Source organism: Maribellus sp. YY47 (genome assembly GCF_023111095.1).
Taxonomy (GTDB): Bacteria; Bacteroidota; Bacteroidia; order Bacteroidales; family Prolixibacteraceae; genus Draconibacterium.
In genome coordinates this window covers 115,344-173,014 of sequence record NZ_JALGYW010000005.1, presented here as the reverse complement: position 1 = coordinate 173,014, position 57,671 = coordinate 115,344, and the positions used below count along the sequence as shown (strand labels likewise).

The 57,671-nt window shown below is 42.1% G+C and carries 35 protein-coding genes (2 of these 35 cut by a window edge); 14 read left to right on the top strand and 21 right to left on the bottom strand.

Going from position 1 to position 57,671, the window contains the following annotated elements:
• The 8 genes from MR764_RS05810 to MR764_RS05775 form a co-directional block, all read right to left on the bottom strand.
• Nucleotides 1-501, bottom strand: partial view of a sugar phosphate isomerase/epimerase family protein gene (locus MR764_RS05810; protein ID WP_247978461.1) — the 5' portion only. 333 nt of this gene lie to the left of the window's left edge; only the first 501 of its 834 coding nucleotides appear in the window; the start codon lies at nt 499-501; its stop codon lies off the left edge, out of view.
• 81 nt (nt 502-582) lie between these two features.
• A complete protein-coding gene (locus MR764_RS05805; RefSeq protein ID WP_247978460.1) occupies nt 583-2,847 on the bottom strand; it encodes a GH92 family glycosyl hydrolase in 2,265 nt (754 codons plus the stop codon).
• 188 nt (nt 2,848-3,035) lie between these two features.
• A complete protein-coding gene (locus tag MR764_RS05800) occupies nt 3,036-4,496 on the bottom strand; it encodes a DUF4998 domain-containing protein (RefSeq protein ID WP_247978459.1) in 1,461 nt (486 codons plus the stop codon).
• Between the two features lie 21 nt (nt 4,497-4,517).
• Nucleotides 4,518-5,753, bottom strand: a complete 1,236-nt coding sequence (locus tag MR764_RS05795; protein ID WP_247978458.1) for a DUF5000 domain-containing lipoprotein — start codon at nt 5,751-5,753, stop codon at nt 4,518-4,520.
• A 60-nt stretch (nt 5,754-5,813) separates the two neighbouring features.
• Complete coding sequence (locus MR764_RS05790) at nt 5,814-7,748, bottom strand: RagB/SusD family nutrient uptake outer membrane protein (protein WP_247978457.1); 1,935 nt, start codon at nt 7,746-7,748, stop codon at nt 5,814-5,816.
• Nucleotides 7,749-7,759: 11 nt separating this feature from the next.
• Nucleotides 7,760-10,993 carry a TonB-dependent receptor gene (locus MR764_RS05785; protein ID WP_247978456.1) on the bottom strand — a complete coding sequence of 1,078 codons (3,234 nt, stop codon included), beginning with the start codon at nt 10,991-10,993 and terminating at the stop codon, nt 7,760-7,762.
• Nucleotides 10,994-11,090: 97 nt separating this feature from the next.
• Complete coding sequence (locus tag MR764_RS05780) at nt 11,091-13,190, bottom strand: GH92 family glycosyl hydrolase (RefSeq protein ID WP_247978455.1); 2,100 nt, start codon at nt 13,188-13,190, stop codon at nt 11,091-11,093.
• A 53-nt stretch (nt 13,191-13,243) separates the two neighbouring features.
• Nucleotides 13,244-14,590 (bottom strand): Gfo/Idh/MocA family oxidoreductase, encoded by a 1,347-nt coding sequence (locus MR764_RS05775; RefSeq protein WP_247978454.1) that lies wholly within the window; start codon nt 14,588-14,590, stop codon nt 13,244-13,246.
• A 209-nt stretch (nt 14,591-14,799) separates the two neighbouring features.
• On the opposite strand from MR764_RS05775, the gene MR764_RS05770 reads away from it, so the two are divergent.
• The 12 genes from MR764_RS05770 (at nt 14,800) to MR764_RS05715 (ending at nt 36,595) form a co-directional block, all read left to right on the top strand.
• Nucleotides 14,800-18,846: a response regulator gene (locus tag MR764_RS05770; RefSeq protein WP_247978453.1), complete on the top strand. Its 4,047-nt coding sequence runs from the start codon at nt 14,800-14,802 to the stop codon at nt 18,844-18,846.
• A 117-nt stretch (nt 18,847-18,963) separates the two neighbouring features.
• Nucleotides 18,964-20,226, top strand: coding sequence for a peptidase U32 family protein (locus MR764_RS05765; RefSeq protein WP_247978452.1), 1,263 nt, complete (start codon nt 18,964-18,966; stop codon nt 20,224-20,226).
• A gap of 64 nt (nt 20,227-20,290) precedes the next feature.
• On the top strand, nt 20,291-21,157 hold the full coding sequence (locus tag MR764_RS05760; RefSeq protein ID WP_247978451.1) for a hypothetical protein: 867 nt from the start codon (nt 20,291-20,293) through the stop codon (nt 21,155-21,157).
• A 60-nt stretch (nt 21,158-21,217) separates the two neighbouring features.
• Nucleotides 21,218-21,946, top strand: a complete 729-nt coding sequence (locus MR764_RS05755) for a GntR family transcriptional regulator (RefSeq protein ID WP_247978450.1) — start codon at nt 21,218-21,220, stop codon at nt 21,944-21,946.
• 102 nt (nt 21,947-22,048) lie between these two features.
• On the top strand, nt 22,049-22,987 hold the full coding sequence (locus MR764_RS05750) for an ROK family protein (RefSeq protein ID WP_247978449.1): 939 nt from the start codon (nt 22,049-22,051) through the stop codon (nt 22,985-22,987).
• Between the two features lie 64 nt (nt 22,988-23,051).
• Nucleotides 23,052-24,203: an MFS transporter gene (locus MR764_RS05745; RefSeq protein ID WP_247978448.1), complete on the top strand. Its 1,152-nt coding sequence runs from the start codon at nt 23,052-23,054 to the stop codon at nt 24,201-24,203.
• A 60-nt stretch (nt 24,204-24,263) separates the two neighbouring features.
• Entirely contained in the window at nt 24,264-26,879 is a 2,616-nt protein-coding gene (locus MR764_RS05740) for a glycoside hydrolase family 2 TIM barrel-domain containing protein (RefSeq protein WP_247978447.1), read from the top strand.
• A gap of 22 nt (nt 26,880-26,901) precedes the next feature.
• Nucleotides 26,902-28,194 (top strand): amylo-alpha-1,6-glucosidase, encoded by a 1,293-nt coding sequence (locus tag MR764_RS05735; RefSeq protein ID WP_247978446.1) that lies wholly within the window; start codon nt 26,902-26,904, stop codon nt 28,192-28,194.
• A 14-nt stretch (nt 28,195-28,208) separates the two neighbouring features.
• Nucleotides 28,209-30,578, top strand: coding sequence for a GH92 family glycosyl hydrolase (locus MR764_RS05730; RefSeq protein ID WP_247978445.1), 2,370 nt, complete (start codon nt 28,209-28,211; stop codon nt 30,576-30,578).
• Nucleotides 30,579-30,590: 12 nt separating this feature from the next.
• Nucleotides 30,591-32,357, top strand: coding sequence for a class I mannose-6-phosphate isomerase (locus MR764_RS05725; RefSeq protein WP_247978444.1), 1,767 nt, complete (start codon nt 30,591-30,593; stop codon nt 32,355-32,357).
• Nucleotides 32,354-35,476 carry a GH92 family glycosyl hydrolase gene (locus tag MR764_RS05720; RefSeq protein WP_247978443.1) on the top strand — a complete coding sequence of 1,041 codons (3,123 nt, stop codon included), beginning with the start codon at nt 32,354-32,356 and terminating at the stop codon, nt 35,474-35,476. Before MR764_RS05725 ends, MR764_RS05720 begins: the two co-directional genes overlap by 4 nt.
• 69 nt (nt 35,477-35,545) lie before the next feature.
• On the top strand, nt 35,546-36,595 hold the full coding sequence (locus tag MR764_RS05715; protein ID WP_247978442.1) for an alpha-L-fucosidase: 1,050 nt from the start codon (nt 35,546-35,548) through the stop codon (nt 36,593-36,595).
• Between the two features lie 234 nt (nt 36,596-36,829).
• Here MR764_RS05715 and MR764_RS05710 read toward each other — a convergent pair whose 3' ends face one another.
• From MR764_RS05710 to MR764_RS05650, 13 genes are all read right to left on the bottom strand, one after another.
• Nucleotides 36,830-37,741, bottom strand: a complete 912-nt coding sequence (locus tag MR764_RS05710) for a sugar phosphate isomerase/epimerase family protein (protein WP_247978441.1) — start codon at nt 37,739-37,741, stop codon at nt 36,830-36,832.
• 64 nt (nt 37,742-37,805) lie between these two features.
• Complete coding sequence (locus tag MR764_RS05705) at nt 37,806-38,930, bottom strand: DUF5009 domain-containing protein (protein WP_247978440.1); 1,125 nt, start codon at nt 38,928-38,930, stop codon at nt 37,806-37,808.
• Nucleotides 38,931-39,064: 134 nt separating this feature from the next.
• A complete protein-coding gene (locus tag MR764_RS05700) occupies nt 39,065-40,705 on the bottom strand; it encodes an AMP-binding protein (protein ID WP_247978439.1) in 1,641 nt (546 codons plus the stop codon).
• Between the two features lie 591 nt (nt 40,706-41,296).
• A complete protein-coding gene (locus MR764_RS05695; RefSeq protein WP_247978438.1) occupies nt 41,297-44,200 on the bottom strand; it encodes a sensor histidine kinase in 2,904 nt (967 codons plus the stop codon).
• Nucleotides 44,200-44,994 carry a LytTR family DNA-binding domain-containing protein gene (locus tag MR764_RS05690; RefSeq protein WP_247978437.1) on the bottom strand — a complete coding sequence of 265 codons (795 nt, stop codon included), beginning with the start codon at nt 44,992-44,994 and terminating at the stop codon, nt 44,200-44,202. Before MR764_RS05690 ends, MR764_RS05695 begins: the two co-directional genes overlap by 1 nt.
• Nucleotides 44,995-45,465: 471 nt before the next feature.
• A complete protein-coding gene (locus MR764_RS05685) occupies nt 45,466-45,711 on the bottom strand; it encodes a type II toxin-antitoxin system RelE/ParE family toxin (protein ID WP_247978436.1) in 246 nt (81 codons plus the stop codon).
• Complete coding sequence (locus MR764_RS05680) at nt 45,701-45,889, bottom strand: hypothetical protein (protein ID WP_247978435.1); 189 nt, start codon at nt 45,887-45,889, stop codon at nt 45,701-45,703. The genes MR764_RS05685 and MR764_RS05680 overlap by 11 nt, the downstream gene beginning before the upstream one ends.
• A gap of 128 nt (nt 45,890-46,017) precedes the next feature.
• On the bottom strand, nt 46,018-48,174 hold the full coding sequence (gene scpA, locus MR764_RS05675) for a methylmalonyl-CoA mutase (protein ID WP_247978434.1): 2,157 nt from the start codon (nt 48,172-48,174) through the stop codon (nt 46,018-46,020).
• Nucleotides 48,175-48,186: 12 nt separating this feature from the next.
• Nucleotides 48,187-50,049 (bottom strand): methylmalonyl-CoA mutase family protein, encoded by a 1,863-nt coding sequence (locus MR764_RS05670; RefSeq protein ID WP_247978433.1) that lies wholly within the window; start codon nt 50,047-50,049, stop codon nt 48,187-48,189.
• Between the two features lie 297 nt (nt 50,050-50,346).
• On the bottom strand, nt 50,347-51,588 hold the full coding sequence (dsrP, locus tag MR764_RS05665) for a sulfate reduction electron transfer complex DsrMKJOP subunit DsrP (protein ID WP_247978432.1): 1,242 nt from the start codon (nt 51,586-51,588) through the stop codon (nt 50,347-50,349).
• Nucleotides 51,589-51,627: 39 nt separating this feature from the next.
• A complete protein-coding gene (locus tag MR764_RS05660) occupies nt 51,628-52,518 on the bottom strand; it encodes a 4Fe-4S dicluster domain-containing protein (RefSeq protein ID WP_247978431.1) in 891 nt (296 codons plus the stop codon).
• Nucleotides 52,505-53,128: a hypothetical protein gene (locus MR764_RS05655; RefSeq protein WP_247978430.1), complete on the bottom strand. Its 624-nt coding sequence runs from the start codon at nt 53,126-53,128 to the stop codon at nt 52,505-52,507. Before MR764_RS05655 ends, MR764_RS05660 begins: the two co-directional genes overlap by 14 nt.
• A 29-nt stretch (nt 53,129-53,157) precedes the next feature.
• Nucleotides 53,158-54,813, bottom strand: coding sequence for a DUF2339 domain-containing protein (locus MR764_RS05650; protein ID WP_247978429.1), 1,656 nt, complete (start codon nt 54,811-54,813; stop codon nt 53,158-53,160).
• Nucleotides 54,814-55,365: 552 nt separating this feature from the next.
• Here MR764_RS05650 and MR764_RS05645 point away from each other — a divergent pair.
• Together MR764_RS05645 and MR764_RS05640 are read left to right on the top strand one after the other, a co-directional pair.
• A complete protein-coding gene (locus MR764_RS05645; protein ID WP_247978428.1) occupies nt 55,366-57,153 on the top strand; it encodes a fasciclin domain-containing protein in 1,788 nt (595 codons plus the stop codon).
• 52 nt (nt 57,154-57,205) lie between these two features.
• On the top strand, nt 57,206-57,671 hold the 5' portion of the coding sequence (locus MR764_RS05640; protein WP_247978427.1) for a fasciclin domain-containing protein. The gene runs 38 nt beyond the window's last position; only the first 466 of its 504 coding nucleotides appear in the window; its start codon is at nt 57,206-57,208; the stop codon falls past the right edge of the window.

Here is a 57,671-nt window from a genome sequence, read left to right as displayed (position 1 = left end):
ATCCCAAACGTCTTTTGCATCCCGATACTTGTTAATGTCGGGCCCGTGCAGGTGAATGGCAATTCTGAAGTCGTATTCCTTCACTTTTTTATCTACATAAGGAAGCAAGTCATATTCGGGCACGCCCACAATCAATTTAACCCCTACATTTTTGGCGTATTCAAAAGCACGATCCACTTCTTCTTTATTCTTCATGTAAATCGGGCCGACTGCATAACCTGTCACACCTTTATCACTAAGTTTTTTCTTAAAAGCCGCAATCTGTTCTGCGGTGCTGTTTAAAGGTAAATGAAAATCCTTGATACACAAATAATGCACATCCTCACGCTGCATGGTTTCAAGTGTTTTGTCAATATCAAACTTCGCAAAGGTATAACCCGCTATACCGACTTTAAAAGCCTCTTTTGTGTCAGGAGCAGGTTGCGGATCGGGCCGTTTTTGAGCATTCACCACATTTAATGCAAACAATACAATCAATAAACTAGCTACTACTTTTTTCATCGTTTAAAATATTTTGAGGTGATTACCAGCCAAAGCTGTAATTCACCGTGTTTTACATAGATTTCTGTATTTAGAATTTAATCAGAGGGTTGACGTTGGCCGGGTATCAACTGCAGTACCAAAACTATAGTTGGGTTTATCTCCCATAATGAATTTCAGAACACCCCCAGATACAATATCGCAATGCCTTATATAACTGTTCTGGTATTCTTTTCCATTTAACTCAACCGCTTGTATATAAATATTCTCCTTGCTGTTGTTAACCGTTTCTATCACGAACTGTTTTCCATCTTTTAGTTTGATGCTTGTTTTATCGAATATGGGGCTACCGAAAACATAAATCCCGTTTGATGGATTGACCGGGTAAAAACCCATTGACGACATTACGTACCAGGCTGACATTTGTCCACAGTCTTCGTTCCCGATTAAACCATCAGGCTGGTTGGTGTAAAAATTATCAAGGATGTACCGCACTTTTTCTGCTGTTTTCCATTGTTGTCCGGCAAAAGCATAAAGGTAAGCCATGTGGTGGCACGGTTCATTTCCTTGTGCATACATTCCGATTAAACCAGTGATATCAATAGAAGCGTGCTCTCCCATATCTCCGGTAATTGTAAATAGAGAATCAAGCTTATCAATGAATTTATCATCGCCACCAAACAATTCTATCAGTCCTTCCGGATCTTGTGGAACCAAAAATGTGTACTGCCAGCCATTCCCTTCAGAAAAGTCGCCCACCATGTGAATAGATTCCATCGGATCGTAAGGCGATGCCCATGAACCATCAGCAGATCTGGGATGAACAAAACCGGTATTTTTATTAAAGTAACTTTTATAAGACTCTGATCTTTTAAAAAAGTATTTAAAGTCTTCTTCTTTCCCAAGTCCCTTTGCCATTTGCGCAACACTTCGATCATCTATCGAATTTTCCAAAGCCACCGAAGTTGCTTCGCGAGCCTTTTCTCTGGGTATAAACCCATATTCCATTAGCGGGGCAATACCACGTTGAGATTGAAAAGTTCCTGAAGCTTTTAAAGCTTCAAAAGCCAATTCTTCATCAAAACCATCAAATCCTTTTTGCCATGCATCAACCACTACGGGAGCGGCACTGTAACCCAACATCGCGTTCGTTTCATTCCCCATAAGGTGCCATTGCGGCAACTTGCCTTGCTGTTGGTATATCGCCAACATTGAGTTGATAAAATCATTTATTCTTTCGGGCTGAACGATCGTAAGTAACTCGTGATCGGTACGGTAAGTATCCCACAACGAGAAAACCGAATAGTTTTCAAACCCGGGATTACTATATACTTCTTTATCGGTCCCACGATAACTTCCATCAGCATCGTTAAATAAAACAGGAGCGATAAAGGAATGAAACATAGCCGTATAAAAAACCTGTTTCAAAGCCGAATCAGGGGTTTCAACTTCCATTTTTGAAAGTTCCTTATTCCATTTATCTTCAGCCTGACCAGCAATTTGATTAAAGTTCCAATCGGGAGCTTCTGCATTAATATTAGCAAGTGCATTTTCTGAACTTACTGGTGAAATACCAACTTTAAGAATCACTTCCTGTGGATCTCCGACAAAAGAAACGACTCCTTTTACAGCCTCTGCTCTTAATTCGCGAAGGCCGACGAATACGTCCTCATCAAACAATTCAACCTTTTCAATTTCCCGGTTACTTTTCAATACAAACCACAATCGCTGATCGCGCGCCCAACCTTTTGAAAAACGATATCCTTCAATGGTGTTGGTATCCACTTGTTTCAAATATGTTTCGTAGGATTTATCTCCTATTCCTTCTTTCAGATCAATCAAAAGATGGTTGTCCTCCTTTCCGGGATAAGTATAACGATGAATTCCAACTCTTTCGGTGGCTGTTAGCTCTGCTTTTATTTTGTACTTGTCGAGTAACAGCGAATAATATCCGGGCCGAACTTCTTCGTTGCTGTGACTGAAATACGACGCGTATGAGTTGCTGATATCTTCCTGCTTTCCCCGGTTCAGGTTAGTTTTCCCGGTAAAAGGCATTAAGAGTACATCTCCCAGATCAGCGCCACCGGTGCCACTTAAATGGGTGTGCGAAAAACCAATTACAATACTGTCGGAATAATGATAGCCTGAACACCAGTCCCACCCTTTGAATATATTATTCGGGCCAAGTTGCACCGCTCCAAATGGAACGCTCGCCCCAACAAAAACATGTCCGTGTCCACCGGAACCAATCAGGGGATCGACAAATTTGATTAAACTTCCTTTTTTATTCCCTGATTGTGTACACATACAAAAAACCGGCAGCAACAAAGCCAAAACGATATTTCTACTAATCATTATCCTTTTCATTTTCTTTTAATATCATTTTTAAGTTTGCATAAAAAGCCACGGTTAATGAAAACAGAACTTCCTGAATGCCAGTCTGCAAATCAGGAAGTTCGTTTTATTAACTAAACATTGACGGTACTTTTATTAATAACTGTGAAGTAAATTTGAGTGAACTTGCTTTACAGCTACCAACCCATCTGTGACTATTACTAAAGATCGTCTCCAAAGAATGAAATTTCTCCAATGTTCACACAGTTTGTGTTTTGCCAGTTCGGAAATTTTACCAAAATACGTATGTAGCGTACTTTTTCTCCTATTTCATTCAAATTGAATGTAAAACCTGCATCCCACGCACTCTGGTCAGCATCATTTTTACTGCCATAGGCGTAACCTGAAGGTTTCTCTATTTCAAAATCTCCGAGTTTATGCCAGTCCTCCTGCCAGTTATATATACCTGCCATTGGTGCTGCTTCCACAAAGTTCTCTGCTTTACTGTTTGTATTACTGAGGATATCGGTATAAAATTCATCTTTACTCAGGTAATTTAACGGATCTTTCTGCTCGACATAGGTAGTTGTATAATAAGTCTGATAATCAGCTTCTGTTGCAAAATCATCTTGAGTTTTTAGCTCATCAACAGCCCAAACCTCAATAAAGCGGGCACTATGTCCTGTGAACGGACTATTATCAGTTCTTGGCCATATTTTAAACTGGTACAATGTTGCCAGTTTTCCCATATCAATAGTAAACTTATTAGGAAATTTAAACTCTATTGCCGATCCCGTAGCGTTCGTATAATCCACGGTATGCAATATCGTTCCGTCGGATCCGCCACTGCGCGTTCCGCCATCGAAAACAGCCGAAAGCGGCCTTCCATTGTTTACAGATGTATTATCACCGGGTTCAACTAAGGCTTCAAATCCCGCCTTGCTGATCTCTCGTTGAAATTTTGGCATTACATATGCAACTTTTGCCGTGGCGAATGTGTCAAGCCCATTTTCAGGCAAGTAACACGAATAGATATAAATTGTGTCGCCGGTTGACAATCCACCTACATACGAAGAATTGTCTTCATTGGGAACTTGTTGCTTTATGATATTCCCGTCGTGTTCATACTCTACAACAGAATAAATCAATTCTTTATTGCTCACTTTATTCCATTGAATCTCCATTTCAGCGGTTTCGAGTTTTGCAATCCCTTCAACACCCCTTTTTCGAATGTTTTCGGAATAAAGGTCGCCTAAAACAGAAGCGGTAATTTCTCTCGACATTGAGATATTGCCTTGTTCATCCTGCATTTCAAACTCAAAAACATAGTCGTTTTCTTCCATATTCTCGATTATCGTTTCGTCCCAGAGTCTTCCCGTTGAATCAGCTACTGCATTCAAAGGCACCTCAACACTGTTTTCGCGTTCATCCCAGTATATAACCGTTTTGGTTGTTCTGGGATCGTTGCCTACACGCCAACGAAATTTAATCCGATAATTACCAGGAAAAGCAATCATTGAATCTACTTTTCCTATGTATACGGTTTCACCTTCCTTCAGGTATTTTTCGTGTAAATAATTTTGATCCTCGCAGGAGAAAATAAACAAGGACAAAACAATTACAACTGCTGATAGAAAATATCCTTTATTTCTGTATGAATATTTCATATGTATATTTTTCATTTTATAATTTTTTGATTGTGACTAATCATTAGCACCTCTTGCATCGCCAAAAACAGATATTTCGGCTGCGTGCATTGCCGTTGTTTTAGCCCATGTTTCTTTAACTACAAACCTCAAATAGCGAATATTTGTAGCATTTTCTTTAAAATCAAAGTTGAAACCAGCCCTGGAAGCTGCCAAATCTTCCTCCGTATTTGTCCCAACTTTACTTCCGGAAGGCTTTATAACCTCACATTCAGATATTAGTTTCCAATCTTGTGTCCATTGATCAATGTCAGCATAATATTCATCATCAATTTCGTGTGTTAACGAATCAGTTCCGTAAACATCGAATAGCCTCAGATTGTGCTGACTATAAGCATAATCATATCGTTCCCATAAAATGAATCTGGAAAGATCGCCTATTACTCCAAGATCAACCGTAAAAAACTGAGGGACAGAATAGCCTGCAGCAGGATCGGTATGCCAAATTACATCGGTTGTTCCATCCCATAAATTTGACACAGGGCGGTTACTCCTTGTTGATATATTGTCTCCGAGCAGGTGCCCATCAGCAAAGAAATCTTTGCTGAACTCCTCTTCAAATAAGGGAGAGATTTCAACTTTCACTGTATCTGATACATTTTCATACTTGTCCACCAGACTTAAAGCAAATAAACGCTTATCGGTTGTAAAACCATACAGACTTTTAATTCCATGTGCCGCCGATGTGTAATAAATATCCTGTAATTCGAGAACACCTTCGTCGTTTGCTGCAAGGAAAGAGATCCCTACAAGAACTTCAGCGGGATTCTCCCAGGTAATTTTAGCGCCACCATAGGTAGGAGTTACTACAAACGATTCCAAAACAGCTTTCATGGGTGAAGGCAGTGGCGTAAAACTTGCTTCGTAAGGTTCTGATAAGTTTTCAGAGTGGTCAACAACATACAGAGACACTTTCATCTCAGTGGTATCGCTTAGGCCTACAATTTTCAAGCTCGAATTATATACCGAGGAATTTACTGAACACAATTTTCCATCGTTTTCGTATTCGCAACGAACATAAGAGATGTCTTCTTCTTTTGGTAAATCATAGGAAACAAGCCCACCTCCGTATTCGGGGGTTATCACAACATTAGAAAGCCCGGATGGTGCAATATCATCAGTAGGTATTTGTCCGACAGAAGCTTCGTCGCACGAAATCGTTCCTATAACAATGAGACATAGCAAGGAAACTGCTATACCAACATGTTTTATATTAAAATATGTTTTATTCATTTGTTTGTTGTTTTAAATAATAAACATTCGAAAAGCAATGTGCATTGCTAAGAATCATGATTACCATCCCGGATTTTGAACAAGGTTGCTATTTACCGTAAGCGTACTATTCTTAATCGGCCAGAGATAGTTTCGATAAGAGAATCCTCTTCCGGTAAGATATACAGTTCTTTGGTAATAATCTTCGTTTGTTGTTCCCTGGTAATCCCAGCCACGAACAGGTTCGTTCATTACATCCATAGCATCTGCCCAACGACGCAAGTCGAAAGTGCGCTGTCCCTCAAACGCCAACTCAATAAGACGTTCACGTTTTATAATCTTTCGCATTCCTTCTTTTGTATAAGGTTCATTCTGGTATTCTGCCTCTGCCATTTGCCACGTTTCCCGAACTCCATTTAATCCTGCCCGAGTGCGGATTTTGTCAACCATTTCATAAACTTCCTCAGTTGGCGTATCATGAGATTCGTTTAATGCTTCAGCATACAGTAAATACAAATCGGCCAAACGAAAGATTGGAATAGAGAAGCGATAAGGGCTGGGAGACGGTGATTGAGTAGGAATACGATAACTCACTTGCTTTTTCACAAAATAGCCGGTTGAAATGTGGGCTTTTTCGTAAATAAAGCCATGAGCTTCACCACTTTTATTATGTATGATAAAGGGATTTGCTTCATCGTTATTAATCAATTCATAAATTCCTCTGTCGAAACCTAAATTGGCATAAAACCTGGGTTCTCGGTAATAATTCAGGTTAGCTGTAATACCTCCTTTTTCCACATAATAATTATGAAAACTTCCTGTATCTTCCCGAATAATAAAACGGTCTTCATAATTCCATGTCGGGTCTTCTTCAATAGGTAATCCATTGCTTGTATAGAATAATTCAGCCATTTTCATTGTGGCACATATCTCAGCAAGTGAACCTCCTCCATTGTCGTAATTATAAAACATTGGAGTACAACGGTTCTGAAAATCGCTATTGCTTCTCGTGCAAGGCCAAATAATCTCGGGATTTAAATTTACGCGCTCACTGGCAACTCCTCTCAGCGTATATTTTAACGCCGTTGTATCCGACATCTTTTCAAATCCAGGCTCAAAATGGAATAAATCATGCCCGGCAAGTTCGCAGGTGTCAATTGCACTTTTTATTGCAACAGCCGCTTTTTCCCATCTTGCCTGTATATCAGAACTGCTGCCATCCCCGCCGATTAAAGCAACTCCTTTGTTATCAACAAAGTCATCATAGTAACTAAACGAACCGTTAAAGAGTGGACTTGCTGCCCAAACCAATGCTTTTGCTTTTATTGTTAAAGCAATCGGTATTGTGATCCGCCCTGCTTCCTGGCTTAAATCATCAACTTGCAAGGGTAAATCTTCAATTGCATCATCAATTGTTCGGGTAATAAAGCTAACAACACTGTCAACCGGTTGACGATACACTTTTACCTGGTCGGGATCTGCACTAACTTCAAGACTCTCTTCAACAATGGGTATTGGACCATACAATTGCATTAAAAACAAATGGTAATAAGCCTTCAATACTTTTACTTCCGCTTTCCACGTATTTCGTTCCCAATCCTGAAGATCAGGAGCTTTATCGATGTTGTTGATAAAAATATTACAGTTGCGAATGCTTGTCCAAAGATTTTTGCCACCACGTTCACCATCCCAATAGTTCTGATAAGGAGAGGAACTGTTTTGGTAACCTCTGGCAATATACCCTCCGTTCGAATTCTTAAACAGGGTTATATCTTCGTCCCACCAATAATCGTCACCCCCAATATTGCCGGGATAATTTCCGGCATCGGCAAAATTAGGCAAGCCATTATAACAGGTATAAAAGAACTTTTCAGAGTTTGCTCTATTCGAGAAAACTGTCTCCATTGTTGCAGTACCATCAGGAACCACATCCAGAAAATCAGAACAATTAGTAAAAACTACACTCGTCCCAATAATTAAGACTATTGCTTTAAAATATTTTTTTAAATTCTTCATCTGATACATTTTTAAAAATCAATAGTTGCTCCCAGGTTAATAACACGTTGTAATGGGTAAGCTAAACCATTTCCACCCATTTCCGGATCCCATAATTTGAAAGCTGAGAATACTGCCAGGTTGCTACCTGATGCGTACAGACGGGCATTACCTAATCTGCACTTATTAACAAAGTTTTTAGGAAGTGTGTATCCTATCTCTGCTGTTTTCAATCGTAAAAAGGAACCATCTCGCATAAACCATGTGTTCTGTTTGTTATTGTTATTAATGGTCGACTCTGATAACCGGGGCCACAACGCGTAAATATCTCTATTGTCTTCCGACCAATAACTATCGGCATAAACCTGAAGCATTGCACGAGTTGTTGTAAAACCATCAACACCGTTCTTAACAAATGGGGCTGTTGCGTTAGGATCAATCCAGAAAGAAGATCTGGCAGAACCCTGGAAGAAACAAGAGAAGTCGATCTTGCCATATCCTAAAGAAAGGCCAAATCCATAATTTATTTCAGGAGTTGTTGGAAAGCCAATTGGCACCTGATCTTTTTCGTCAATTATCCCATCGTCATTAATATCTTTGAATTTGATATCACCTGCCATGTAATTATCAAACTGTGTTGGTGAATTTGCCACTTCTTCATCGTCAATAAACAAACGCTCTGCAACATATCCCCACTGTTGTGATACACTTTGACCAACATGAGACCGCCACGGAGTATCTTTATAATCAGGCTCTTCAAACACTTTATATTCACTTGTCGCATAGGTAAAGTTCCCTCTCAGGATCATCCACAATTTTGAAGAAATTGATTTTGTATAGTCGACAGAAAACTCACATCCACGACTGGCAGCCTCACCAATATTTGCACTTGGGATTACCTCTAAGCCCATTGTTGTTGGTATATCTGAACGACGTTGTAAAATATTACTGCGGTATTCATGAAAGAAATCTGCCTGGATTTCTAACTCATTCCAAAGATTTACCTCTGCTCCAAAATTTGTTTTACGGCTGATTTCCCAGGTGATATTTGGATCAGAATAGCGATTTATCGAAATTCCCGGACGTGAAAAACCATAATCATAACCGGCTGTATAACCTCTATCACCATTGTTCATATTGATATCAGACATGTAAAAAAAACGATCGCTACTACTACCAATTTGATCGTTACCAACCAATCCATAGGTTGCTTTTAGTTTTAACTTTTTGATTATCTTCTTATATGGTGTCATAAAACTCTCATTTGATACCAGCCACCCCAATCCGGCAGATGGGAAAAATCCCCACCGATGGCCCGAATCAAAACGCTCAGAACCATTATACCCAAAGTTTGCCTCTACAAAATAGCGATCGTCATAACCGTAGGTTAAACGTCCAGCAAGTCCCATATTTCTGTAGGGCAATGACAATTGAAGATTATCAGATATTCCATCATGTTTTTCACGCATTGTAAAAACCAATAATCCGGAAATGGAATTCTTTTCTTTTAAAACTTTCTTATAATTAACAGCGCCCTCGACATACATTGTTCCCACCAACTCTCTTGTACCCGGTTGATAGTTTAGATAATCCGTTCCTCCGTCAGGATTAAGATTTGTAAGAATATAATCATCAGGGTCTGGTGTTTCAGCCACATTGTACCAGAACGGGTTATACTGTCTTTTTATCTCTAACAAGGAATATCGGTTTATATTAAATAATCCTCTCACTGACAATCCCTCTGTTAGAAAATCCAGATCTTGATTTACCTCAAACTGGGCATACATATTAGATCGGTCTTTTGATTTATATCCTTTCACCATTTCAGCATAAGGATTCAAATAATCTCCGGTATCGTAATTACCAAAGAGGATGTTTTTGGTGTAGATATTTGCCTCATCCGGTTCGTAATAAGGTAAAAAGTAAACCGGGCTTGCATTCAAAACCTTGTTGTACAAATCACTCCCACTAACTAAGGGGCCTTTGTATGTGTCAAAATCGCCGTTTAGTCGTACGGTAATTTTTGTTGTTTTAGAAAGGTATACGTTTACATTTGAGCGTAATGAGTACTTATCTGAATTAATATTATTATCATAATTCTGACGAGAATCATTCTTCAATATTCCTTTATCATTAGTATACTTTGCGGCAATGTAATAATTAGCAACTTTCCCTCCCCCACTAATATTTAGGTTATAACGTTGATTAAAAGTTCCCTTTTTAAACAGCATATCATCCCAGTCAACCTGCGGATACCTCAGAGGATCAATACCTCTCTCGGTATAGTCAATCTTCTTCTTACTGTAGGGTAAGTTTATATCTCCGCGAGTTACTACTGCCTCATTATGCAGTTTCATAAAATTTACAGGATCTACAAAATCCAGCTTTTCTGTGGGTTGGGAATAAGATCTTTCCATTCTAAAGGAAATCTTAGCCTTTCCTTCCCGCCCTTCTTTGGTGGTTACCAAAATTACACCATTGGCACCACGCGCACCATAAAGAGCAGTAGCGTTTGCATCCTTCATAATCGAAAAACTACCGATATCATCAGGCGTTAAACGAGAAAGCTCTCCTGTACTCATTTCAACACCATCAATCAAAATAAGCGGATCTTTCTTTCCTGTACCAAAGGTTGTTACCCCCCTGATAAAGAACTGGGCGTTATCCATATCCGGTTCACCCGTTGTTTGATAAGAAATCATACCGGCAATACGCCCTGCAAAAGCTGTTGTAAGGTTACTTGCCGGAATTTTAAGGTCCTTCGGAGAAATAGTAGAAATCGAAGAAATTACACTCTCTTTCTTTTGCTTTCCAAACGCAACTACAGTTACCTCATCCAGCTCATCCTGTTTATCCTGTAAGGTAACCACAAGATTTTGCTGACCGGCGTACTCAATTTCCTGCTTTTCCATCCCGATAAATGAAACAACAAGCTTATCGCCTACCTTAGCCTCGATCGAGAAATAACCATTTGCATCAGAAATAGATCCACCCAATGTACCAAAGATAATCACGTTGGCACCAGGCAGTGGGTAGCCGTTTTTGTCCACAACCCGCCCTTTGATAGTTTTCGGAGTTTGAGGTTCGGCTGTTTCATCTGAAAGCATTTTATGAATGGGATTACTGGCTTTTACAAGCCGGTTGTTCTCCCCAAATACACTAATGTGTATCAAAAAGATAAAGGAAAAAATCCCGATAACTTTTAATGCAAACAAACACGTTGTTTGCATCTTCACATAAGAATAGTACGGTCTGACTTTTTTCATAAATTATAGAATTTGTATTAAACTAATTATCACGAAAGCAATGCTTAACACCCTTAATATCAGATCACAGCAATGCTATTTTATTGATTTTAAATAGTTACTTTTGAGTTGTTATATATTGAATGGTGGCCCCGTTTTTTAAGTCATCAAAAGAGATCCATGATGTAGCCTGCTTTTTCCCGTTGATGCGAATCGAGCGAATTTTTAATGCGTCTTTTGAGCCTCCGAGTATATTGACGTTACCACCGGGAAGTTCCATCGTAACATCAGAAAACCGGGGGATATTGACAGAAAACCCGCCAACTCCCGGCACCATCGGATACAAGCCAACCGAAGCAAAAACATACCATGCTCCCATTGCTCCCAGATCGTCGTTACCGGGCAGTCCGGAAGGAGTACTGTTGTACATTTCGTTGAAAACCCGCTGAATTACTTTGTTTGTTTTTTCAGGTGAACCAGTCCAGTTGTAGATCCAGGGAACCTGAAAGTCGGGTTCGTTTCCGGCAGCAAACCAATCATCATCGTACGATGCATCCAGTCTTTCAAATAAAGTATCGAGCCTTGCCTCTGCAACTTTCTTCCCGCCAATTGTGTCAATCAGGGTTTCCAGATCGTAGGGCACCATCCAGAAATAGTTTTTATAAGTTGCTTCCCGCCAGTCGTGGTGAATACTTTTCCAGGTTCCATTTTCGTGACGCGAACAAAGCCAGTTCAGTTCCGGATTGTACAAGTTCTTCCAGTTTCCTGCGCGTTGAATAAAAAATGCTGCTTCTTTCTCGTCCTTTAATGCTTGATTTGCAAATTCACCAATCGCATAATCGGCTGAAGTATATTCTAAAAGCATGGATGCCGGAGCCAGCCCGACTTCGTTATACCCACGGAGAAAAGGTCTTATTTCCTGATCCTGAGAATAAAGCCGGGGGATGGTAGCACCTCTTTTCATATAAAAGAAAGCCTTCTTCACATCAAAATCGGTCGCGCCAAAAGCGTATGAATTGGAAATCAGAATCGGAGTTGGATCGCCTTGCATGATTCCGGTTTCAATATTGGATAAAATCCAGCGTCCGTAACCTCCTGCCTGATCGGCAAAATCAACCAACGATTGCATCATATCACTGGCTTCTTTCGGAAACAGAATGGCTACTAGCTGTGCCTGGGTGCGATAAGTATCCCACACACTGAACGAGCTGTAAACATCCCTTCCGTCTTTTACTTTATGAATTGCGTAGTCGGCACCCATGTACTCGCCGTTGCAATCGCTTACCAAATTGGGATGAATCAGGCTATGGTACAGGTGTGTATAAAATTGTACAAGGTCGTCTCTGTTATCACTCGTAACTTTTATTTTTCCTAAACTTTCATCCCAGGCTTTTGATGAAGATTCTCTGTATCCTTCGAAATTATTTTCAGTTGCTGACCGACGAAGGTTTTCGCGGGCATTTTCGACAGAAACATAGGAAATGGCAATCCGATATTCAACGCTGGAATCATCTTTTGTATCAAAAGAAAAGTAGGCACCCGAATTTTTACCATAAGCCAATTTTGCTGCTTCCAGCAGATTCCCTTTCGTCCAGGTTCCTGAACTTTTTGCTTCGCGGTTAAACTCGGCAGCAAAGTATATTTTATACCGGGTTTCCGTTCCGCAAAACTCTCCTCCGTAACTAAAACCCTCGCAGGTTGAGGGAGATGTGATTTCAATCCTGGCATTGTTTACAAACGTGGCACTAATTCCCGAGCCAATGAGTAGGGTACCTTCTTCTGAATCGAAAGTAAAACGAGCAATCCCAGAGCGTTGGTTAACAGTTAGTTCTGCCAATGTATTGTCTTCCATTGTTACTGAAAGATATCCTGCATTTGCTTCATTAACTTCAACATACGGTTTGAAGCCGTTCATATCGTTGGGAGACTTGCTAAGCTTCCCGGCTAATGGAAGTACCGGAAAATTTCCCATGTTTGCACAGCCTGCGCCACTTAGCTGAGTGATTGCGAATCCTCTTTGCGGAGTGAAAAACCCGGGAGAAAATTGCACCATCCCAAAGGGATATGTTGCCCCGATGTAACAATACCCGCAGCCAAGCCCATCACCTTTGCTTCCGATTAACGGATCTACCAGATTTGAATAGCGTTGAGCCAGGATATTCAGATTGGATAAAAGCAGCGTTAAGGTTAACAAAATCAGAATCGGTCGTTTTTTCATTTATCCGGTTTTTTATCGTTTTAGTTTGTACTAATTGGCTTAACTCATAAATATTAGACCTTTGGCTCCCAGCCTTTTTCATACTCCCGCCCCCAAAGCTTCATGGCGTCGCGATCATAAATCCGGCCGTTATCTTTATCTACCTCGAATGATTTTCCTACCCTGAAAGCAATGTTGGCATAGTGAGTCAGCATCTGGCTCTTCGCCCCCATTTCAATGGGTGAATTCAGCACACTGGTTTTTCCCCTGATTGCATCAAAAAAGTTGCGGATGTGAGCATCTGACATGGAACCGCCACCACCAAGGGCTGTTCCTGCTTCATTTCCATTAGATTTATTATCGGAAAGAAGTTTACCACCACGGTCGTAAACCTTGTATCCATCGCGGTTGATATAAACAGTCCCCTCAGTTCCGTAAATAATTGTACCTCGTTCCGGGCCATAGGTCTGGTAACCGTTCCGGCTTTTGCAATCCCATGCAATTACCTTGTCTTCAGGGAAACGAAATGTCGCATACATTGTATCGTACATCTCCCATCCATCGTTTGCATAATGGCGTTTTGCCCCTTGTACATCTACAAATTCAGGATAGTCAACATCGAGTGCCCATCGGGCTACATCAAGTTCGTGGGTTCCGTTGTTTCCCGATTCTGCAGTACCCCACTTCCATCCGTACCAGTGCCAGTTGTAATCCCAGGTATTGAATCGGTAATCTTCCCGTGGTGCAGGGCCCTGCCAAAGTTCCCAGTCTAATCCTTCTGGAACGGGAGCCGGCTTTGGCACCGGCACTTCTGCACGGTTATTCGAGTAAAAAGCAACTGCCCGATAAACATTGCCAATCCTTCCTTTATGAATATCATTAATAATGGTAATTGTATCTTTTGAGGATCGTTGTTGATTCCCCATTTGAATGAATTTGTTGTATTTCTTTTGAAGAGCAATCAGGATTTCGCCCTCTCTTGGATTTTGCGTTCCGGGTTTTTCGAGATAGACATGCTTGCCAGCTTCCATCGCCATCCAAGCTCCCGGAGCATGCCAGTGATCGGGTGTTGCATTGAAAACGGCATCGACTTTCAGGTCTTCGAGCGCTGCACGAATATCATTGATCAGGGTCGCGTCTCCGCTTACTTTCCCAGCCAAATGTTTTCCTACTTTCTCGCGCTGCGATTTCATAACATCACAGATGTAAGCCAGGTCAACATTGTTGTTTTTGTCTTGAATCATATTATAATAGGCTCCAACCCTTCGCCCGCAGCCCATAAAAACCACCTGCAAGCGATCGTTGGCACCTAGTATGCGCGCATAACTTTTTGCAGACATACCCATAACTGAACCTCCGACTGCAACTCCTGCAACACCTACAGTTGCTTTTCTTAAAAAATCTCTTCTATTTGAACTCATGATATTTTGTTAGTCGACTTTAGTTTCGTTCGTATTTAGAATTTTGATCAACACAGCATACACTGATCAGATCTCAATCTTTGTACTTTCCTATTTTTAAAGTCGTTCAAAAGTAGAATCCACATATTCGGCAAGAGGATGTTTTTGTTTCAGGTTGTGACGTTTTTGTTTCAATTGTATATTTTTGTGTCTTTCTTGAAAGAATGAAGTTGAGAACAACAATACGATCGGCAAGTTATTTCCTGATAGTCTGCACAATAGCTTTCTTTTGTTTTGCAGGCGACATCCTGGCACAGGAGATACGTTTTGATCATTTCGACACCAGAAAAGGTCTGTCTCAAAACAATATCAATGCGTTGATTGTAGATTCTGCCGGTTTTGTGTGGATTGGTACAATTGAAGGAATTTCGCGTTTTGACGGAAACAATTTTGACATATTCAGGTCTTCACCGACGACAACCAACACCCTTGAGAGCAATTATATTCAACAACTTTCGTCATGTCCAAACGGAAACATCTGGGTTCATATGCTAACACGAGGGCTGAACCTGTACGACGCCGCTTCGGAGGAATTCAGAAGTTTTCCTGACAGTGTTTTTCTTCCTGCTGACATTATCAATACAACGAGTATAGTGTCACCTAAAAATGAAGTTCTCTGGTTCACTGATCCAAAAGGACTTTATTGTTTCACTCAGGGCAACACCGGGGCAAAGAGCTTTAAAGTACCGTTCAGCTACGGTCACATCATTAAAGGAAAGGGAGAAAATGTTCTTTATTGGGGCTCTCGGGGAATATACAGTTATCAAACCTCCGACACTACATTAGGACGCAAAATTATTGATTCAAGAGTATACTCGATTTCGGAGATATATAACGACTCATTGGTTTTAATAAACACCGGACAAAAAATTGAAGTTCTCAATCTGATAACCTTTCAAACTAAACCAATACCAACCAACGAAAAAACAAGACAAATTTTAGGAAAAAGCTCTATTACTTGTGTGGCGGGTTACGATAATGAAATATGGGCAGGACTAAGCGATGGTTTAGTTCTCATTAAATGTATAAAAGATTCCATCTTTTCAGTTAAAAAATATTCCTACGATCCCTTTAACAATTATTCCTTCCACGGAAAAGACGCAAAGAATTTGATGTTCGATAAAGCGGGGAACCTGTGGATCGGAACTTCGAAATACGGGGTAAATCTATATTGCCGAAGAAAAAATCAATTCAATCATCACCAGATTTCAGCCTTATCAAAAGCGGATCAGGAAATTGACCCGATTCGCGCAATTTGCAAAACTTCAGACAGCAATATCTGGGTTGGATTCGATCGCTTGGGAATCGTGTGTACCCATCCAGACGGGAAACAGGTTCTGTATTCCGAAATTCAGTTCCCCGGGAAACAGAAAAGATCGCTGGAAAATATACGCTCGCTTTATGAAGATTCGGAAGGAATCCTATGGATTGGAACCAACAGTGGCTTGTGTAAATACAATTCTCAGTTAAACAGGATCGAATCAGTCACGGTTGAATACAATTGGGAATGGCCGGATGTATGCTACTTCATGAAGGAATTTGATCCGGGGAAACTAACTGTTACAAGTCCATTTGGAATCGGCATTATTGATCTTAAAACAAAAAATTTCCAACGGCTGAAAATGCCTCCAAATTACCGAAGAGAATCGATGCGAAGCCTGGCGCTGGATAAAAATGGCAATTACTGGTTTATTTCAGCTGACCTTGGACTATGTAAATTTAAACCGGGTGAAGACATAAAATACTTTACTTACAAAAAAGCCAAACTCACCGACAATAAACTGTATTCCCTTGAACTACTTGGAGATACTATCTGGATTGGCAGTAACAACGGGCTAATGGCCTTCGATATCGAAAAAGAGCAGGTTGTTGCCCGGTTCTTTGAAAAAGACGGCTTGTCTAATAACCTGGTTTACAGTACCATATATTCTAATGGCTATTTATGGATGAGTACCAACCGGGGAATTAGTCGTTTGAGGATGAATGATTTTTACATTGAAAAATTCTTAACGGACGATGTATTTATGGATGACGCCTACTTTCAGGATAAAGAAGGTAATATCTTTTTAGGTGGCTTCGATGGCTTTGTAAGTTTTAATCCCAAACTTATCCAGGATGACCAAACGCCGCCAGATCCTGTAATCACAGCATTGTACATCAATAATACAAAAGTCACGGTTAACAACGAGGAAAAAACAAGCGATACCCCTATCCTCACAGCATCTATTCAAAACACGAACTCTCTACGCTTATATTACAGTTCAAACTCCTTCTCATTGTCATTCGATGCCTTTCCTTTTAATTACCCCGATCTCACCTATTTCAGATACCGGCTGATCGGACTTTCGCCCAACTGGATCGTAACTCCTCAAAATGCAAATCGGGGAATCTTTACAAATTTATCGCCAGGAGAGTACACCTTTGAAGTGCAGGCAAGCCAAAACGGGCAAATCTGGAGTCCCGTAAAACAACTTGCGATCTCAATTATTCCGCCCTTTTACAAAACGCTATGGTTTAAATGGATCGTTGCTTTGACCATTGTTTTGATCATAGTTGCCATTTTCAGAATACGTCTTTACACGATTAAGCAATGGAATATTCAGCTTGAAACCCAGATAAAAGAACAAACCCTCTCGATCGAGGAACAGAAAAACAAGATCATCGACCAGAAAGAGAAAATGGTGGAGCTAAACAAACGTTTACGCGAAGCCGACCAAGCAAAATTGAAATATTACACCAACCTTTCCCATGAATTCAGAACACCATTGACAATTATCATGGGCAACATTGAAACTCTTCGGGAACAGGGTGTCAATCAGTTTATATTAAAAAATATAAATCGTAGCTCAGACCGACTGTTTCGTCTGGTCAATCAGTTTATCGATTTGCGCAAGTACGATCAGGGCGAATTGAAGCTGAGAATTTCAAATTTTGATATCGTTTCATTTACAAAAGATATTTCTGATTCATTTAAGGACCTTGCGCTTCGAAAAAACATCCATCTTGAGTTTCCCAATAACATTGAAAAAGCATTTTTGTGGCTCGACAGAGATAAAACAGACAAGATTATTTACAACATTTTATCAAACGCACTAAAATATACCGAGGAGAATGGTTCGGTTTTTATCGACTTTTTAAAACAGGACTATGAATTTGCGCTAAGAATAACCGATACCGGAGTCGGTATTCCTGAAAGTGAGCAGCCAAATATTTTTAATCGTTTTTACCGCAGCGAAAAAATCTCAGCACACATTGACGGACATGGCATGGGGCTTTCACTTGTTAAAGCCCTGGTTGATATGCAGCAGGCAAGAATAGAATACACAAGCGAAGAGGGCGTAGGAACAAGCTTCAGTGTATTTTTCAAATATGGCAACAAGCATTTTAGCAAAGCTGATATCTACGAGGATACAATCGTACAAGAGGTGTTGGAAACGGAGTATAGCGAACCTGTTGTGATTGAATCAGGTAATCCCTCAGGGGATGAAATTCTGGTTGTGGAAGATAATCCTGAACTATTGGAGTATTTGTCCTCTCTTTTAGGAAAACATTTTAAAATTCAAACTGCTACAAATGGCAAGGAAGCCTTGCTAAAGCTCGAACAAAATACTCCTGACCTGGTTTTAACCGACCTGATGATGCCGGTTATGGATGGTTTGGAGCTTTCAAAAACGATCAGGGAGAATGCAGAGACCCGCTTTATTCCAATCATTATTCTCAGCGCAAAAACCGATGTGACTACAAAAATTGAAGGATTCCAACTGAATATTGACGATTACATTGACAAACCCTTCAATCCAAAACTCTTGCTATCGAGAATCAGGAATATTCTGAACAAACAACACCAGATCAGAAACGACGCTGAGCAGTTTATTATGATCAAAAGTAATGGCTGGAGCAAGGAAGATAAATTGTTCTTTAAAAAAATTCTAATTATTCTCGACCGCCACTATTCCGATCCGGAATTTAATTCTGACACCTTAAGTACAATGGTGGGTATGAGCCGTGTTACATTTTATCGAAAAATGAAAAAGCTTGAATACGAAAGCCCGGGTGAGTTTATTCGCAAATATCGTCTCAAAAAAGCAGCGTCACTAATCAAAGAAGGCAATAAAACTGTCAACGAGATTTGTAATGAAGTGGGATTCCAAAGCCTTTCGCATTTCAGGAAAAGTTTTAAAGAAGAATACAAGGTTTTACCCTCGAAGTTTCAATAAAATTAGCATAATCTCTGGAGGATCGGCAAACCACTGTATAGCGATAGGAATACCGAACAAACAAGCCCGGTTACAATTTGCAAATTATTTTAACTTTGCACCGCAAATTTGAAAAAGATGGAAAGAAGAGATGTGGAAATAATGGCGCCGGTAGGTTCGTACGAATCACTGATGGCGGCTATTCAGGGTGGTGCAGGATCGGTTTATTTCGGAGTGGAACACCTGAACATGCGTTCGCGGTCGGCCAATAATTTCACACTCGATGATCTTCGGAAGATTGTGGAGATCGCCTCCGGGCATAAAGTGAAAACTTACCTGACACTAAACGTTGAGATTTTCGATGGTGAAATGCAGCAAATGCACAGTGTGCTCGATGCAGCAAAAGAAGCTGGGGTTTCTGCAGTTATTGCGGCCGATGTTTCAGTGATTCAATATGCGCGTTCCATCAATCTTGAAGTTCATATTTCCACGCAGGTGAACATCACCAACATCGAGGCGGTTAAATTTTATTCGCATTTTGCCGATGTGATGGTACTTGCCCGCGAAATGAATCTGGGGCGGGTTTGGGAAATCAGCAACCAGATTAAAGAGCAACAGGTAAAAGGCCCCAACGGCGAATTGGTAAAACTCGAAATGTTTGTGCACGGTGCATTATGCATGGCTACCAGCGGGAAGTGTTACCTGAGTTTGCACGAAATGAATTCTTCGGCAAACCGCGGCGCCTGCCTGCAAACCTGCCGGCGTGCCTATACCGTCACCGACCGGGAAACCGGAGCCGAAATCGAGATCGACAACGAGTACATTATGTCTCCGAAAGATCTTAAAACCATTCATTTTCTGAATAAAATTCTTGATGCCGGCGTTTCGGTACTTAAAATTGAAGGACGTGCCCGTTCTGCAGAATATGTAAAAACTGTGGTTCAATGTTACCGTGAAGCAGTAGATGCTTATTTTAACGAAGCATTTACCGACGAAAAAGTTGAAAACTGGAACGAACGACTGGCTTCGGTTTTTAACCGCGGATTTTGGGACGGATATTACCTGGGACAGCGTTTGGGCGAATGGAGCCATAATTACGGATCTCGGGCAACCAAACGTAAACTTTATATCGGGAAAGTAACCAACTACTTCAAAAAAATAGGGGTGGCTGAATTCAAGCTCGAAACCAATAATCTGAAAGTAGGCGAAGAAATTATAGTAACCGGCCCAACCACCGGAGTTTTCCAGGACGAGGTTAAAGAAATTCGATTTGAATTGAATCCGGTGCAGGAAGGATTAAAAGGACAACGCATTTCGGTTCCTGTTGACACGGTTTTACGCAGAGCCGATAAATTATTTAAAGTAGTCGACGCCAAGGAAGTTAAAGAACATAGGAAGTAAATCTCCCCTGCTCTTTTCTTTTTGATAAAAACAACTTAATTTACAAGTTGTTATATCAGATGCAATGACCCGAATTCTAACGATCAGCGTTTTATTTCTTTTGATACTGTCCGAAGGAAGAGTTTCGGCCCAGAATATGGGTTTACGATTTGCGGTCAATTCAGGGCTTCTGGTTACCGAACTTGGGAAATCGGACGCGCTCCATCCCAATGCACTTGCACTTACACCAGCAACAGCCAGCGAAAGGTTTACCCCGCAGCCGGCAATGGGAGCAGAAGCAGAAATTCTGTTTCAAATTTCGCCCAATGCATTTTTCGGGATCGAACTGGATTACACACACTTAAAAGGCTACAACGATAATCCGCCGTGGTACAATTATTACCTGACATCTTATTTTACTGAATATCAGTCGGTCGACTACATTTATGCGCCAATCAAGTACAATTCAACTTTACTAAACCTGGCGGTGAATTATAAATACTTCTTTTTCCGTGAAAAAGTTTTTCAACCCTTTGTAAAACTCACCGGAGTTGTAGCTTTGGTCGGAACCGATTTCACCTACAAAGAGCTTCCTGATGCGACCCTCGAATCGGATGTACTATATGCCCGCGGTACCGCAAACAGCAATTTAAATAAGTGGCCAACCTTTCATTTTGGCGGTGGAATTGGGTTTAGCTATGATATCTCCAAACAACTGGCCTTTCAGATTGACGGAACAGCTACAGTCCTGAACTCGGGCATTATTAACGGAGTCCCCAACTTCACTTACGTTCAGGAAAACGAAGAAAACCTGCTGCGTTACAACCGTCGCTTGTCGTTAACGACACAAATTAGTGCGGGCATCGTTTATACTTTCGAAGTGGCTACCGGAGGCAGAGGCGAAGGAGGCAGAATTGATCCGAATTTCCCATTCTACAGAAGAAAAAATTAAATAGAATTTCCCTTTTTCATCCGTTTTTATACATTTGCAAATGTATGAACATTTGAACAAATGAAATTTGAGATCGACCATTCAAGCAAACTGCCTCTGCATTATCAGGTGGAGGAACTCCTAAGACAATTGATTGAACACCCCGACTACCAAAACGGTAAATTCCTTCCTCCCGAAGTTGAATTGGCAAACATGCTCGGAGTTAGCCGAAATACCATCCGACAAGCCACCAACAAACTGGAATATGAAGGTATAATTGTTCGCAAAAAAGGATACGGAACTAAGGTGGCCGAAAACTCGCTCACTACGCAACTGAACAGCTGGCATTCGTTCACCCAGGAAATGAATGAAAAGGGAATTTCGTTTAAAAATTTTCTGATTAAAGCCGAATGGGTGGAAGCTCCCGAAAAAGTTACCTCGTTTTTTAATGTTTCTGAAAACTCAAATGTGCTACGAATCACCCGCTTGCGAGGAGATGCCAATGGCCCTTTTGTTTATTTCGAAAGCTACCTTCATCCGAGAATTGGAGTTTCTGAAAACGAAGATTTCACTCAGCCTTTATACGAACTACTGGAAACAAAATACAAAACTCCGGTGAGCATATCACGCGAAAAGATTAAAGCACGTATTGCTTCAAAAATAACTGCCGACCGCTTGCACATAAAAAAAGGTGAACCGGTTTTAATACGCGAACGATTTGTGAGTGATCCCGGAAACAGACCGGTGGAATACAACATTGGCTTTTACGTGGCAGAAAAATTTACCTATTCGATAGAAATAAGACGATAATATAAAACAGGCATCGAAATGCTTGCCTCAAAAGGATATGACTACAGTATGTAGTTGCATCCAACAATTGATGAACCGATGATAACTGACAATCTTAATCATATGACAAAAAAAATTTCAATTGGAGTTGATGTTGGCGGAAGCCACGTTAGCTGCATGGCCTACGACCTGGAAAGTAAACAACTTTTAGAGCACACACATGCCGAGAATGATTTGGATAACCACGGGCAACCCGCTGAAATAATCGAGGCATGGGGAAAAACCATAAAAAAGACCATGGAACTTGCCGGTGTCGAAAATGTACAAGGAGTAGGTTTCGCCATGCCCGGTCCTTTCGATTACGTTAAGGGAATTCCGCTTTTCACCGGCGAAAACGGAAAATACGAAAACATTAACGGTATTGATGTACCAGCAGAACTGCGCAACTATCTGGGATTGTCAGCCAACTTTAAAATCAGGTTTATTAACGATGCCACTGCTTTTGCCATTGGCGAAGATCAGGTTGGCAAAGCCAAAGATTTCGGGAATTCCTTGTCGGTAACACTTGGAACAGGCTTTGGTTCTGCCTTTATAAAAAACGGGTTACCTATTGTTGAAGGCGCGGAAGTTCCTGAAAACGGGTGCTTGTGGCACCTGCCCTTTGAAGATGGAATCGCCGACGACTACTTTTCTACGCGTGGCTTAATTAACCGTTATGAAAAAGCCACCGGGGAAAAGCTGCCGGGAGTAAAACAAATTGCAGAATTGGCGGCGGAAAATCAGTTAGCGCGGGAGCTGTTTAACGATTTTGGAACAAAAATGGGCTCATTTCTGAAACCCTGGATTGAAAATTTTGGTATTGAAATATTTGTAATGGGAGGAAATATCTCAAGGGCGTATCATTTGTTCGGCACCAGCCTGAATATTTACCTTGAACAAGCCGGGCTGAATATGAAAGTGGCCATTTCTGAATTAAAGGAAACAGCTTCATTTATTGGAGCCGCCACGCTGGTTGATGATCAATTTTACCAAAAGGTTCTTCCGGCACTTGCTAAAATGTAATGGAATAAAAACAGAATAAAAAGGAGGCCGGACTGTTCACTTTCCGGCCTCCGACTAAACCACGATGAACAAAACAAAACTACCTGTAAAACTCATAACTCCTGTTTTACTCAGCTTTTTTGTAATGAGCTTTTGCGATCTGGTGGGAATCGGTGTTGACAATGCAAAAGCCGATTTTGAACTCAGTAACACATTGGCCCAATTGATTCCAATGGCTGTTTTTGCCTGGTTCTTTATCCTCTCCGTTCCGGTGGGAATTATACAGGACCGCATCGGCAAAAAAAACATGCTCAACATCGGCATGTTTTTAACCGCATTGGGATTAATCCTGCCCTTTTTGCTCTATACTTTCCCGGTGCTTTTAACCGGTTTCGCCTTGCTGGGTATTGGCAATACAATCATTCAGGTTTCTGCCAATCCGTTATTGATCGATGTGGTTCCATCAAACCGCAGCTCCAGTTTTTTGAGCTTTTCGCAATTTGTAAAATCCATTGGTTCGATGGTGGCGCCATTCCTTGCCACATTTTTTACTGCCCAGTTTGGAAATTGGAAAATAATGTTGCTGGTTTTTGGAGTCCTCTCCATTATTTCAGCACTTTGGCTGCACTTTTCAAAAATTGAAGAAACACATTCGGCAGAAAAAAAGGCAACCGTTGCCTCGTGCTTAAAGCTTTTAGGCACCGGTTATATTGCTTTAATGGTACTAGGTATTTTTGTTTTGGTTGGCATCGATGTGGGAATCAACTCGGCCTCAGGACAATTTCTTATGGAGAAGTTGGGAATGGCAGCCGAACCTGCAAAACAAGGTCGCAGCTTGTATTTCTTTGGGAAAATGCTGGGAACATTTCTTGGTGCCCTTGTGCTTATCCGTTTTTCTGGCAGAAAATTTTTACTGGGTTCATCCGTTGCAAGCCTTGTAATCCTTGTAGCTTTTATTTTATCTCCAACACCGGGTATCGCTCTAACGTTAATGTTCGCTACTGGTCTGGCCGCATCCAATATTTTCCCCTTAATCTTTTCACTAACCATTGAAAAATATGGAACCCGTGCCAACGAAATTTCCGGACTAATGATTATGGCCGTGGCAGGTGGCGCCTTTATTCCGCCGGTAATCGGAAAGATAACCGATTTAATGAATGTTACATCAGGCTTGTTTGTATTGATTGTCTGTGCTGTTTACCTGTTGGGCCTGTCGGTTTATGTATTGAGGAGATAGGTAACAAAAGCGAAATTAAAAGTAGAAAACTTGAAGGACTTTAACCAAGAAGAAATAATTATGAAACCAAAACGATTTTTCACCCTGCTTTTACTTATAGGATTAGCTTTTAGTTCCTTCGCACAAAAAAGTGAAATCATTCTGAACTCGAATTGGAAGGCAAAAAGGGCCGGCGAAGTTACTGTGGACGGGACTATTATTTCTTCTTCAGACTTTAAGTTATTCGATTGGTTAGATGCAACTGTCCCGGGAACAGTTCTAACCACTTTGCTGAATAACAACAAAGTCCCCGACCCGTTTTTTGGAATGAACAACGAACTGATACCCGATATTTACGAGGTAGGCAGCGAATATTACACATTCTGGTTTTTAAATAATTTTGAATTGCCACCGCTGAAACCGGGGCAGCAGGTGTGGTTAAAATTCAGGGGAATCAACTATTCTGCAAACATCTTTTTAAACGGTAAACGGGTAAACACCGACACCCACCGGGGTATGTTCCTGCGTCAGAAATATTTAATAACACCCTTTCTGAATGAATCGGGAACGAACAGGCTCACGGTAATTGTTGAACCGCCAAATCCGGTGGGCGAAGCAAACGGTGGCCAGGGAGGTGACGGAACCATTGCGCGTTCAGTAACCCAGCAATACACGCCGGGTTGGGATTGGGTTTGCTCTGTTCCTGACCGAAACACCGGTATCTGGGATCAGGTTGCCCTTGAAATTACCGGCTCTGTTGATATCCGAAATCCCTTTGTAAGAAGCCGCGTTCCGGGGAAAAGACTCCCGGGTGAAAAACAGAAACCTGCGTTCCTAAATATTTCAACCGAATTATTTAATGCAAGCAATACAAAACAGGAAGGTGTTTTGATCGCACACATTGGCGACCAGAAATCGGAACAAAAAGTGAGTATTAATCCCGGAGAAATTACAGAAATAACCTTTCCTGAAATTAAGATAAACAGCCCAAAACTTTGGTGGCCCAACGGAATGGGAGAACAAAATCTTTACAATTTAAAGCTGGAATTTAAGCAAAACACCTCCATTTCCGATACCGAATCGACTGATTTTGGGGTTCGTGAAACCACCGACTATTTCGACAAAGAAGTTGGCGGACGAGTGTTCCTGGTTAACGGACAGAAAGTTTTTATAAAAGGCGGAAACTGGATTTCGTCCGATCTACTTTTGCGACACACACCCGAAAGATACGATGCAGAAGTTCGAATGCACGCTCAAATGAACATGAATATGATTCGCGTGTGGGGAGGTTCAATAACCGAACGCCCGGAGTTTTACAATGCTTGCGACAAATACGGCATTCTGGTATGGCAGGATTTGTGGATAACCGGCGATTGCAACGGTTGCTGGCTCGATCCCCGTAAAAAAGAATCGCAGGAAAGACGCCGCTCCTACCCCGACGATCATTCGCTGTTCATTGCCTCTATAATCGATCAGATAAAAATGCTCCGGAACCATCCCAGTTTATACTTATGGTGTGGTGGCAACGAATTCCCGCCTCCCGATAATATCAATGCAAAACTCGAAAACGAAGTCATGCCCGAATACGACGGAACAAGGTTTTACGTGAATTATTCCACTTCCGACAGTATTGAACGCAACACCATTGGTGGCGTTGGCGACGGACCTTACGGAATACAGGATCCCAAACGTTTTTTTGTTGTACAGTCGTTTCCGTTTAATCCTGAACTGGGTTCAGTTGGCGTTCCCAATGTGGAAACGATGCGTAAAATGATGGACGAAAAGGATTTAACACCGCCCCGTCGCGACAGAGGCAATCCAGTTTGGCAATACCACAAATACATCGGTTATGGCGATCATATTGAAAACTTTGGAGAAATAAAAGGAATTGACGATTTCTGTAAAAAAGCGCAGGTAGTAAATTACGAGCAATACCGAGCCTTGCAGGAAGGCTTTAACGCTGGCATGTGGGATAAATATACCGGAATGCTGGTATGGAAAAACCAAAATCCCTGGACTGCTTTGCGTGGCCAGTTCTACGACGTTTATCTCGATCAGAACGGAGGATTATACGGTTATCAGCACGGAGCCAAACCCTTGCACATTCAATTAAATCTTAACGATTCGGCTTTTTGCGTCGTGAATCAAACCGCTTACGACGCGGAGAGCCTAAAAGTGGGAGCCACTTACTTTAATCTGCACGGGCAACAGGTGCATCAAGAAGAATTTAATGCCTCTGTTGCTGCAAACTCATACCAAATTGAAGGAAAAGTAAACGCAGCCCGTAAACCCGAAGGACTTTGGTTTCTGCGATTGAAACTACTAGATAAGGAAGGAAAACGGGTAGATGAAAACCTTTACTGGCTTACCGGCTCTCAAGAAGATTTCAAGCAGTTGGAATCGCTAAAATCGGTTCAACTTCAGGGCAACACAACGGCTAAGTCTGCCGGAAAAATTGCGCTTTCCATTAAAAACACGGACAACGAAACGGCCTTTTTCACCCGAATTAAATGCACGAATAAAACTACAGGGGAAATGGTTTTACCTGTGTTTTACAGTGATAATTACATCACTCTCTTCCCTGAGGAAAGCACAGAAATTGAAATTGACCTCTCGCATGTCTGCACAGAAGAATTGCAAAACATTGAATTGCAACTTGAACCATGGAACGGAGAAATAACAAAAATGAAATTATAACGACACCATTAAAACTTCACCGATGCAAAAGATAATAGCATACACCAGTTTCTTTCTGGTTTTACTGGCTACATCCTGCCAGAATTCAACAAAAGTAAACAACGAACTTTTACAGCAAATTAGTCAAAACGAATACTTTGCTTTCACCAAAAACAAAGCGCTGGAAGTAATCAGTAGCGGTTTTAATGCCGGAGACGGGTACCGCGAAGTCTGGATCAGAGATTACAACACGTTTATCGAACTCTCGGCCGAAGTATTTCCCAAAGAAGAGTTAAAGGAAAACCTGCTTGTATTTTTCAGGATGCAGGGAGACGATGGAAATATTATTGACGGTTTCACGCCAAAAGAACAAGTTGATGTTGATTACGATTTTAGCTATTCGGAGCTGGAGCCCCGTTATGCTGCGCATAAAAATACGGTAGAAACCGATCAGGAAAGCTCACTGGTTCAGGCAGTTTACAAATACATAAATGTAACCGGCGATTCGACTATCTTAAGCGAAATGGTGGGAGACAAAACGGTTGCCAAACGGATAGAATGGGCCATGGACTTTTTAATGCAACACCGGTTTAATCCGAAATACGGACTAATAATCGGAGCTACCACTGCCGACTGGGGCGATGTTCAACCTGAACACGGCTGGGGAGTTGATTTAGACCAGAACACACATCCCGCAATCGATATTTATGATAACGCCATGTTTATTATCGCCCTGAACAATCTGATGGAAATGCATCCCGATTCAAAAGAAAAATGGTCTGAAATCAGGGACAACATTCAGGCAAATGCCCGTAAACACTTGTGGGACGAAGAACACCAAAAATTCATTCCGCACATTTATTTAGAAAAAGGGTCGCCTTTCCCCGATGATTTTGATGAAAACCAAATCTACTATTTTGGAGGAACCACTATTGCCATCGAAGCCGGATTATTAAGTAAAAACGAAATTAAAGCATCGCTTGATGAAATGGTAAACAGGGTAAAACAGGCCGGGGCTCCTTCCATCGGACTGACTCTTTATCCTCCTTATCCCGAAGGATTTTTTGTCAACAAAATTATGAATCCTGAATACAGCTATCAAAATGGTGGCGACTGGACATGGTTTGGTGGTCGCATGATTCAACAGCTGATCCAATATGGCTTTGTTGAAGAAGCTTACGAACAAATACAACCCATGGTAAAGCGCGTAAAAGACAACAATGGTTTTTACGAGTGGTACACGGTTGACAATAAACCCAAAGGTTCGGGGACTTTCCGAGGTTCGGCGGGAGTGCTTTACAAAGCGATTACCATGTTTGAATCACTTGATAAATAAAATACTTGATCTCAATGAAATATTTATTCCTGCTTGGCGGCGTTTTCCTTCTGACAGTTTTCACCGGGAAAACACAAACCCATTCATTCATCGATGAAGTTGATCCAAACATTGGTGCTGCACACTCCAGGTGGTTTTTTTACACCCCGGCTGCTGTTCCCTTCGGAATGGCAAAACCTGCAGCCTCAACAAACGGTCAATACGGAAATAAATCGGGATGGGAAGCTACCGGTTACGATCAGCGACACGAATCAATTGAAGGATTTGTCAATTTCCATGAGTTCCAGATTGGAGGAATTGCAGCAATGCCCACCACCGGAAAATTGATTACGACCGCCGGAAAACTGGAAGATCCGGATAATGGATACCGCTCCAGGTTTTCACATCAAAATGAACTTGCTCAGCCGGGTTATTATAAGGTAAAACTCGACGATTATGACATCACCGCAGAGCTTACCTCAACAAAACGTGTTGCATTTCATCGCTATACCTTCCCAAAATCAGATAACGCACATATTATTTTTGATATTGGAAACCGACAAGGAGAAAGCGGTGAAGTTTCGGATGCTTTTGTGCGAAAGGTTTCCGAGACTGAAATCGAAGGTTTTGTCATTACGCTTCCCGAATACGTTAAAAACTACCAACCCGGAGCAATGGTGAAAATGTATTTTGTTGCTGAATTCAATAAAGCACCCAAAAATTACGGGACATTTATTGGCAACGAACATTTCGAAAAGGAATGTGCAGATGACGGTCCGGGATGTGGAATGTATTTCGATTTTAACACTGCAGCCGATGAATCAATTACCGTAAAATTTGGCTTGTCGTATACCAGCATTGCCAACGCAAAACTAAATCTTGAATCAGAAGCAGCCAACCTCGATTTTGATTCGGCAAAAAAAAAGGCACAGGAATACTGGAACAAAATGTTGGGTAGGATTTCTGCTGAAGGAGGATCTGAATCTAACCGGATCAAGTTTTACACAGGCTTATACCATGCACTTTTAGGCCGCGGTTTGGCCAGCGATGTAAACGGCGCCTATATGAAAAATAACGGTACCATCGGACAGATCGAGTGCGACAAAAACGGGAAACCGCGCTACCACCATTACAATACCGACGCCGTTTGGGGAGCTTTCTGGAACCTCACTCAATTATGGGCCATTGCTTACCCCGATTACCTCAACGAATTTGTGAATTGCCAGCTTGATATTTACAAAGATTGCGGATGGCTGGCCGATGGCATCGCCACATCGAAGTTTGTATCGGGGGTGGGAACCAATTTTATGGGGCAGGTAGTGGCTTCTGCCTATAACCATGGCATCAGAAACTTTGATGTTGATGTGGCGTACCAGGCGGTTAAAAAAAATGAGTTGGGTTGGCAAAACCGACCTTATGGCGTTGGCAAGGCCGACACAAAAATTTTCACCGAGTTGGGGTATGTTCCTTATACCGATAACAAAGATTATTATTCAGGCTCGTCGGCCGAAGGTTCACAATTTTCAGTTTCGCATACCCTGGAGTACAGTTTTAGCGCTTATGCGGCAGCTCAAATTGCTAAAACGCTTAATAAAGCTGACGATTATAAGTTGTTTATGAATTTGTCAACCGGATGGGAAAAGTTATTTGATGATGAAACAGGGTTTATCCGCCCGAAAGATACTTCAGGTAAATTCCTTGAAAATTTCGATCCCTATCAGGCATGGAGAGGATACCAGGAAGGTAACGCCTTTCAATACACTTTTTATGTGCCTCATGACCCCAAAGGCATTATTGCCAAAATTGGGAAAGAAAAGTTTAACGACCGTTTAAACTCACTTTTTGAGACAGCAAAAAAAACAGGCTTCGGTGGAGGTAAAAACATTGACGCCTTTGCCGGATTGCAAAATGTATACAACCATGGCAACCAGCCCAGTTTGCATATTTCCTGGCTTTTCAATTATTCGGGAGCTCCCTGGCTAAGCCAAAAGTGGGTCCGCGAAATATGTGAAGATTTTTATGGCACCGAAGGTATTCACGGCTATGGTTACGGACAAGACGAAGATCAGGGCCAGTTGGGAGCATGGATCGTACTGGCAGGAATGGGGCTTTTTGACGTAAAAGGCGGTAGCGATGCAGAACCTTCATTACAACTGATCACTCCTTTTTTTGATAAGGTAACCATCCAACTTCAGCCGGATTATTATTCAAATAAAGAATTTGTAATTGAAGTAGATGGCAACCCATCAACCGACATTTACATTCAGTCAGCAACATTGAACGGGAAAAAATGGAATGCATTTGAAATTCCCTGGAAAACCTTTATTCAAGGTGGAAATTTGAAATTAAAAACAGTTTCAACTCCGAACAAAAATTGGGGCACAAAGGAAATTACTGAAAAATAGAACTACAACAATATGCAAAACGATTGGAGAAAATCGAGCCAGTTTTTAATGCCGGCTCAAAAAGGAGATGAAACGATTGGTCGATACGGTCTATACCCTACCCATTCGCTGGGAGAAGGAAAAATTCACCTGGGATTTGATAGCCTTGCAGACGAACTTGACAAATCAGATACGATTGTTTTAGACGGTTATCAGGGTGTCTTTTTCGAAAACATAAAAGAAAATCTTGAACAATATTTCAGTCAAAAAAATAGTACAGTTAATTGGATTGATGTATCATCTTATCTAAAACCGGAGGCTGAAATTGATGCCATGATTGCCCCTTTTCTGGGTGGCGACGACCCTATTTTTGGTTCACGAACCACCTTACAGCTGGCTGACTTTTTTCGTAGGGATGAGTTTAAAAAACATTCAAAAAATAATACCGCTGGTAAAACTATTTTTTATGGAGTTGGTGCTGCTCTTACAGGGATAGAAGGGACTTTGGTGTATGTCGATTTGCCCAAAAACGAACTGCAGTTTCGCGCCCGGGCCAAATCAATTGTGAACATTGGCACCAGCTCACCCGACGAAATAAAGCTCATGTATAAACGCTTTTATTTTGTCGACTGGGTTGTGCTGAACAAACACAAACAAGAGCTCCTTCCGAACATAGATATTCTAGTTGACGAACAGCGCAAAGACGACATAACATGGGTAAATGGCAACGATTTACGTAAAGGGCTGAATGAAATAAGTAAAACCATTTTCAGGGTGCGCCCGTGGTTTGAGCCCGGCGTATGGGGAGGACAGTGGTGTAAACAAACGATTGACGGACTGAACAAAGATGTTCCCAATTATGCGTGGTCGTTCGAATTAATCGTTCCCGAAAATGGGTTGATTTTCGAGAGTTCTGGCTTAATGGCAGAAGTTTCTTTCGACATGCTCATGTTTCAGGAAGCCGAAAATGTTCTGGGCGATGCTTTTCCCAGGTTTAAAACCGCATTCCCCATCCGTTTCGATTTTCTGGACACTTTCGACGGAGGAAACCTTTCGATTCAGTGTCACCCGACAGAAAGTTATACCAAACAGTTTTTCAATGAAGATTTCACACAGGAAGAAACCTATTATATTCTCGATGCCAAAGAAGATGCTGTGGTTTACCTCGGCTTTCAGGATGATATTCAACCCGGAAAATTTGAACGGGCTTTGGTGAAAAGCTACACCGAGAACGAGGCGATTGAGATCAGCCGGTTTGTACAAAAACTTCCGGCGAAAAAACACGATCTCTTTCTTATTCCGCCGGGGACTATTCACGGTTCCGGAAAAAATAACCTGGTACTTGAGATCAGTTCAACGCCGTATATTTTCACCTTTAAAATGTACGACTGGCTACGCCCCGATCTCGACGGAAAACCAAGGCCACTCAACATTCAACGAGGAATGGACAATCTCTGTTTTGGCCGAAAAGGAGACTACGTAACAGAGAAGCTCATTTCAAAACCGAGTTTGATAAAAGAAGGAGAAGGATGGCAGCTTTTTCATTTGCCTACCCACAAAAAGCAGTTGTACGATGTTCACCGCATTCACCTGCAAACAGAGGTCGAAATAAATACGGAGAACAAATGCCATGTACTTAGTCTGGTTGAAGGAACCAGCATACTGATAGAAACCAAGAATGGAGGAAAACACCGTTTCAACTACGCTGAAACCTTTGTAATTCCTTCGGCAGCGGGTTCCTATAAAATCATTAATGAATCGGGCATTGAAGCAATGATTATAAAAGCATTTGTAAAATGACACGCAATATTCTCGTTGTAACCATTTTGGTGTTGCTGCAGGCCTGCACAACCCGCACCAAAACCGTCTGGCAAATAGGTGAAAACAACAACAGCGGAGCTGAATTTGCCCTGGCTCCCGGCGAGTTTTCGCGTTTTATTGAAAAGGATTTTGGTTGGGAAGACAAATTTTTCCTCACCGGAACTTCTGATGCTAAAACCGACTGGCCCTACATTTTACCCGGCACCAGCGATACCTGGGGCGGAACATGGGGAACTTCGGGTTGGCGTTCCAGCACGTTGAACATCCTGTTTGGAATAGATAAATTGCCTGAAAAGGGAACCTGGAAACTTACCATTGACATCCTGGATTGTAACCCAAAGGACTTGCCCCTTTTCAAAGTAACGGTGAACGGGAAATCCTGGAAATACCGTATTCCGGTCATCAGCACTAACAGCAAAATCGATGAGGTTCCTGCTGACTCTTCGGAATATTTAATTGAAATTCCGATTGAAAATGATTGGATGCTTGCCGGTGGAAACGAAATTAACCTGACAACATTGGAAGGTTCGTGGTTAAAATTCGACCAGGTGAAACTGGAAGGCCCTGTAAATGTTCATTTAGCTGAAAACAAAGAAGTTTATCTGCGTAGCGTAAAAGCAGCAGATTACGAAATTGGAACAGAAAACGGTGACGCACAACCTTTGTTGGTTGATGTTGAACACCTTTCCGGGAAGCCGGAACTGATGGTGAAACTGGATGGTGAAAAGATATTCTCGGATACTGTAGAAAGCAATCGATATACCTTCGAGGCTCCAATGCCCGCAGTGGGGTCGGAAAAAGAAAGTGAGTACGAGATTTTTGTTGGCGATAAAAAGCTGCAATCCGGGAAAGTAGTTCGTCAGCCTCAAAAGCCAATTACCCCAGCCGGGTATGTCGATACGAAAATCGGTACTGCCCATTCGCGCTGGATGATTGCCCCCGGACCGTGGATGCCATTTAGTATGGTAAAACTAAGTCCTGATAATCAAAATCCAGGCTGGCAGGCGGGTTACGAACCAACTTTTGAGTCGATCGGTTGCTTTTCGCACATTCACGAATGGACGGTTGCGGGATTGGGAACTATGCCAACAAACGGACCGCTGCAAACTCAGGTTGGCGACGAGAAAGATGCTGACAGCGGCTACCGTTCGCGCATTGATAAATCCACCGAAGAAGCTCCTTTGGGCTACTACAAGGTTGAATTAAGCGACTATGGAATTACAGCCGAGCTCACATCGACAACCCGCTGTGGCTTTCAACGCTATACTTTTCCCAAAGACCGCGATAGCTCGCGTGTACTGCTCGATTTGGTTATTCCGGCCGAATACAGCTACAATTCGATAAAAGCCTACATTAAAAGAATCGGCGACAAAACAATAGAAGGATACAGCCATCAGCTTTCTCCAAACACCTGGAGCGGAGGCGTATCGCAGGAATACATTGTACATTTTGTGGCTGAATTTGACCAACCTATTACCGGCTTTAAGGTCTGGACAGAAAAAGGAATTCAGGAAACCGATGAATTTACGATTGAAAACGCCAAAGATGTTGGCGCCATTGTTGAATTCGACACACAACAAAACAATGTGGTGCAACTGCGCACAGGTATTTCGTATGTAAGCATTGAAAATGCACGTGAAAACCTGGAAACAGAAATTTCAAAACCTTTTGGGTGGAACTTCGATGCAGTTCGGAAAAATCATGTTGACACGTGGAATGATTTGATGAAACGCGTTAAAATTACGTCAAACGACAGGCGCGAAAAAATGCGTTTCTACAATAACCTTTACCGTTCGTTGTGCAGCCGCAATATTTTTAGCGATGTTAATGGCGAATGGCGCGATGCCGATGAGCAAATTAGACAGTTGAAAGATGCAACTTCACCTGCTTTGGGTTGTGATGCTTTTTGGAACACCTTCTGGAACCTGAACCAATTCTGGAATCTGGTAACACCGGAATGGAGTAACCGCTGGGTAAAATCGCAGCTGGCCATGTACGATGCAAACGGCTGGCTGGCCAAAGGCCCCGCCGGAATGGAATATGTACCTGTGATGGTGGCGGAGCACGAAATTTCGTTAATTGTGAGCACCTACCAGATGGGAATACGCGATTACGATGCAGAAAAGGCATTCGAGGCCGTGAAAAAAATGCAGACTACTCCCGGACGTATTGTTGGCGGTGGTTTTGCCGGAAACCGCGATTTGCAAGCTTACCTGAAATATAAATACGTACCATACGACCTGGGGCGTTTTTCCAACTCGCTGGAATATTCTTTTGACGACTGGACCGTTGCCCAATTGGCCAAAGCATTGGGCAAAGAAAAAGATTACCAAACCTTCATGAAAAGAGGTTATTACTGGAAGAACATTATTGATTCCGAAACCGGTTATGCCCGCATGAAAGATTCAAGAGGGCAATGGCTTGCAGACTTTGACCCTTATCAATCGGGAGCCAACCATCATTATGTGGAGGGAAATGCCTGGCAACTGACCTATTTTGTACCGCAGGATGTGCCTGCACTGGCCGAGGCCATTGGCAAAGACCGTTTTATTGAGCGTTTGGACTGGAGCTTTACCGAAAGTTACAAAACCCGCTTTAACGGACTGAACGACCAGTACTGGAATTATCCGGTAATGCAAGGCAATCAGCAATCCATGCATTTCGCATTTCTGTTTAACTGGGTGGGAGCTCCCTGGCTAACGCAAAAGTGGAGTCGTTCGATTATTGACCGTTATTATGGCTATGGTGTTGCCAATGCATATTTGGGTGACGAAGACCAGGGGCAAATGAGCGCCTGGTTTATGATGGCATCGTTAGGTTTGTTTCAAACCGACGGAGGTTGCCGTGCAGAACCCATTTATGAAATTGGCAGCCCACTTTTCAAAAAAGTGGAAATTAACCTGGGCAAACAATTTGGAAGAGGTCAAACCTTTATTATTGAAGCCCTCAACTCCTCGCGTTTGAATAAATACGTGCAGTCTGCTAAGCTGGATGGAAAACCGCTGAACGATTTCAAATTTCCGGCCAGTGAACTTTTAAAGGGTGGAAAACTGGAATTGAAAATGGGACCAAAACCCAATAAGAATTGGGGAATATAATTCAATTTTTGTAGCTTGTGGGCTGAAATACAACCTGTACCAATAGTATAAACCAATAAACAAAAACAAATGATTAAAAAGAGTTTTTTTTCATTCATCATTTTCGTACTCCTCAGTCAGCTGACTGTGATGGCACAAACCAATTATTTAAATGAATCTGCAGCCGATTACCAGTCAAGAATGAAATGGTTTAAAGATGCCCAATACGGCATGTTCATCCATTTTGGGCTCTACAGCCAGTTAGGCGGTGTTTGGGACGGAAAAGCGGTTGAAGGTTATGCCGAATGGATCCAATCGAAAGCGGATATTCCCGCACAGGAATATGCCGTACTGATTTCCACGTTCAACCCCAAAGATTTTGATGCTGATTTTATTGCAGAAACCGCCATGAAAGCGGGTATGAAATACATTGTGATCACCACAAAACACCACGAAGGATTTTGCCTTTGGGACAGCCAATACACCACCTTCGATGTAGCAAGCACTCGTTTTGCCGGACGCGATATTCTGGCTGAATTAAGCGCCGCATGCAAAAAATACGGCCTGAAATTCGGGACCTATTACAGCATTATCGACTGGCATCATCCTTCACAAGAACGCAACATCGACGAAAAAGATGGTTCACGCTGGGGAAACATCAGGATGAAGTCGGGTAGAAAGGCGGAATACATCACTTATATGAAAAACCAGGTGAAAGAACTAATTGATAATTACGACACTGACATATTGTGGTTTGACGGCGACTGGGTTTACTGGTGGGACATGGCATCGGGAGAAGACCTTTACCAGTACATCCGCGAATTGAAACCCGAGATACTGATCAACAACCGTGTTGCCAAACGCAGCATCTTCAAAAAAGATTTCGGGACGCCCGAACAGGAACATCCCGGGGAAGCGCTCGAACATGAATGGGAAGCTTGCTATACCCTAAACCATTCTTGGGGCTTCAAGGCCAACGACACCGACTGGAAAAATGCAGAAACGGTATACAATAAACTGAAAGACATCAACTCAAAAGGAGGTAATCTTTTGCTAAATATCGGTCCTGACGGAAATGGAAACGTCCCGGAAGAGTCGGTGAAAATACTTTTGGAAGTTGGAAAGATGCTGAACAAATAGTAACAAATAAAAAGCGGTGCATTTTGCACCGCTTTTACTGAAAGACAAACAACTAATGACCTCTCAAACTTTGTCTTAAATGTTTTCAATCAACCACTTAAGTTAGTATTGCTACTGCAAAGCTGTAGGTAAGCTTACGAACGAATTTGTTCGTTTGTTACGGGCTGATTCTATTTTAACACATTTTAACCGGCCTTTTTCTCAGGCAGCTTTATAATGTGAAGATTCATCGCATTACAGCGTGGCAAAAACTTTCTCCAGCAATTTTTTAGTGGCTATCACGCCTTCTTTTTCAGATAATTCTGATCCTTCATATTCGATGTCGATAAAGCCTTTGTAACCTGAATCATCCACAATTTTCATCAGGCGATAAAAATCCATTTCGGCCTCGTTTCCATCCTTGTCAAAAACATGTGACTTCGCACTAACTCCCTTTGCATAAGGCATTAAAAGCTCCATACCTTTGTAGCGGTCGTAGGATTCTCCGGTTTCACGATTGATAGTAAAATTCCCAAAGTCGGGCAAAGTTCCCACTCTTTTGTGATCCACCATTTTCATCACGCCCGATAACCACTCTCCGTTACTTGACAATCCTCCGTGATTTTCAACAATCACATCTATTTTTTGAGTATCTCCATATTCGCACAACATTCGTAATCCGTCCGCCGCCAGCTTTTGCTGCTCTTCGTAGGTTCCCTGGCTACCGGCATTCACCCGGATGGAATGGCAACCGAGAAACGCTGCAGCATCAATCCATTTCTTGTGATTTTCAACTGTTTTTTCACGTTCGGCTTTGTCGGGATGCCCAACCATTCCTTCACCGTCGCACATAATCAATACGTTGGCAACGCCTTCATTTTTGGCGATCTTCTTCAATTCTGCCAGATATTTCTCGTCTTTTGCCTTGTCTTTGAAAAACTGATTTACATACTCCACACCTTCCAGTTCCAGTTCCCTGGTAACTCTCGGAAAATCGAGATTTGTCATTTCGTTGGCAAACAAAGCCCTGTGAAACGACCATTCTGCCAACGACAACTTGTAACGCGAGTTTGCACCAAACCTACCCGCCATAGCAGGTGTAGCAACCACCGTTCCCGCAACAAATGCAGCGGAAGTACGGATAAAATTTCTTCTATTTGTCTGCATAATTATCCATTTTTTATTAAAAACTATTGGTGAACGAGCTTTACTTTTCAAACGTGAAAGCCTTTTATATTCTGAAAAATATTTTCTTTTTATACAAATAGTAGCAAAGCCCCCACTCCAATGCAAGTATTGCCAAAGAAGTAAAAAGCTCCATAACAAACTCCGAAGCGCTGAACCAGTTTAATACTCCGTGCGTAAAAATGCCAACAAAGCCGTTGAACCATTGGTGCCCAACAGTATTGAAAAACAAATAAATAAAGATCGGATTTATTCCGACAACCACAAACGGGAAGATCCAGTTACTATACTTTTTGATATCGATCAGCCAATAGCTAAAGGTAAGCAGCAGCAAAGCCCAGCCACCTGAAGCCAACACAAACGACGAGGTACTGATTCGTTTAATAATAGGAGTTACCGAGGTCCAGTCGAGAAGATACCCCGATACTAAAAACACCCCTCCAATTATGGCAAGCAGTTTTATTTTGTCGTTTCCTGTTTTCTTTGATTTTAATAGCTGCCCTGCAACCACACCCCAAATGGTATGTGCCGCTGTAGGAATACAGTTGATGGTAACCCAGCCACCACCGTTATTCAATTTTCCCATTAACAGCATGTCCACCCAGCTCCCAAAATTGTGATCTTTTACAAAAGGCTGGTTATAGCCCTCCAGCGGGAAAGTGCGGTAAAGAACCTCTGTTAACACCAGTAAGCCTATGGATACAGCGATTTGTGTTGTCCATTTATAGCGCATCAAAAAGTAGGCGATAAGAATCGTTACTGAAAGCTGTGAAAGTACATTCCACAACTCCCAAACCAGTTTCCGGCTATACACGCAATGCAAACCCACTCCCAAGGCCAGTAAAACCACCGAGCGCTGAACGATGTGTTTGGTGATTTGATTTTTTGAAGCCCCTTGTGTTATTCGCTTGTCATACGAAAATGGCATGGCCACCCCAACTATAAACATAAAAAAAGGTTGAATCAGGTCCCAGAAACGCAAACCGTTCCACTGGTGGTGATGAAATTGCTGAAAGAAAGGCTCTAAGAAAGTCCCGGCTATAGGTTCATGCACCAAAACCGACCACAACTCAGTACCTTCGGCAACCAGCAGAAACATGGTTAATCCGCGAAATAAATCAAGTGATAATAATCGCTCTGATTGGAAGGATGCAGTAGTTTTATTTCCCATTTTCAGGATTTAGTTGGTTCGGAAATAAAAATAGTAAATAAGAACTACAAAAAGACAAGTTTTTTTGATTTCACTATCTCATCCTTCATTTTTCCGGCTATAAACAAAAAAAGAGAGTTTTACTCTCCCTTTTTTTATACGTATTTGAATCGCTTAATATTCTTTTTAGGTGTTTTCTCAAACTCCTCATTCACCAGTTCAACCGCACTGATTTGTTCATACTTCGGCAGTTCCAGGTTGGTCTTTTTCCGGTTTTCCTCCATAATTCGCGGAAGATCATCCTTAGTAACCTGATCAGCGTTCATTGCTTCAAAATCAGGGTAAACCAGGGCCACCAATTTACCTTTCCGGTCGACTACCACACATTCGGCAACATAACTCTGACTGCTCAATTTTGCCTCAATCTCTTCCGGGTAAATATTCTGCCCCGAAGGTCCCAGAATCATGTTCTTTGACCGGCCACGGATAAAAATGAAGTTGTTTTTATCGATTATACCAAGATCACCGGTTCGTAACCAGCCATCATCGGTAAACGATGCTTTTGTTTCCTCTTCGTTTTTGAAGTATCCCAGCATCACATTGTCGCCTTTTACCTGAATCTCGCCAACAACGTTATACGGATCTTCCGAATCGATTCGCACCTCCATACGATCTACCAATGCCCCTGCCGAGCCTGGCATTGTTTTGTTCCAGGCTTTATAGCTGATTAAGGGTCCGCATTCGGTCATACCGTAGCCGATGGTTACCGGAAACTTGATCTTTTTAAAGAATCTCTCCACCTCTGCATTTAAAGGTGCTCCTCCAATAACAATCTCGAAAAAATGCCCTCCAAATGTTTCCACCAGAGTTTTTCTTACCTTTTTCAAAATCAGCGATGATATTCCCGGAAGTTTCAAAAGAATCTTCATTACAGGTTTTTCCAATACCGGTTGAATCTTTTTGCGGTATATTTTTTCAATAATTAAAGGCACAGAAAGAATCAGGTGAGGCTGAATTTCGCCAAATGCTTTTGTAATAATAGCCGGAGTTGGCATTTTATTCAAAAATGAAATGTGACATCCGGTGGTTACCGGGAAAAGAAATTCGAACAACAAGCCGTAAACATGGGCCATGGGCAAAAACGAAACGATCCTGTTACCTGCTTCAAGCGGCATATGCTCGCGGGCATAAATAAGGTTCGAAAGCAGACTTCGTGCCGGAATCATAACTCCTTTGGTAAATCCCGAGGTTCCGGAAGTATAGGAAATCATACATACCTCATCGTTTTCCCATTCCGAAAAACTAAACGACGACTTGTTCAGTTCGTTTTCTTTGTAATACTGAAATCCATCAGCCAATTTGTAGGAAAGGTTCTCATCGTTGGCCGAATGCATACTAAAATCATCCAGTACCACCACTCCCTTTAAAAGAGAGCAATACGAGAGATCTATTTTATCGAGTTGTAGCCGTGAACTAAAAATCAGTTTCGACTCCGAATGATTAATAATATGATTGGTGTCGTTTTCATTAAAGTCAGGAAGTATCGGAACAATTACCATTCCGGCAGAAAGCGCCGACAGGAATACCGCTCCCCAATTGGAAGAATTACGCCCCAGCAAGGCTATTTTGTCTCCGGGCTGTAATCCGGCAAGCTGATAAAACAAGTGCAACGATTTAATAATCTTTCCAACTTCTTTAAAGGTATAGGTTGCTCCACCATAGTCAGAAAAAACCGGATTATCCCAGTTTTTTGAAAAAGCTTCGTTATAAAGCTGTGCCAGATTCTGATTCTTCATTATCATCCTTAATTAGGCGGGAATAAAGCAAGTCTGAATATGTTTTATCTTGTCTGTCTTCCCTTTTTGAGTTGGGCTAAAATACTTATTTCTGTCAAAAAAAATAGAGGTTAATCTTCGAAAGCTTAACCAGATGAGAAAAAATCGAATAGTAAAGAGAAATGGGAATGCTTGATGAAAGAATGACTGCAATCTTAAAACCATCGTTGTTACCATTGGTCGGAAAAAGAACAGATAAATTCAGGGCAAAAAAAAGCCGATCCCGTCGGATCGGCTGTCTCAGCACCTTGTTCGCTTTATGTCTTTGTTTAACTATTTACGATGTAGTAAGGGACAATGAAGGACAGTTTCAAGAGTAATTCAAATAGTCGTTTAGGATCGGACAGATGATCCGCTAAAGCATTGAACAAGGACAAATAATGTGGGAGGGTAGTATCTTTGTCTTTTTAATTACCACGAAATAAAGAACTCGAACTAAAACGATACAATGTTAAAGAAAAAGAATTTGACAATTTTTAGTGATGAATATTCGGTAGCATATGACGCATAAGCGGTAGTATTCAATTTTTAAATGGTAAATACGCAATGTACTTATTCAATAATCGGAAGTATCAGAACAATGCGTGCTCCTGGATTTTCTGCGCCTGGAGTTCTTTCCTCCGTGCTTATTACCGTATCAACTTTATACTTTTCGCCCAAAAGCTTCACTCTTTTCTTTGTTAACGACGACGAGATGTTCAGACTGTTCTTCGATTGTGCATATACTTTTGATTTAGCAAAACCGATTCCATTATCTTCCACCAGTATCCGGATGCTTTTTTCATCGACATACTGAAAAACCACCCTTATAAATCCCTTTTCCTGCAAGGAAGAAATTCCATGCCAGATAGCATTCTCCACAAACGGCTGAACAATCATCGAAGGGATATTATAGTCATCCTCCTCCAGTTTTTCATCAAGTTCTATAGCGTAATCGAATTTGTGGTCCATTCTGAATTGTTCCAGCTCAATGTAATTCCTTAGTCTGTCCACCTCATCATCCAGCAATACCGAATTCGATTTTATAGAATTCATGGTTTGGCGAATTAAGCGTGCAAACTGAGAAAGATAACTCCCCGCCTCATCTGCCTTATTTTCCAACAGGAATTTCTGAATAGAGCCCAATGAATTAAAAATAAAATGCGGATTCATCATCGACTGAAGAGCCCGGTGTTCAATGGTAGCCAGCTGATAATCCTTTTCGCGGGCTTTAATTTCCTGACGATAGTATTCACGAATGAATAAAAAGCCCACCAGCAGCAGGAGCACAACGATAAAAATCTTTGTGATTAACCGCTGCCATATTGTTGGAACAACTTCAATCGGGAGCTCGATCACATCGCTGTATTCCTCCATATTCTTTCTCGACTTGAGCTTGAAAGTATATTTTCCCGGCTTCAGATTCATGTAAACAACCTGAGTTTCGGTACCACTTATCCAATCGTTGTTGACTCCTTCCAGCATATAGGCGTAGTTGGAAGGTATTGAAGAAAAGTTAATACTGGCAAACTCAATATTCAACCTGTTTTTGTCTTTATACGCCACCATTCCGGTGGTAATATCAACAGGTTTATCGTCGAGCGAAACCCGGGCAAAATAAGGTTTTACTGGTTGGTAATTTGCATTCACACACTCTTCTACCGGAATGATCGTCATTCCGTTATCGGAACCAACGTACAACCTGTTGTCAAAACATTGAATTTCGTTAATGTTGTGGAACTCGTTGTTCAGGCGGTTTAGCGCTGGTTTTTTGCCGTTAATTACCGTTAGCGGATTATTAATAAAATAGATGGTTTTTTCGGTAAAGAAAAACAGGGTGCTGCCCGAATAAGCCATCCCGCGAATCCGAAAGTCTACCTGGTCGCGGCTATTCCCTAAAACCTCATAAAAGTCATCGCCATGCTGAAGATAAAGTTCATTCCCGATTAAATTGAAAATCTCATTTTCGGGATCCAGAATCAAATGCGATACTATAAATTTCCCGTTAAAACGATTATATATGTTTTGTGCATGAATAATCCGGTTTTCATCGACGACATAATTGGTTGCCGCATTCACTACCACCTGTTTTTTGTTGTTCACCAAAACATTACTGATTCTACCTTCATTAAAACTTAAATGCGCAGATGAATCATTGTCAAGATCCAATTCTATAACGAAATCATTATCGAACGAATAAAGGACATTGCGATATCTGTCGACCACCGATTTCCTCAGCAAAAAATTGGAACCAAGAACATCTTTAAACGCAATCTTCTTGTGCCGCTCGTCGAAAGTCGGTTTCTTCAATGTAAACAAACGGGTCATCCTGCCATGCACAAGCAGCGTATTGTTTTCAAGATGATGCAGGGTTGTTAATTCTGTTTGGTTAAACAAGGTGTCGCTTTTGTAAATTTCGTTTCCTTTCAGAAAGAAAATTCGTTCACCGTTCGTTGCCCAAATTCCGTCGGGTGTTGAACCCGAAATCCCGGTAATACCTTTGCCATCAAATCTATCCGTTCCCAGAAACGAATATTTTACAATATCCCGGCTTATTTTGTAGATTCCTTTATTTGAACCTGTCCATATATTGCTTTCACCGTCCAAAACGAAATTCTGAGGCGCTTCAATATTAAGAAACAAGACCTGTTCTTTTCCGCGATAACAATAAACGCCTTTATCAAATACGGAAACCCACAGTAATCCATCCTCGTCTCGCAGAATAGCGTTCACAAATCGGCTCCCAACATTTAGGAAACTTCTGTCGACCAGTTTAAAATCCCTGAAAAGGCTGACATTCCCGGCCCTGTCCACCGAAAAAACCTCGTGATCGTTCTGAGGGAAGACCCTGGCTTGCAGCATCGGTAATTCGATTCGCCGAAGCACCTTGTTAAGGTTTTCCATCTCGTAGTTTCCTGTCGATGTCCACACATACAGATGCTTATCAGGAGTCTCATTCATATACAATGCAGTAGTCTTATTGCTATTCAGCATGTCGAGATCGATATAATCGATGTATTTCTGATTTTTAACGGCACTTACTTCTGAATTCCCATTATAGAAATAAATGGTAGAGTCGGCGACCTGAAGAAAATCGTGGTACATAAAATTGGCCTTCAAATCTTTCAGAAAAGGATCCGTCTCCTCGTTGTGCACTTTATTCTGGTAATAAAAATTTACTGACCCATCCAGGTTCAAAAACCACAAACGTCCCTCTACATCTTCTTTAATGCGGACAACCATGTTGTAGTTCAGCCCGTCATCTTCAGAAAAGAGCAGGAAATTGCGTCCATCGTAACGAATTACCCCTTTATCGGTTCCAAACCACATGAAGCCCCGGCTGTCCTGTTCAACACAATAAATTTTACTGGTGGGAAGACCATCGGTGACTGAATAGTTGGTTACAAAAGGATTTTGACATAACGAAGCAGTAATTTGGAGGAACAATAAAAGTAGTATGACCAGAATGCTCCGCACTAATCGAGTGATTTAGAAAACTGACCTACTGCTTCCTTGAACTCAATGGCTCTCCTCCGCGATATCGCCAATTTGGTATTGTCGTCTAAAATGGCGTAAGCCCCCTGGAAACTCGAGAATCCCTTCAGATAAATCATATTGATGATTGTAGATTTGTGAATCCGAAAAAACACATTTGGGTCCAGTATCTTTTCAAACTCGCCCAACGACTTACTCGACACAATTTTCTCCAGTCCGGAAATATGAATAATACAATAGTTAGCGTCTGCTTCGAGGTATTTAATTTTTTCTGCTTCAATAATCTGGAATCCGAACTTTTCCACCACGGTAATCTTCTTCGGATATTCGATCCCTTCGCTGGTTTGTTCTGCCAGGTTTTCCAACGACTGACCGTAGGTCTGCTGCATTTTCAGGTTCTGCCGGCGCAGATCGAGGTGCGAAGTTGCTTTGCCCACAGCTTCTTTCAACTCCATCGGATCGATGGGTTTCAAGAGGTAATCGATGGCATTTGCCTTTATGGCACGCAACGCATACTCTTCGTAGGCAGTGGTAAAAATAATGGCATAATTCTCCTTCTGAATTTTGGAGAGAAACTCGAAACCATTTTCTCCCGGCATCGAGATATCCAGGAAAATGAGCTGTACATCGAACTGCTTCAATAATTCGCGGGCGGCAGCTCCCGATCCTGCGGTTCCACAAATGTTAATTTCAGGACAATAACGCCCCACCAATAGTTGAAGGGCTTGCTGAACATTAACTTCGTCGTCGATTATTATGGCGTTATACGATGTCATTTAACGACAAATATAGGATTAATCGCAGAAAACTGTGCGCGTATGAATCAACGGTACGAAACACTTGATAAACGTAGCCTTTCAATGAATAAGCGGTTGAATACAGGTAGCAAAAATTGAATGATTCGACTTCGTAATCGCAACAAGACTTTTACGCATAAATTTCGCTAAATCTGTGTTGGCATGATTTACCATTTTCCTACAAGTCAGCCTTGAAAATTCATTATCACATAGTTCACAAGCACTAAAACCAACACCCAACCTTCAGCGGAGAAGTTTGAAAAATTACATCTTTTATACTTCGACAGACACATGATTTCAACCCAAAGCAGCAAGCCGGTACGGGTTGGATTTTAATAAAAACCAGACATCACAATTAAAACAACAACTCAGTATGAGTCGGATTCAACGAAGCAAACAAACGTTTTTGCGATATATTGAAAGCCAACACATAACAAGAATCGCAGAAAACTATTTATAACTTTCTTTTCGGTGAAGAACCCTACCAATTTCAACGCAATCATCAATTACATCGAATAAAATGCGATAATCACCAATTCGAAAGCGATAAGCCGGCTCAAAATGGGTGAGTTTTTTAACGTTTGAAACGTTGGGGAAATCTTTTAGGGAAATAATTTTTGTGTGAATTTTCTTTCTATGGTCAGGGCTAATCCGTTTTAAATCTTTAATGGCTGATTGACGAATTCTAATCTCCATTTTCGAGATATTCGTCGAATGGAATGGATTCCTCGTTTCGGGTTGCCCTGAGAAGTTTTAAATCGTTCATATCTTCTTTAGAAACAATTTCCAATCCTTCATCTTTAAACGACTTCAGCAAACGTATAACTTTATCAGCCAGCTTGTCGTTATTGATATTTATTGTAATTGACTTCATTTTTGTAAATACTTAACTCTTACAAAGCTACAAAAATAATGCAAAACATATTTAAAAATAAAAGCCAGCCCCAAACGGGACCGGCTTTCGGTATATAGCGACTTCAAATATTGAGTCTTGTATTTAGCTTAATTCTCTTTGTAAGCTTCGATCAAAATCTCAAGGATCTTTTTACCGGCACCTGCTACGCTGGTACCCGGACCGAAGATGGCTACCGCACCTGCATCGTAGAGGTATTGGTAATCCTGGTGAGGAATAACACCACCGCAAATCACCATGATGTCGTCGCGACCCAGTTTTTTCAGCTCCTCGATAATGGCCGGAACCAGTGTTTTGTGTCCTGCAGCCAGTGAAGAAACACCTACCACGTGAACGTCGTTTTCAACGGCTTGCTTGGCAGCTTCTTCCGGGGTCTGGAACAGCGGTCCCATATCCACGTCGAAACCGATATCGGCATAACCGGTTGCCACTACTTTTGCACCGCGGTCGTGTCCGTCCTGACCCATTTTGGCAATCATAATCCTTGGCTGACGGCCTTCCATTTCCGCGAACTTCTTAGCCAGTTCCTGGGCATCCTGGAATTCTGACTTATCTTTTGCTTCTGCTTTGTACACGCCTTCAATCGTTCTGATTACTGCTTTATAACGACCTGCCACTTTTTCGCAGGCATCTGAAATTTCACCCAAAGATGCACGTTTTTTCGCTGCTTCAATCGAAAGTGCCAGCAAGTTACCCTCTCCTGTTTCAGCGGCTTTGGTAATGGCTGCCAATGCTTCCTGAACTTCAGCCTCGTTACGCTCGGCACGCAGCTTTTTCAAACGCTCGATCTGCGACAAACGAACAGCTGTGTTGTCCACTTCCAGAATATCGATCGGATCTTCTTTTTCGAGACGGTATTTGTTCAAACCAACAATGGTTTGTGTACCGCTGTCGATCTTACCCTGTGCACGTGCAGCAGCTTCTTCGATTCTCATTTTCGGAACACCGGTTTCGATGGCTTTTGCCATACCTCCCAGTTTTTCCACTTCCTCGATCAGCGCCCATGCTTTCTGAGCCAGTTCGTGTGTCAGGCTTTCAACATAGTAAGAACCTGCCCATGGATCAAGCGAACGGCAAACTTCGGTTTCCTGCTGAATGTACAACTGGGTGTTACGTGCAATACGGGCCGAGAAGTCGGTTGGCAATGCAATAGCTTCATCCAGTGCGTTGGTATGCAAACTCTGGGTGTGACCCAGTGCTGCTGCCATCGCTTCAATAGCTGTACGGCCTACGTTGTTAAACGGATCCTGCTCAGTAAGCGACCATCCCGATGTTTGCGAGTGTGTACGCAAAGCCATCGATTTTGGGTTTTTCGGATTGAACTGGCTCACCAGTTTTGCCCAGATCATACGGGCAGCACGCATTTTCGCAATTTCCATAAAGTGGTTCATACCAATGGCCCAGAAGAACGACAAACGCGGAGCGAAAGCGTCGATATCCAAACCGGCTTTAACACCCGTCCGGAGATAATCCAAACCATCGGCCAGCGTGTATGCCATTTCAATATCGGCTGTAGCACCGGCTTCCTGCATATGGTAACCCGAAATGGAAATAGAGTTGAACTTCGGCATGTTTTGCGAAGTAAACTCGAAAATATCAGCAATGATTTTCATCGAGAACTCCGGCGGGTAAATGTAAGTGTTACGTACCATGAATTCTTTCAGAATATCGTTCTGAATGGTTCCGGAAAGCTGTTCCAATGTTGCACCCTGCTCCAGACCGGTTACAATGTAGAATGCCATAATCGGAAGCACAGCTCCGTTCATGGTCATCGATACCGACATTTTATCAAGCGGAATCTGATCGAACAGGATTTTCATATCGAGGATTGAGTCGATAGCCACACCAGCCTTACCAACATCGCCAATTACACGCGGGTGATCCGAGTCGTATCCGCGGTGTGTAGCAAGGTCGAATGCAACCGACAAACCTTTTTGACCGGCAGCGAGGTTTCTACGGTAGAAAGCGTTTGATTCTTCAGCAGTAGAAAATCCTGCATACTGACGGATGGTCCAGGGTTGCATTACGTACATCGTGGAATAAGGTCCACGCAAATAAGGAGCAACACCGGCAGCATAGTTCAGATGCTCCATGCCTTCCAGATCTTCCTTCGTATAAACCGGTTTTACCGGAATCTGCTCGGGAGTGATCCAGTCTTTTTTGATATTGTTTTTTGCAGTCCAGTCGCCCAAATCTTTTTGAGCAGCGGCTGCTTTTATGTTTATGTCTTTGAAATTCGGTTTCATAGTTTCCGCTTTTTAGATTCCCAATTTTGTTTGATACGCTTTCAGATCCTCCAGAATGTTGCTTTTCACGTGAATGAAATTGGTAATTCCTTTTTCCTGAAGTTCAGCCATACAAGCCGGAGCTCCTGCAACTACCAAAATTTCCTCATCCAACAGTTCGGCCACTTTTGGAGCAATTTCAGCATATTCATCATCAGAACTACAGATCACAACAATTTCGGCACCGGCAGCTTTAGCAGCAGCAACACCTTCTTCAACGGTTGCAAATCCGTTATTGTCCTGTACATCAAAACCGGCCACAGCAAAGAAGTTACAGCTAAACTGTGCGCGTGCCTTGCGGAATGCCAGGTTACCGATCGTCAACATAAATGCCAGCGGACGTTTATTATCCTGCGAGTACATATCGGTAGAATAACGCAATGCTTCAAAAGCCTGTGCCCCGCGGTATGGTTTCAAAGTCTCCACTTCAGCGCCTTCAACGGTCAGATCGACCGGTTCGAATACTGAACCGTCAAAACCGGGTTTCAGTTTTTCGTTGAAGTTCGGAAACTGGTTGGTCCCCAGCAGGTTTTCGCGACGTTGAGCAAAACGTCTGTCGCGTTCAGCTGCCATCTTTTTAATTTCAGCCTGAATAAATCCTTCTTTGAACGCAGCAATAAATCCGCCTTTTTCCTGAATAGTCAGGAACAGGTTCCATGCCTGATCGGCGATCGATTCGGTAAGGCTTTCGATGTAGTAAGAACCAGCCGACGGGTCAGCAATCTTACTTAAATGCGACTCTTCCTGCAACAGGATCTGCTGGTTGCGGGCGATTCTTTCCGAGAATTCAGTCGGATCTTCGTAAACAGCGTTAAACGGAAGTACAGTTACCGAATGTGCACCACCCAAAATGGCCGACATGGCTTCGGTTTGTGTACGAAGCATGTTTACATACGGATCGTAAATCGTTTTGTTGTAACGGTTGGTTTCGCTGTGAACGATCATTTTTGCCGAACACTTGCACTCAGGCGCGTAAGCTTCCACAATTTTTGACCACAAAAGACGTCCGGCACGCAACTTGGCAATTTCCATGAAATAGTTGTTGCCGATACCAAAATTAAATTTGATAGCTTTTGCAGCGTCGTCGATTGAAACTCCGGCTTCGGTAAGTTGAGTTAAATACTCGGCTCCCTGCGCCAATGAAAATGCCAGTTCCTGAACAATGGATGATCCGCTGTTGGCGAAGAATTTGCCATGAACGGCAACCGTTCTGAACTGTGGCAAAGCCTTTGCTTTTTCGATGGTCGATTTCAACTGTGCCACAGCGCCTTCTTCCAGAACTCCTTTTAATACAAAGGTTCCGATTGGGTCGGTAGCCGTTGATGCCACAACATTTTTCTTATCCCATTTTCCGGCCGACACGTAGTCAACAAAAAGTTCAGCCAGGTTGCAATCGTCGCCGGGGCAAACCATGTTTACTTCAGCAGCTTCCAGACAAATGTCTTTCAGCAAAATTGCCAGGTTTTCTTTGGTTACCGAACAGCAGTCGCTGAACAGAAAACCCAAAGATGTAACTCCTTTTCCCAAAACCTTTAATGCTTTTGCATTGGCTTCTTCGAAATCGGTTACAAAAATGTTTTGACGGATAAACCAGGTGTTATTGGTTTTATTGTTTCCCCGCACGTAAGGAAATTCTCCCGGAAGTGACTCCAGGTAATCTTTCCCGGCAAGGTTTTCCTGACGGTAATACGGACGAACGTTGAAGCCCTCGAAAGTCTTCCAGACCAACGCGCGGTCGTAATCTTTGCCTTTTAAATCGGCAATAATTTTAGCTTCCCACTCTTCTGTTGTTACAGGTTTAAAGTCAGTGAAAAGCTTTTTATCTTTTTCTGCCATGTTGAAAGTTGTTTTTGAAAATCGTGCGGCAAAATTAAGGGTTTTGGCTGATTGAGAGAGTGAAAGCACTTTGTTTTTCAGGAATGTTAACAAAAATCATATTTCGGATGCTTTAAACTTAAGGTTAAATTAAAAGAGGGAATTTTTTACCCTCAATTTTTACTCCACCCCAAAAGAGCCAAATCAAAAGACCGACTCCAAAAAACTGCATACCAATGCATTAATAAGACTTATTCTAAATAAACTATCTGTCAACAAACGCCTCCAAAAAACATTAATATGCCAGCTAAATTTGACTTACGCTTGAATTCTCACACTTTCTTCCTTCCGGCGAATAGAACCAATGTTATAATTCTCGAAAATAATCGCTATGGCAACTTTCACCAAAAAAGTAAAAAGGAGTGACCCCAGCGAAAAGATCATAACCGCAGTTCTGATCTCGGTCATCGAAGGCGTGTACACATAAATTTGCCCCAACACATCGGGCGTAAAACCCGGGATGATCAGTGCAATTCCCTTTTCTACGTACACACTGGCGTAAATCAGCACCGTTCCGATATTCAGCGTCACAAAGTTTTTTCGTGTTTTGGGAATCAGGAAGAGGATAAAAGCGACAAAACCCATCCCAATCGACAACCAACTGTACGGCACAAGTTCCTTGTTTTCACCAATTCCAAAGAGCAAATATTTCCAGTACAACAAGTGCTGCGTTCCGGAGTAAAACTCCTTGAAAAGTTCGGCGATCGTAAAAAACAGGTAGATAAACATGGCGTAAACCATTAATTCGGCAATTCGCCAGATGGCTTCGTCTTTAATTTCGAAACTGGTAACTTTCCGGAGTATCTGAAAAAGAATCAGCAAAATAGCCGGTCCCGAACAAAAAGCAGATGCAAGAAAACGCGGCGCCAGCAAAGCGCTGTTCCAAAACGGACGGGCAGGCAGTGCATTGTACAAAAAGGCTGTTACAGTATGAATCCCCACTGCCATCGGGATACTGATAAAAACGATGGTGAGCACCATCTTTTTACGATACTCCTTTTGATAGAAGATGGAATACAACAGATGCGACACCACCACGAAGTTGATGATCAGGTAAGCCAGCAAAAAGAAGAAGTCCCACGAAAGCATGGAATACGGGAAATTCATCGTCCCAAAAATGGGCAGCATGTGCCAGAACCGCATGGGGTTTCCAATGTCGACCACAATAAATGCGATGCTCATGATTACCGCACAAACGGCCAGCAATTCGCCAAAAATTGTAATCTCCTTGATGGGTTTCCAGTTGTAAATGTAAGCCGGAATTACCAGCATCACAGCTGCCGCAGCAACTCCCACCAAAAACGTAAAATTACCGATGTAAAATGCCCACGATACCGAATCGCGCATATTGGTGGTTATCAGACCGTCGCGAAGCTGTTCTGCGTATCCGCCGGCTCCCCACACGATCAACAAAAAAAGAAACAGCAACCAGGCATAATAGGTTTTTGTTCCCCGGAAAAACAGCTGCACACTACCTTTTACAAAACGGATGAAATTCATATCTAACGCATTTTATTTTTAAAGCTTCAACTGAATAAATCACACACCAAAAAAGTAATAGAACTTGGGTTGCGTGTTTAATTCCTCTTTTAATACGAGAACTCTTTTATTCTCCAGGATGTACCTGATTTCGCTGTTGGGATCGAGCAGGTTGCCAAATTTCCGGGCACCAACGGGGCAGACCTCAACACAGGCTGGGTACCTTCCCTCCCTCACCCGCTGAATACAAAAAGTACATTTCTCCACCACGCCTTTCATTCTTGGCCGGTTTCCGAGGTAATGCATTTCGGTGTTTATTTCCTCTTCCGGAATTTCGGGTTTCCCCCAGTTGAAATGCCGCGCCCCGTAAGGACAGGCAGCCATGCAATACCGGCAGCCAATGCACCAGTTGTAGTCGACCACCACAATTCCATCGGGTTCCTGCCAGGTTGCTTTTACCGGGCAAACCGTTGTGCACTGCGGCGTTCGGCATTGCTGACACTGAACCGGCAGATAAAAATGTCCTTCTTCGGGAACGGTCTCCGGATTGTAATGAACATCGGAATGCACAAAGTCGATACCTTTTTCCTTTTCCATTTGCAGCACCTGAATCCAGTGAATCTGTGGCTCACGCGACTGATTGTTTTCTTCGACACAGGCATACACACACTTTCGGCAGCCGATACATCTTGAAATATCAAGGGCATAACCAAACAAAGTCCCGTCGATGGCCGGCTTATCCGACAAATGAAACTCCTTGTGGTACTTTTGCTTGTATTCCGCCTCCAGGTCTTCAATCAACTGCTTCCTCTCCTTTTCAGACAAGGTCCTGAAATTCTTTTGGAAAAACTTCTCCAACTCAGCTAACGAACACCCCGAAAGTGCAAGGGCAGAAGCTGAAGCCAGTGAAATATTTTTGAGGAAGGACCTCCTTGAATTACTTTTCTTCATCGTTCTCCTGGTTTTTCGGTTCGTAAATCCTTATGTCCTCTTGCCTCACAGGAGGAGGCTCCGGTGTCATCGATTCAAACTTCGGGGAATGAGGATTGTGGCAATGAACGCAAAGCAAATACTCTTTTTTGCCATTCCACTCCCCGATTCGTTTTCCATGAACGCCCACTTTCCAGTCTCGAAGTTTCTCTCCGTGGCATTGTCCGCAGAGTTTATATGATTCTTCAAAAGAAAGCAGTTTGCCGCTGGCCAGTCTGAGTGAATCCCGGTTATTCATATCATGACAATCAAGACACCACCGGTTCTCGCTGTCGTGGTTAAAAAGGACGCTGATGTCATCGTGAAAATCAACCAGTTCTCTTCGCTGCGGATTAGGCACAATATCCGAATGACAATCGTTGCACGGGAAAATTCCGTCGGTAAGCGGAGGCGCCTCTACCGCAATTTCTGTTGACTCGTTAGTATATTGTACGACGTTTCCCGCTTTCAAATTGGAATCAGCTTCTTCCTGCCCCGCCTGTGAACCGGAAGCTGAACAAGCTCCCAAAACGACCAACATAAACAGCGCCGGAATCCACCGGATGAAGCGCCTTTTTGTATTTATTTTCATAATTCGCATATCTTAATTTCTTATCCATTTTACTCCTTTTTCCTGACCTGGTATTTTGTATACCAGATCGAAACGGTAATCGAAATAATTGCCAGTCCCAGAAAAGCCAGAATCCGATACCCAATATTTACACTCGACATATCGACAAAAATCAGGCGTACTGCAGATACAACTACAGCCGAAATGGCCAGCCAACGGTATTTGATATTTTTCAAGAGATAACTGACAAGGAAGAAAAGCAGGCCGGCAAATATCCAGGTTGCGGTGATGTAAGATGGAGGAGAAACATGATAAAAAGCAACCAGCGTCATTCCAAATCCAAGCAGCAAATACAGGTTTCGAACCAGTTCGGTTTTAATATTCAATCGTTCTTTTTGCCAGTTTATGATTCGGGCCGAAATAAAGGCTACCAGCATAAACGAGAAATTCGTGAGGTGGTTATTTTGATGCGACTGCACTGCAAATGCCAGAAAAACCACAAATAAAATGGTATTCATAACAATCATAAACCGCGACCTGAACCACAAAGCAAACGAAACCACCAATAAGCTCTGAAGCGCAAAAAGACCGTAAGAATCGGGCAATCCGAAAACTCCAAAAATGACCACACTTAAAGTCAAAAATCCGTAAAGAACATAGATGGAAGCGATTAACCGGATGTCGGACTTTACGCGGAGCAGTGCCGCATACAAAATACACAACACGGTTACGACAGCTGATATCGGAACATAATTGTTTTCGAAGAATGTAAGCAGGATGGTTGCCAGAATAACGGTAAAACCCAGTCCGTTCCAAATAATGGTGACAATCACCAGTTCGCTGGAAATAGTTTCTTTTCTTGGAATAATGGCAATGACTGAGAAGACAATTCCCGTGAGTATCGGGAAAACATACAACCCGCTCACCGAAGCCACAAACTCCGGATTATTTCCCATAAAAGGATTACTGAGCATCCAGGCCAGATGCAGCACATAAACCAGAAAAATGAAAAACAAAGCGAGCTTCAGCCAGGCAAAACGGCGATACAATTCCAATGTCAGGATAGCGACAACTGCAGCCATTATTGCAATTACCGCTGATGAATCGAAAACAACTGCAGCGCCCATCAGCATAATCAACGACAAGCCTGCAGTACCCGGCGACTTTTTGCGAAAAGCAATGTAAAAAAACACCGCTGACACTAAAATCAATAATATAAAAACGGGAATTTTACTTTCTACTAGTGGATTCTCCTGAAAAAAATGGAGCCGAAGTGTAAAAAAGTACAACAGGAAATGCCCGTTATACACCAGTAATTTCGAGATCACCGATAGCGATTGCCGGATGTAATGGGCACAAACATAGATCGAAGCTACTGCGGCAAAACCCACCAACATGGAAATAACCCGGTTCCCTGAATTCTGTAAATAATTGACCAGAAATATTAAACCCAGAAAAAGAACAATATTTCCCAACCACGCCATTCCGTATTCGCCAACACGAAATTCAATGGAACCTTTGGTATCGAACGGCAGTTTGATGTCTATCCCATCATCTTGAGGAAGATGCTCTTTTTTCTTTGAGATAAATTCACGAACGCCGGCTTTTTCGAGCGATCGCTCAATGTTGGTCAAGCGCTCGCTTAAAGCACTCAGTTCCTTTCTGAGATTTTCAAATTCGGGGGAATTTGATGTTTCTCCCTGCATGACCTTTGATCTGTGATTGATTACTTTACCGTTGAATTTCTTCGGAAAGCTCTACCCCATAAAAGCGCCGTTCATAAGCGCAACATCCCAGAACGTCGAAAACAAACAAGCTCAAAACTTTTTTGGGTTCGTTTTACGACCATTTCGTTTTTGATACCTCAACATGATCTGAAAACCCGGCTTTTACCCGCCTAAGTGTACCTCCGTCACTCACAAAGATGTATCTATTTAAATATAAGTATTTTATCACCCTGCCCCGACGGGCCACACTTGATAAATATCAACGACAAAGAAGATTTAATTCAGGGTTAACAGTAACAGTTCTGAGTATCTGCCAACACCTAACGAAATCAATCAAAATAATTTTTAACATTTATTAACTATTCATATCAAAGCCCTATAAATAAAGACATTCTTGGCACCATACGATATTTTTGTTTATGTTTTTTATTTATTGTTTAAACATTTTTTGTTTAGAGTTGTCTTAGTTAACGTCAAACAAAAAAAGTTGAACAGTAATAGAAATATTTTTAATCACTTAAAATCAGAATCATGAAAACAAAGAATCTATTCAAGAACACCAAAGCAGGATTTAACCTGCTGATGATGCTATTGCTCACGCTTGGAATCGTTTCACTGACATCGTGCGAAGACGATGACGAAATGATGCCTGAAACCGAAATGGAAAAAACGATTGTGGATGTTGCCGCTGAAGCCGGGTCATTCGATGTGTTGTTACAAGCTGCACAAAAAGCGGGGTTGGCCAACTTCTTAAGTACAGAGAAAAATCTTACTGTTTTTGCGCCAACCGATGCTGCTTTTGCAAGCCTGTTAAGCGATTTGGGGTTGAGCAGCCTTGACGATATCGACAATGCGACCCTCGCTTCCATCCTCACGTATCATGTGGTAAGTGGAATGGCCTACTCCAACACGCTTTCATCGGGAGTTCTGCAAAGCTTAAACAACAATTCGCCCGATCAAAAGCCGCTTTCCTTAATGGTCAATGTTGGAACTGACGTGATGATTAACAACGCAAAAGTTACAGCTGCCGATGTAATGGCATCAAACGGAATCATTCATGTAATCGACAAAGTCCTACTACCTCCTTCGGTGGTCGACATTGCAATGTATTCAGCTGATTTTTCATCACTTGTAAGTGCGGTAGTTAAAGCCGATTTAGCTGAAACACTTAGCGGAGAAGGACCGTTTACTGTCTTCGCACCCACTAACAATGCCTTCGCCGAGCTTTTTGCTGCTCTGGGAATTATGAGTCTTGATGAAGTATCAATGGACGATCTTACCTCAATTTTAACCTACCATGTTGTTGGCGATAACGTATTATCAACAGAACTTTCAGCAGGAATGGTGGAAGCCCTGTCGGGTGAAATATTTGACGTAACTACCGATGGCGGCGTTATGCTGAACGGAAACATTAAAGTAACAGCAACAGATATCCAGGGATCAAACGGCGTGGTTCACGTAATTGATGCAGTTTTGGTTCCGCCAACTTTAAAGTCGAATACCATAGCAGACATAGCTGTGGCCAATTCGGAGTTTTCAATTCTGGTTGAAGCGCTCATGAAAGCTGACCTGGTAGGAGCAGTTTCGGATGAGGGGGCGAATTTGACAGTTTTTGCTCCAACCAACGATGCCTTTGTGGCGCTTCTTTCAGACCTAGGAGCCAACTCTTTGGATGACATCCCTGTAGAAACACTGACCAACATTTTACTTTACCACGTTATTGGCAGTAAAGCGATGTCAACTGATTTAAGTAGCGGATACTTCCCGACTCTTTCGACTTACAGCGGAAATAACATCTCGATGTACATCCAGGTCGACAACGGTGTTACGATAAACAAAAACACAACGGTTACCACTGCCGACATTGAAGCGGACAACGGCGTTATTCACGTGGTTAACAAGGTAATACTTCCGCCTTCGGTTGTAAACATCGCGATCGACAACAGCAATTTCAGCATACTGGTTGATGCGGTGGTTAAGGCCGGTCTGGTCGATGCACTCAGCGCAGCAGGTCCGTTTACCGTATTTGCTCCAACCAACGACGCATTCGAACAACTGTTTTCGGCACTCGGAATATCGGGGATAGCTGACTTAACCGCCGAACAGCTGACACCTATATTAACCTACCACGTAGTTTCGGGAAATGTCCTTTCAACCGCATTAAGCAACGGCACAGTGGGCACTCTGAACGAAAACAGTGACCTGACTGTTGACCTCAGCTCTGGTGTTAAAATTAACGATGCCAACGTTATAGCGGCTGATATACAGGCAAACAACGGCGTGGTTCATGTAATCGATAAAGTACTAATCCCCGAATAAAAACCAGCATTCAGATAAACAAACATTTCGAATAACTTTAAAAAATAACATCATGAAAACAGCAAAACAATTTCTATCCGTTGTCTTAATCACAGTAGTAAGCCTTTCGTTAAGTCTGAATTCCAACGCGAAAAACGATGGCGACACGGCTTCTTCCACTGTAGTTGAAATAGCAGCCTCGAATCCGGATTTTTCAATCCTGGTGGATGCAGTGAAAAAAGCTGATTTAGCCGGAGCGCTTAGCGCCGAAGGACCATTTACCGTATTTGCACCTACCAATAAAGCTTTTAATGATTTGTTCGAACAACTGGGAGTAGATGGGATTAAAGATCTCACCGCTGAGCAACTTACCCCGATTCTGACTTATCATGTTGTTCCGGGAAAAGTAATGTCAAGTGATCTTTCAAATACTTCTGTGGCTACCCTGAACGGCCAGAAGATTAAAATAGACCTGACAAACGGAGCTATGATCAACGAAAGCAAAGTAGTAAAAGCAGATATTTCAGGTAAAAACGGAG

Excerpts from the sequence above, each read along its gene's own strand:
- MR764_RS05720 (WP_247978443.1), top strand. The coding sequence starts at position 32,354 with ATGACACGCAATATTCTCGTTGTAACCATTTTGGTGTTGCTGCAGGCC.
- MR764_RS05670 (WP_247978433.1), bottom strand. The coding sequence starts at position 50,049 with ATGGCAGAAAAAGATAAAAAGCTTTTCACTGACTTTAAACCTGTAACA.
- MR764_RS05685 (WP_247978436.1), bottom strand. The coding sequence starts at position 45,711 with ATGGAGATTAGAATTCGTCAATCAGCCATTAAAGATTTAAAACGGATT.
- MR764_RS05780 (WP_247978455.1), bottom strand. The coding sequence starts at position 13,190 with ATGAAAAAACGACCGATTCTGATTTTGTTAACCTTAACGCTGCTTTTA.
- MR764_RS05765 (WP_247978452.1), top strand. The coding sequence starts at position 18,964 with ATGGAAAGAAGAGATGTGGAAATAATGGCGCCGGTAGGTTCGTACGAA.
- MR764_RS05655 (WP_247978430.1), bottom strand. The coding sequence starts at position 53,128 with ATGAAAATAAATACAAAAAGGCGCTTCATCCGGTGGATTCCGGCGCTG.
- MR764_RS05660 (WP_247978431.1), bottom strand. The coding sequence starts at position 52,518 with ATGAAGAAAAGTAATTCAAGGAGGTCCTTCCTCAAAAATATTTCACTG.
- MR764_RS05700 (WP_247978439.1), bottom strand. The coding sequence starts at position 40,705 with ATGAAGAATCAGAATCTGGCACAGCTTTATAACGAAGCTTTTTCAAAA.
- MR764_RS05715 (WP_247978442.1), top strand. The coding sequence starts at position 35,546 with ATGATTAAAAAGAGTTTTTTTTCATTCATCATTTTCGTACTCCTCAGT.
- MR764_RS05785 (WP_247978456.1), bottom strand. The coding sequence starts at position 10,993 with ATGAAAAAAGTCAGACCGTACTATTCTTATGTGAAGATGCAAACAACG.
- MR764_RS05775 (WP_247978454.1), bottom strand. The coding sequence starts at position 14,590 with ATGAGTTCAAATAGAAGAGATTTTTTAAGAAAAGCAACTGTAGGTGTT.
- MR764_RS05760 (WP_247978451.1), top strand. The coding sequence starts at position 20,291 with ATGACCCGAATTCTAACGATCAGCGTTTTATTTCTTTTGATACTGTCC.
- MR764_RS05735 (WP_247978446.1), top strand. The coding sequence starts at position 26,902 with ATGCAAAAGATAATAGCATACACCAGTTTCTTTCTGGTTTTACTGGCT.
- MR764_RS05650 (WP_247978429.1), bottom strand. The coding sequence starts at position 54,813 with ATGCAGGGAGAAACATCAAATTCCCCCGAATTTGAAAATCTCAGAAAG.
- MR764_RS05755 (WP_247978450.1), top strand. The coding sequence starts at position 21,218 with ATGAAATTTGAGATCGACCATTCAAGCAAACTGCCTCTGCATTATCAG.
- MR764_RS05725 (WP_247978444.1), top strand. The coding sequence starts at position 30,591 with ATGCAAAACGATTGGAGAAAATCGAGCCAGTTTTTAATGCCGGCTCAA.
- MR764_RS05750 (WP_247978449.1), top strand. The coding sequence starts at position 22,049 with ATGACAAAAAAAATTTCAATTGGAGTTGATGTTGGCGGAAGCCACGTT.
- MR764_RS05680 (WP_247978435.1), bottom strand. The coding sequence starts at position 45,889 with ATGAAGTCAATTACAATAAATATCAATAACGACAAGCTGGCTGATAAA.
- MR764_RS05730 (WP_247978445.1), top strand. The coding sequence starts at position 28,209 with ATGAAATATTTATTCCTGCTTGGCGGCGTTTTCCTTCTGACAGTTTTC.
- MR764_RS05795 (WP_247978458.1), bottom strand. The coding sequence starts at position 5,753 with ATGAATAAAACATATTTTAATATAAAACATGTTGGTATAGCAGTTTCC.
- MR764_RS05800 (WP_247978459.1), bottom strand. The coding sequence starts at position 4,496 with ATGAAAAATATACATATGAAATATTCATACAGAAATAAAGGATATTTT.
- dsrP (WP_247978432.1), bottom strand. The coding sequence starts at position 51,588 with ATGAATTTCATCCGTTTTGTAAAAGGTAGTGTGCAGCTGTTTTTCCGG.
- MR764_RS05745 (WP_247978448.1), top strand. The coding sequence starts at position 23,052 with ATGAACAAAACAAAACTACCTGTAAAACTCATAACTCCTGTTTTACTC.
- MR764_RS05690 (WP_247978437.1), bottom strand. The coding sequence starts at position 44,994 with ATGACATCGTATAACGCCATAATAATCGACGACGAAGTTAATGTTCAG.
- MR764_RS05740 (WP_247978447.1), top strand. The coding sequence starts at position 24,264 with ATGAAACCAAAACGATTTTTCACCCTGCTTTTACTTATAGGATTAGCT.
- MR764_RS05710 (WP_247978441.1), bottom strand. The coding sequence starts at position 37,741 with ATGCAGACAAATAGAAGAAATTTTATCCGTACTTCCGCTGCATTTGTT.
- MR764_RS05705 (WP_247978440.1), bottom strand. The coding sequence starts at position 38,930 with ATGGGAAATAAAACTACTGCATCCTTCCAATCAGAGCGATTATTATCA.
- MR764_RS05790 (WP_247978457.1), bottom strand. The coding sequence starts at position 7,748 with ATGAAGAATTTAAAAAAATATTTTAAAGCAATAGTCTTAATTATTGGG.
- MR764_RS05805 (WP_247978460.1), bottom strand. The coding sequence starts at position 2,847 with ATGAAAAGGATAATGATTAGTAGAAATATCGTTTTGGCTTTGTTGCTG.
- MR764_RS05645 (WP_247978428.1), top strand. The coding sequence starts at position 55,366 with ATGAAAACAAAGAATCTATTCAAGAACACCAAAGCAGGATTTAACCTG.
- scpA (WP_247978434.1), bottom strand. The coding sequence starts at position 48,174 with ATGAAACCGAATTTCAAAGACATAAACATAAAAGCAGCCGCTGCTCAA.